The 44,852-nt window shown below is 59.0% G+C and carries 33 protein-coding genes and 10 pseudogenes; 29 read left to right on the forward strand and 14 right to left on the reverse strand.

The window, feature by feature from the left end; genetic code table 11:
- Positions 1 to 558 precede the first annotated feature (558 nt).
- Complete coding sequence (locus tag AC0L27_RS37365) at positions 559 to 1,113, reverse strand: peroxiredoxin (protein WP_409190658.1); 555 nt, start codon at positions 1,111 to 1,113, stop codon at positions 559 to 561.
- 534 nt (positions 1,114 to 1,647) lie between these two features.
- Here AC0L27_RS37365 and nifH point away from each other — a divergent pair.
- The 8 genes from nifH (at position 1,648) to AC0L27_RS37405 (ending at position 9,247) form a co-directional block, all read left to right on the forward strand.
- Complete coding sequence (gene nifH, locus AC0L27_RS37370; protein WP_473322743.1) at positions 1,648 to 2,538, forward strand: nitrogenase iron protein; 891 nt, start codon at positions 1,648 to 1,650, stop codon at positions 2,536 to 2,538.
- Positions 2,539 to 2,604: 66 nt separating this feature from the next.
- A complete protein-coding gene (locus AC0L27_RS37375; protein ID WP_473322745.1) occupies positions 2,605 to 3,333 on the forward strand; it encodes a nitrogen fixation protein NifQ in 729 nt (242 codons plus the stop codon).
- Between the two features lie 68 nt (positions 3,334 to 3,401).
- On the forward strand, positions 3,402 to 3,980 hold the full coding sequence (locus AC0L27_RS37380; RefSeq protein WP_473322748.1) for a hypothetical protein: 579 nt from the start codon (positions 3,402 to 3,404) through the stop codon (positions 3,978 to 3,980).
- Positions 3,981 to 4,030: 50 nt separating this feature from the next.
- Positions 4,031 to 4,363, forward strand: a complete 333-nt coding sequence (nifW, locus tag AC0L27_RS37385; RefSeq protein ID WP_473322749.1) for a nitrogenase stabilizing/protective protein NifW — start codon at positions 4,031 to 4,033, stop codon at positions 4,361 to 4,363.
- Between the two features lie 1,150 nt (positions 4,364 to 5,513).
- Complete coding sequence (locus tag AC0L27_RS37390) at positions 5,514 to 6,629, forward strand: electron transfer flavoprotein subunit alpha/FixB family protein (RefSeq protein WP_473322750.1); 1,116 nt, start codon at positions 5,514 to 5,516, stop codon at positions 6,627 to 6,629.
- A gap of 11 nt (positions 6,630 to 6,640) precedes the next feature.
- On the forward strand, positions 6,641 to 7,948 hold the full coding sequence (locus tag AC0L27_RS37395; protein ID WP_473322752.1) for an FAD-binding protein: 1,308 nt from the start codon (positions 6,641 to 6,643) through the stop codon (positions 7,946 to 7,948).
- Positions 7,949 to 7,988: 40 nt separating this feature from the next.
- Positions 7,989 to 8,285, forward strand: a complete 297-nt coding sequence (locus AC0L27_RS37400; protein ID WP_473322754.1) for a ferredoxin family protein — start codon at positions 7,989 to 7,991, stop codon at positions 8,283 to 8,285.
- A 431-nt stretch (positions 8,286 to 8,716) separates the two neighbouring features.
- Positions 8,717 to 9,247 carry a hypothetical protein gene (locus AC0L27_RS37405; RefSeq protein WP_473322756.1) on the forward strand — a complete coding sequence of 177 codons (531 nt, stop codon included), beginning with the start codon at positions 8,717 to 8,719 and terminating at the stop codon, positions 9,245 to 9,247.
- Between the two features lie 823 nt (positions 9,248 to 10,070).
- Here the strand turns inward: AC0L27_RS37405 and AC0L27_RS37410 are convergent.
- A pseudogene (locus tag AC0L27_RS37410) lies at positions 10,071 to 10,435 on the reverse strand (RMD1 family protein); the annotation flags it as partial.
- Between the two features lie 529 nt (positions 10,436 to 10,964).
- Here AC0L27_RS37410 and AC0L27_RS37415 point away from each other — a divergent pair.
- The 3 genes from AC0L27_RS37415 to AC0L27_RS37425 all read left to right on the forward strand — a co-directional run bounded on the left by AC0L27_RS37415 (position 10,965) and on the right by AC0L27_RS37425 (position 12,509).
- Entirely contained in the window at positions 10,965 to 11,138 is a 174-nt protein-coding gene (locus AC0L27_RS37415; protein WP_473322757.1) for a hypothetical protein, read from the forward strand.
- Positions 11,135 to 11,554, forward strand: coding sequence for a hypothetical protein (locus AC0L27_RS37420; RefSeq protein WP_473322758.1), 420 nt, complete (start codon positions 11,135 to 11,137; stop codon positions 11,552 to 11,554). Before AC0L27_RS37415 ends, AC0L27_RS37420 begins: the two co-directional genes overlap by 4 nt.
- A 433-nt stretch (positions 11,555 to 11,987) precedes the next feature.
- Positions 11,988 to 12,509 carry a thermonuclease family protein gene (locus tag AC0L27_RS37425; RefSeq protein ID WP_473322759.1) on the forward strand — a complete coding sequence of 174 codons (522 nt, stop codon included), beginning with the start codon at positions 11,988 to 11,990 and terminating at the stop codon, positions 12,507 to 12,509.
- Positions 12,510 to 13,175: 666 nt separating this feature from the next.
- Here AC0L27_RS37425 and sugE read toward each other — a convergent pair.
- Both sugE and AC0L27_RS37435 read right to left on the reverse strand, forming a co-directional pair.
- Positions 13,176 to 13,490, reverse strand: coding sequence for a quaternary ammonium compound efflux SMR transporter SugE (gene sugE, locus AC0L27_RS37430; protein ID WP_473322761.1), 315 nt, complete (start codon positions 13,488 to 13,490; stop codon positions 13,176 to 13,178).
- A 90-nt stretch (positions 13,491 to 13,580) separates the two neighbouring features.
- Positions 13,581 to 14,528, reverse strand: coding sequence for a radical SAM/SPASM domain-containing protein (locus AC0L27_RS37435; RefSeq protein ID WP_473322765.1), 948 nt, complete (start codon positions 14,526 to 14,528; stop codon positions 13,581 to 13,583).
- A 1,092-nt stretch (positions 14,529 to 15,620) separates the two neighbouring features.
- Here AC0L27_RS37435 and AC0L27_RS37440 point away from each other — a divergent pair.
- Entirely contained in the window at positions 15,621 to 16,577 is a 957-nt protein-coding gene (locus tag AC0L27_RS37440; protein ID WP_473322767.1) for a response regulator transcription factor, read from the forward strand.
- 285 nt (positions 16,578 to 16,862) lie between these two features.
- Here AC0L27_RS37440 and AC0L27_RS37445 read toward each other — a convergent pair whose 3' ends face one another.
- From AC0L27_RS37445 to AC0L27_RS37455, 3 genes are all read right to left on the reverse strand, one after another.
- On the reverse strand, positions 16,863 to 17,306 hold the full coding sequence (locus tag AC0L27_RS37445; RefSeq protein WP_085351816.1) for a hypothetical protein: 444 nt from the start codon (positions 17,304 to 17,306) through the stop codon (positions 16,863 to 16,865).
- A complete protein-coding gene (locus tag AC0L27_RS37450; protein WP_473322769.1) occupies positions 17,296 to 18,249 on the reverse strand; it encodes a hypothetical protein in 954 nt (317 codons plus the stop codon). The genes AC0L27_RS37445 and AC0L27_RS37450 overlap by 11 nt, the downstream gene beginning before the upstream one ends.
- 75 nt (positions 18,250 to 18,324) lie before the next feature.
- Positions 18,325 to 19,842, reverse strand: a complete 1,518-nt coding sequence (locus AC0L27_RS37455) for a carbon-nitrogen hydrolase family protein (protein ID WP_473322772.1) — start codon at positions 19,840 to 19,842, stop codon at positions 18,325 to 18,327.
- A gap of 95 nt (positions 19,843 to 19,937) precedes the next feature.
- Between AC0L27_RS37455 and AC0L27_RS37460 the strand changes: the two genes are divergently transcribed.
- The 7 genes and pseudogenes from AC0L27_RS37460 to AC0L27_RS37490 all read left to right on the forward strand — a co-directional run.
- Positions 19,938 to 21,020, forward strand: a complete 1,083-nt coding sequence (locus tag AC0L27_RS37460; RefSeq protein WP_473322774.1) for a hypothetical protein — start codon at positions 19,938 to 19,940, stop codon at positions 21,018 to 21,020.
- Between the two features lie 103 nt (positions 21,021 to 21,123).
- The gene (locus tag AC0L27_RS37465) at positions 21,124 to 21,699 is read left to right on the forward strand and encodes a M12 family metallopeptidase (RefSeq protein ID WP_473322775.1); all 576 of its coding nucleotides are present in this window, start codon (positions 21,124 to 21,126) and stop codon (positions 21,697 to 21,699) included.
- A 20-nt stretch (positions 21,700 to 21,719) separates the two neighbouring features.
- The gene (locus AC0L27_RS37470) at positions 21,720 to 22,874 is read left to right on the forward strand and encodes a S1 family peptidase (RefSeq protein WP_473322777.1); all 1,155 of its coding nucleotides are present in this window, start codon (positions 21,720 to 21,722) and stop codon (positions 22,872 to 22,874) included.
- Between the two features lie 650 nt (positions 22,875 to 23,524).
- Positions 23,525 to 24,219: pseudogene (locus AC0L27_RS37475) on the forward strand (alpha/beta hydrolase).
- Positions 24,220 to 25,199: 980 nt separating this feature from the next.
- Positions 25,200 to 26,414 (forward strand): TlpA disulfide reductase family protein, encoded by a 1,215-nt coding sequence (locus AC0L27_RS37480; protein WP_473322779.1) that lies wholly within the window; start codon positions 25,200 to 25,202, stop codon positions 26,412 to 26,414.
- Positions 26,415 to 26,956: 542 nt separating this feature from the next.
- Entirely contained in the window at positions 26,957 to 28,252 is a 1,296-nt protein-coding gene (dctA, locus tag AC0L27_RS37485; RefSeq protein ID WP_473322801.1) for a C4-dicarboxylate transporter DctA, read from the forward strand.
- A 265-nt stretch (positions 28,253 to 28,517) separates the two neighbouring features.
- A pseudogene (locus AC0L27_RS37490) lies at positions 28,518 to 28,670 on the forward strand (tyrosine-type recombinase/integrase); the annotation flags it as partial.
- Positions 28,671 to 28,709: 39 nt separating this feature from the next.
- On the opposite strand, the gene AC0L27_RS37495 reads toward AC0L27_RS37490, so the two are convergent.
- A complete protein-coding gene (locus AC0L27_RS37495) occupies positions 28,710 to 30,266 on the reverse strand; it encodes an ISL3 family transposase (RefSeq protein WP_473322803.1) in 1,557 nt (518 codons plus the stop codon).
- 141 nt (positions 30,267 to 30,407) lie between these two features.
- Between AC0L27_RS37495 and AC0L27_RS37500 the strand changes: the two genes are divergently transcribed.
- The gene (locus AC0L27_RS37500; protein ID WP_473322781.1) at positions 30,408 to 31,439 is read left to right on the forward strand and encodes an IS110 family RNA-guided transposase; all 1,032 of its coding nucleotides are present in this window, start codon (positions 30,408 to 30,410) and stop codon (positions 31,437 to 31,439) included.
- Between the two features lie 439 nt (positions 31,440 to 31,878).
- Positions 31,879 to 32,194, forward strand: a pseudogene (locus AC0L27_RS37505) (ParB/Srx family N-terminal domain-containing protein); the annotation flags it as partial.
- On the opposite strand, the pseudogene AC0L27_RS37510 reads toward AC0L27_RS37505, so the two are convergent.
- The 3 genes and pseudogenes from AC0L27_RS37510 to AC0L27_RS37520 all read right to left on the reverse strand — a co-directional run.
- A pseudogene (locus AC0L27_RS37510) lies at positions 32,194 to 32,454 on the reverse strand (transposase domain-containing protein); the annotation flags it as partial. The pseudogenes AC0L27_RS37505 and AC0L27_RS37510 sit on opposite strands and share 1 nt — an antisense overlap.
- Positions 32,455 to 32,534: 80 nt before the next feature.
- Positions 32,535 to 32,893, reverse strand: a pseudogene (gene tnpB / locus AC0L27_RS37515) (IS66 family insertion sequence element accessory protein TnpB).
- A gap of 34 nt (positions 32,894 to 32,927) precedes the next feature.
- Positions 32,928 to 33,320 carry a transposase gene (locus tag AC0L27_RS37520; RefSeq protein WP_473322783.1) on the reverse strand — a complete coding sequence of 131 codons (393 nt, stop codon included), beginning with the start codon at positions 33,318 to 33,320 and terminating at the stop codon, positions 32,928 to 32,930.
- A gap of 86 nt (positions 33,321 to 33,406) precedes the next feature.
- Between AC0L27_RS37520 and AC0L27_RS37525 the strand changes: the two are divergent.
- Positions 33,407 to 33,544 (forward strand): annotated as a pseudogene (locus tag AC0L27_RS37525) (IS256 family transposase); the annotation flags it as partial.
- A gap of 558 nt (positions 33,545 to 34,102) precedes the next feature.
- Positions 34,103 to 35,413 carry a group II intron reverse transcriptase/maturase gene (gene ltrA, locus AC0L27_RS37530; RefSeq protein WP_473322785.1) on the forward strand — a complete coding sequence of 437 codons (1,311 nt, stop codon included), beginning with the start codon at positions 34,103 to 34,105 and terminating at the stop codon, positions 35,411 to 35,413.
- Positions 35,414 to 35,677: 264 nt separating this feature from the next.
- Here ltrA and AC0L27_RS37535 read toward each other — a convergent pair whose 3' ends face one another.
- Positions 35,678 to 36,925 (reverse strand): ATP-grasp domain-containing protein, encoded by a 1,248-nt coding sequence (locus AC0L27_RS37535; protein ID WP_473322786.1) that lies wholly within the window; start codon positions 36,923 to 36,925, stop codon positions 35,678 to 35,680.
- A 1,232-nt stretch (positions 36,926 to 38,157) separates the two neighbouring features.
- Here AC0L27_RS37535 and AC0L27_RS37540 point away from each other — a divergent pair.
- From AC0L27_RS37540 to AC0L27_RS37550, 3 genes and pseudogenes are all read left to right on the forward strand, one after another.
- Positions 38,158 to 38,883, forward strand: coding sequence for a transposase (locus AC0L27_RS37540; protein ID WP_473322788.1), 726 nt, complete (start codon positions 38,158 to 38,160; stop codon positions 38,881 to 38,883).
- An 18-nt stretch (positions 38,884 to 38,901) separates the two neighbouring features.
- Entirely contained in the window at positions 38,902 to 39,045 is a 144-nt protein-coding gene (locus tag AC0L27_RS37545; protein ID WP_473322790.1) for a hypothetical protein, read from the forward strand.
- A 113-nt stretch (positions 39,046 to 39,158) separates the two neighbouring features.
- Positions 39,159 to 39,257: pseudogene (locus tag AC0L27_RS37550) on the forward strand (hypothetical protein); the annotation flags it as partial.
- Between the two features lie 197 nt (positions 39,258 to 39,454).
- Here the strand turns inward: AC0L27_RS37550 and AC0L27_RS37555 are convergent.
- A pseudogene (locus tag AC0L27_RS37555) lies at positions 39,455 to 39,562 on the reverse strand (gamma-glutamyl-gamma-aminobutyrate hydrolase family protein); the annotation flags it as partial.
- A 735-nt stretch (positions 39,563 to 40,297) separates the two neighbouring features.
- Between AC0L27_RS37555 and AC0L27_RS37560 the strand changes: the two are divergent.
- The gene (locus tag AC0L27_RS37560; RefSeq protein WP_473322793.1) at positions 40,298 to 41,257 is read left to right on the forward strand and encodes a class I SAM-dependent methyltransferase; all 960 of its coding nucleotides are present in this window, start codon (positions 40,298 to 40,300) and stop codon (positions 41,255 to 41,257) included.
- Between the two features lie 807 nt (positions 41,258 to 42,064).
- The gene (locus tag AC0L27_RS37565; RefSeq protein ID WP_473322796.1) at positions 42,065 to 42,694 is read left to right on the forward strand and encodes a helix-turn-helix domain-containing protein; all 630 of its coding nucleotides are present in this window, start codon (positions 42,065 to 42,067) and stop codon (positions 42,692 to 42,694) included.
- Positions 42,695 to 42,849: 155 nt separating this feature from the next.
- On the opposite strand, the pseudogene AC0L27_RS37570 reads toward AC0L27_RS37565, so the two are convergent.
- Positions 42,850 to 43,742 (reverse strand): annotated as a pseudogene (locus AC0L27_RS37570) (IS630 family transposase); the annotation flags it as partial.
- Positions 43,743 to 44,164: 422 nt separating this feature from the next.
- Here AC0L27_RS37570 and AC0L27_RS37575 point away from each other — a divergent pair.
- Positions 44,165 to 44,852 (forward strand): aminopeptidase P family N-terminal domain-containing protein (locus tag AC0L27_RS37575; RefSeq protein WP_473322798.1); only part of this gene is annotated, 688 nt, incomplete at its 3' end.

A 44,852-nucleotide genomic window follows, 5' to 3' on the forward strand; every position in this document is an offset into this window, starting at 1 on the left:
CGTCTGGACCAAGAAAAAGGTCCGCCAGCGTCCCTTCAAAGGTCGACGTATCACTCAGCTCTGATTCCGGGTACTAGAATTCCCCAAGAGGGAGAGATTGGTACACGGTTTCCGACCCCGTGGGCGCTGGATCGTCCCCTTGAAGTTGCATGCCGGTAAGCCGCAGGCAAAGGAGAACCGCGGTCCGGCCTACGACGAAATATAAGGAACTCCGGCGAGAGATGTGCGTCCAGCAGGCGCAGAAGTGTACAAGCATTTGTATGTTCATGGGCCACGCCGTCATCCCCTTGTGTTCGGGATGATGTGAGGTGAGCAAAGCGGCGGGTGAACGCTGTTCATCACCGTGATCGAGACCGTCGATATCGCCGCCGCGAGTGCCGCGCGAATATCGCGACGGCGGCGTCAGAGTTCATGACCGGTAAAGAGAACTGAACTGCGGGTCGCACTCGCTTGCGGTGTTTGCGGTAGCATCGTCTCACCTGAAATCATCGAAGAACGATTGCGTCTGACGTCCTGCGGCCGGAACCGCTCGTGCAACTGTACGATCGTTATGTTGACTCAGGCAATTTTAAGCGTGTCGCCGCCGATTTCGCGGTTGCAAGGGCAGAGCTCATCAGTCTGTATCGCATCCAGAACGCGTAACGTGTCCGTGGGGCTGCGGCCGACATTGAGGCTAGTCGCATAGACATGCTGGATCGTATTCTCAGGATCGACGATGAAGGTATAGCGATGTGCGATGCCATCACGCGAGCGCACTCCAAGGCCATCGACCAGTGCGCCCTTGGTGTCGGCAAACTGCCAGATCGATAGACGGTGCAGGTCCTTGTGGTCACGCCGCCAGGCGAGCTTGCAAAACTCGTTATCGGTCGACCCACCAAGCACGATTGCGTCGCGTTCGGCGAAATCCTTCGACAGGCGGGCAAACTCGGCGATTTCGGTCGGGCAGACGAATGTGAAATCCTTCGGGTAAAAGAAGATGACTTTCCATTTGCCGGGGAAGCTTCTCTCACTCAGCGTCTCGAAAGCGCTCTGCCCGTCCTCCTCCTGCAGGTGAAAGCCGGGCTTCACGCCTATGATGTCGAACGGCGGCAACTTACTTCCAATTCCAAGCATGTATTGTCCTCACAACATCGAGTCACACGGAACAGCGTTCCGCGACTGACTGAGCAAGCAATATGCCACCCGATCTGGCGACAAGTGCCCGCCAGGACCCTCGTGGAACATTCGCCTTTGATGGTGGCGATGTCCTCGAGTCCGATCTGCAACATGTGATCTCCTCAATCGTCCCGGGCGTAAGGCGCGGGATTTCCCGTTTGTGCTCCTTGGCCGGCGCTCGTGGTGGAATTCGAGCCGAGGCTTTGTCGGGTTTCTGTCAGAGCCCTCGCGGCTGTCCGGTCCGCCACAATACGCCGGTGTCCGAGGCCACGCTGTTAGTTGAGGGTGATCAGAGGCTTAATGCGGGTGCGAAGGAAATGGCACGCCAGTTGCTACCTGGATGGAGCAACAACGAGCGAGGGCTGAGGGCACGCCGACGCTGATGGCGAGCGATGGCCTCCTTCCCGAAACTCGTGTGCCCATGGTTTCTACGAGAGAAACAGGCTCGCGCATTCGGCGCGAAAAATTAGCAATCGGTTGATGGAGAGCAACATGTCTTCGCTGAGACAAATCGCGTTTTATGGCAAGGGTGGCATCGGCAAATCGACGACGTCGCAAAATACGCTGGCGGCCCTTGCTGAGCTGGGCCAAAGGATTCTGATCGTCGGCTGCGATCCCAAAGCGGACTCGACTCGCCTCATCCTGCACGCCAAAGCGCAAGACACCATTCTGAGCCTGGCGGCGAATGCCGGCAGCGTCGAGGACCTCGAAATCGAGGACGTCATCAAGCTCGGCTACAGGGACATTCGATGCGTCGAGTCCGGTGGTCCGGAGCCGGGGGTCGGCTGCGCCGGACGGGGCGTGATCACGTCCATCAACTTTCTGGAAGAGAATGGCGCTTATGAGGACATTGACTACGTCTCTTACGACGTGCTCGGCGACGTCGTCTGCGGCGGCTTCGCGATGCCTATCCGTGAGAATAAGGCACAGGAAATCTACATCGTGATGTCCGGCGAGATGATGGCGATGTATGCCGCCAACAACATCTCGAAGGGTATTCTGAAGTATGCGAATTCCGGCGGCGTGCGTCTCGGCGGCCTGATCTGCAACGAGCGGCAGACCGACAAGGAGCTGGAGCTTGCCGATGCTCTTGCCAAGAAGCTCGGCAGCCGACTGATCTACTTCGTGCCGCGCGACAATGTCGTGCAGCACGCGGAGCTGCGCCGAATGACGGTGCTGGAATACGCGCCGGACTCCAAGCAGGCGGATCACTATCGGAATCTCGCGACCAAGATCCACAATAATGCCGGACAAGGCGCTATCCCGACGCCAATCAGCATGGACGAGCTCGAAGATATGCTCATGGAGCACGGCATCATCAAGCCCGTCGACGAGAGCCAGGTCGGCAAGACCGCTGCCGAGCTTGCCGCTGTTTCGGCATAGTTCATGTTGTCGGCCTTCTCGATCCGGGAAGGCCGACATCGTCCACTCAGAAGCTGTGCGAAAGTTATGATCGGCACACAAGGAAAAAGGGCCGACACGATCTCATCTCGCGTATCGGTAGCTCACGCCGCCGAGCAGCGCGACGCGAGTGAGCTCTACCAGCTTCTGACCGGGCGCCATCCGGCAGAAGTCGACATCAGCAACAATGATGACTTCGATCACCATGTGCTCGCTTGCATTCTGGCCACATCAGCCATGGATGACGGCCAACTTCCCGAGCGGGCTGGCTTGACCAACCAGGAGCTCAATGCGCTGTTGGTGCAATACTTCCCATCCACCCCGGTCAGGAGGTATACTTGGCGCGATCAGTCCGCCTTACCGGCGCCTGACGAGACAGTTATGGTACGCGACCTCCTGCTTGCGCAACGTTCCACTCATGGCGAGGTTGGCGGCTGGCTGGCGACGATGATCGCGCGGCGCGCCATGGAGCCTAATCACTTGTGGGAAGATCTCGGCCTGCGGAAGCGGGATGAATTGTCCCGTGTCCTCATGCGCCATTTCGGGCCGCTGGCGGCTCGCAATACGAAGAACATGCGCTGGAAGCGCTTCTTCTATCGCGTGCTATGCGAAGATGACGGCCTGGTGATGTGTACCACGCCGGTCTGCACGGAATGCAATGATTTTGATCTTTGCTTCGGCGAAGAGAGCGGGGAGAGCCGGATGGCCGGACGTCGGCGGGATCATCTGCGCGGCCTTGATGACGCCGTCCAAGCCGTCCCAAGCTTGAAAGGCTGAGTTCATTATTGATACCCCTCTTTGGCGCCATTGCGGGTATATCCTACGAGCTCTCGGCCACCTGTCGCATGGGGGGTGAAAACAGGCCGGGGCAAGCGATTGCGCGCACCCGACCTAAGGCCGAGGCGGCGTCTGATGATCGCGGGTTGATATCTGGCGGAGCCGACAATGCGCCGCTGAAGGAAGTTGCCGTCGCACCCAGACAGCTCTGTTGCGGTGATACCGGCGTACTGCTATCCCAACTGGAAAAAGCTGCGGTCGTCGTTGCAGCCGCTGCGCCCCGTACCATCCCGCTCAACGAGGCGATTGTCGAGGAGCATGTCTTTACCAATGCACCCGGCATCCACGACCACGGGCTGTTAAAGGACCCGGCGCAGCTACGAAGGGCTAGACCCGGGGCTGCTCGCCGCTCCTCCCGGGTTGTGATCGGAAAGCCATTCAGGGTTTGCCGCGATCACCTTGCTGCTGTCGTGCAGCTTTCTTTCGGCGCCGAGCAAAGCGAAACCATCCCCACGCCCGTCCGCAAGCATGCCATCGAGCACCAAGGTTTGGTTGCGCAGGAAACGGTGTTGGCGATCTGGCGCGACATTCACGAGAGCTCGCTCGTCAACAGCGAATCAGCCACGCGCGTCGCGCGATCGGGTTGAAACATTCCAGCCTGGTCGTTTCTGGGCGCGGATCGAGATGGAGGGTGAGAATGACGACGGATGGGATCCTTGCGCGATTGAACAAGGCCTCGGCGGCAGAGGATTTTTTTGCACTGCTCGGCGTCGAGTACGATGCGAAAGTCGTCGATGTGGCGCGGCTTCATATCCTGCGTCGCATGGGCCAATATCTCGCAGGCGAGGAGTTGACCGGTACATCTGATCCTGAGATCGCCGCGCGTTGCAGGGCCACGCTTGAGCGCGCCTATGCCGACTTCGTCACGTCCTCGCCGATCGAAGAGCGCGTATTCAAGGTGCTAAAGGATGCGACCGCACCACAAGCGAACAAGCATCCCGCATTGGTCCAGCTCGATTTGTTGGAGTGAATTGAGCTTACATGTCGTGCTCTGGACCGTGAAGGTCCCGAGAGCCTCACAGCAAGCCATGGCTTCGAATTCAACCGGAAAGCTGCAGTTGCGGCCTCGCGGATCCGCGGTTCATCACCACGGCTCCTTAGGGGCCAATCACGACTCACCGCCGATATTTCCATCCTTTCGAGCTGGTACGCAGGTGTACCTATCTCCTGCAATCATGCGCCGGCAGCGGGACCGCACATGTTGCGCGGAAAACTCAGCAAGGTTCAGATGAGTGTCTTCTGTCGCATTCCGGACACGGGTCAGTACGCTCTCGAATGTTTCGACCTCGTGAGAGGCCGCTAATCCGACTTACTTCTTCAGTAAGATTTTGAAAATAGCGGCCAATTTTCATCGCCTGCGCAATTGGTACGACAATTGCTGACATATGCTCAGCTAGTTTGGAGCAGCGCATGCACGTCTTGGTTCGCATCGATTTTATTTTTGACGCCGCGCAGGTTCGCGCGCGCTGCCTGCCGGCACCATAATGCGTCGCGGCGCCAAAGCGATGGTCGCATGCCTGGCTGAGCTGAAAGGTGCGTTTGATTCGTGCGCCCCCGTTGGCCGATCCCTGGCCGAGGTTTCGCCGGGAGAGCCGTTGCTCAACAGCGCCGGCCGTGCGGCGCTGTTGACCGGGCGCCTTGAGCGCCGCCCCTCCTGTCCTCGCCCGGAGTTGCGGGCCTGTCGCTATGATCGGCAAGAAACAAGCGCACTCGGAGCAATGAGATCGCGCTTCCGCCGGCAACGACGCGGCCGACAATCGTACCAGCCGAGCCCCTCGCAGGTCCTTGATCTGTTGCACCTCGGTTGCATCTCTAAGATGAGGAGGACCAATCGATCGGCACGCCTCACCGGCCCGGTCGGTGCCTTGGCAGTGCCGGGAACCAAACCGTCGTCCCAGAATGCCGCATCCGGAACGAACCGGAAGCGCGTGCTTCCGGGCTCGTCGTCAAGGTCCAGCAACGGCTGTATCGGCCCCACGCTGCTGCCAGGCCGTGCTGACGCGATGCCGGCCGGCATCCGGCCCGACGCTTAACTGAAGAAATCTTCAAGCGCAAATTCCAACCTGGAGGCGGAGCATGCGCCGCTGGCGAGCCGCTACTGAATGCGAATGGGAGTACAGATGATGAGCACCGCACCGAAAAGTGCAGCTCCGGCCGCGGGTGGTGGTCGCGCGGCGACCAAGAGGGAACTGCCCGAGCGATTTAAGCCGTATAAGCACGTCTGGGTTTTCATCGAGCAGGAACGCGGGGTTGTGCACCCCGTCTCATGGGAGCTGATGGGGGCCGGCCGCCGGCTCGCCGACAAGCTCAATGTTGACCTCGCCGCGGTTGTCATCGGCCCGGTCGGGGAGACAACGCAGCAGGCGGTCGCCGAATCCTTCTGCTACGGCGCCGACCTCGCCTATATCGTCGCGGACAATCTCTTGGCCGATTATCGCAACGAGTCCTATACCAAGGCCCTGTCAGAGCTGGTCAACACTTATAAGCCGGAAATCCTACTCCTAGGGGCAACAACACTCGGCCGCGATCTCGCCGGCTCAGTGGCCACCACATTGCTCACCGGCCTAACTGCGGACTGCACCGAGCTCGATGTCGATGCCGACGGCTCGCTTGCGGCGACCCGCCCGACGTTTGGCGGCTCACTGTTGTGCACGATCTACACACTCAACTATCGTCCACAGATGGCAACCGTCCGTCCGCGCGTGATGCCGATGCCCGAGCGCGTGTCAGGCGCCGTCTCGCGCGTCATCTCGCATCCGCTCGGGCTTGTAGAAGAAGATATCGTCACAAAGGTCCTGTCCTTCCTGCCAGACCGCGATTCTGCAAAGTCCAACCTTGCCTATGCCGACGTGGTCGTCGCTGGAGGGCTCGGTCTGGGATCGCCTGAAAATTTCCAACTGGTACACCAGCTCGCGGACGTGCTTGGCGCCGAATATGGCTGCTCGCGGCCGCTGGTCCAGAAGGGCTGGGCCACCTCGGACCGACAAATCGGCCAGACCGGGAAAACCATCCGGCCAAAGCTCTATATCGCGGCCGGCATTTCCGGCGCTATCCAGCATCGCGTCGGCGTGGAGGGCGGCGACCTCATCGTTGCCATCAACACTGACAAGAACGCTCCGATCTTCGACTTTGCCCATATCGGCATCGTCACCGACGCCATTCGACTGTTGCCGGCATTGACCTCTGCATTCCGCGCGCAGCTATCGCCGCACTCGCACGACCGCATCGCTGGCTAGGGGAGCTTGTTATGATTCAGGAAAGATTCGACGCCATCGTCGTCGGTGCTGGCATGGGCGGGAACGCGGCGGCGCTTACAATGGCCGAGCGGGGTCTAAAAGTGCTGCAGCTGGAACGCGGCGAGTATTCCGGGTCGAAGAACGTGCAAGGGGCCATCCTTTATGCCGATATGCTGGAGAAGCTGATCCCGAATTTCCGAGAAGATGCGCCGCTTGAGCGGCATCTAGTCGAGCAACGCTTCTGGATCGTGGACGAGCGTTCGCACACCGGGATTCACTATCGATCCGATGATTTCAACGAGGAGAAGCCGAACCGCTACACCATCATCCGTGCCCAGTTCGATAAATGGTTCTCCCAGAAGGTCCGCGAGGCCGGCGCTACGGTGCTGTGCGAGACCACGGTGACCGAGCTCCTCCAGGATTCCCATGGCAGGGTCGTCGGGGTGCGCACAGACCGCGATGGGGGTGAAATCCATGCAGATGTTGTCGTGCTGGCCGAGGGGGTGAACGGAGTGCTCGGGACGGGTGCGGGCTTAAGAGGGCGGCCGAAACCGGACAAGGTCGCACTCGCGGTTAAGGAGATGCATTTTTTGTCGCGTGAGACAATCGATGCTCGCTTCAATCTCAAAGGCGACGAGGGGCTCGTCATTGAAGCGGCAGGAACCATCTCCCGCGGCATGACCGGTATGGGCTTCATCTATTCCAATAAGGAATGCATCTCGCTCGGTATTGGCTGTCTTGTTGCCGACTTCCAGCGTACCGGCGAGACGCCTTACGGCCTGCTCGAGGGTTTCAAGCGTCACCCATCCGTCGCGCCGCTCATCGAGGGTTCGGAGGTCAAGGAATATTCTGCGCACTTGATACCCGAAGGAGGATACAGGGCGATCCCGCAGCTTTGCGGGGAGGGCTGGGTGGTCGTCGGAGATGCCGCCCAGCTTAACAACGCCATCCATCGCGAGGGGTCTAATTTGGCGATGACGTCGGGCCGTATTGCGGCGGAAGCGATCTGCCTTATCAGATCGCGAAAAGATCCGATGACGGCCAAAAATCTTTCGCTTTACAAGAAAATGCTAACTGATTCTTTCGTGATCAAGGACCTGAAGAAGTACAAGGATATGCCGGCACTCATGCATACCCACTCGCAGAACTTCTTTCTCACATATCCGCAGCTCTTCTCCAAGGCGATGCAGGATTACGTGCGCGTCGACGGCACACCAAAGCTCGAGAAAGAGAAGCTGATGCTGAGCTCGTTCATCAAGGCGCGGTCTTGGAGTGGGCTGTTTAGCGACGCCCTGCGCATTGCCCGGGCCTGGCGGTGATCCAAACCTAAGACAACGACGAACGAAGGAGCCAGAAACAATGCCGAGCGAGCCATCCCAACGTGTCGAGGATAAACTATTCTACAACCGTTATCTTGTCGATTCCGGCCGTGCCCATATCAAGGTGCGTCCGCATACCACGCCATCCTCGCGGCTCATGTCGATGTTGAAGGCCTGCCCTGCACGGTGCTACGAGCTCAGCGATAAAGGTCATGTTGAGGTGACAGTCGACGGGTGTATCGAGTGCGGCACCTGCAGGGTGATCTGCGAAGAAAGTGGTGATATCGAGTGGAGTTACCCACGCGGCGGTTACGGTGTCCTATTCAAGTTCGGTTAACACTTCGGGTGAGGACCCTGCCACGGCGGCTGCGTCGTTCTCGCGATCCAGCGAGATCACGCGTGGAATCGGGGTTAACCCGGGCACGTTCAACCGGTGTCGCAATCTTTCCATCTACCCGGCGGTTCTGGCCAGTTTCGTCCTCCCTGGAAGGTGGCGGTGATCCGCCCGCCGCCGCCACCACTCGCTGCCTATCACCTACTGACGGAATGTTGGAAGCAGGCCTTCGCTCGGCCGTAGCCACCGACCCGACAACATGCCATTCCGCGCCTTGTAGACTAGAAAAGCACGAGCGCATCACGAAAATAGCGCGTTCTGAGTCTTCGCGCGACCGCCGGTTCCGCGTTCGTCAGGCGGACTGGGCGCATGCACCACACAACTTTGCACTTTCGTTCCGCTGTATCGACGGGATATATCGTCCGCCGGAGAGCATGACGATGGTTCGGGTACAAAAGAGCAGGGCAGCCGCTAACGCGCGGCGAGCAGATGCAGGGCGTGAGAGTTCGGTTGGCGACATCCAGGCTCGCATAGTCGAACTGAGAAGCTTGCCGCGCGAGAAGCTCGCGGATGCGGCGTTCATGCTCTCGATGAATGCACGAAGCCCGCGCGAGTTGATACGAGAGGCAATCGAGAAGCGCGCCGCGGTCGAGTTAGACTTTGATCCGCCGGCGAAAGGGGATTTGGCGACCTATCTCGCCAATGATGTGGTCTCGACCTTACGCGACCACGTTGCTGAACTTCCGACCTTACTGGACCTCTTGGTTCAGCGAGGGCCTGACGTCGGCTTCACCGTCCATTGGGAGGAGGCCGTTTCGCTGCTCGCCGCAATCGTTCGCGAACAGCGGCTTGAAGGAGTCCTTGAAGGCCTCAGGCTCGCCGGCCTTCTGAACGAGCCAGCTAAGCATCGCCATGGCGGGTTCTGTTCAGAAGTGGATTTGGGGGAAGCTGCCGACGGCACGTGAGTGGCGAGGGCGCTTTGAGGACAATGTCCCTGCGGATGGAATGTCTACAGGCAACAGGGACGTCAGATATTTCGGCGCCTGCTTGCGAGGTCAAAACCGCTTGAAATTCGCGGCGCAGTTCCTTGTCGTCCGTTTATCGCTGATGCGGATCTGCCATGCACGCTCCATGGCAGTCCCGAGCGCGTATAGCTCGGCGACCGTCGCGTTAGTCAACCCGAGGACCGCGGTTCGGAGCTTTCATGTTCAGTTGTAGCACGCGCGGTGCGCTGCGCTCGTCGATCCTGGAGCCTTTCGCTAACAGCCAAGCAAGGGAAATCACCGAAGGAGACGTCGACCGAGCCGCGGCGATGTGCCAAAGCGGCGGAAGGCGATCGCTCATAGCGAGGGGCTCTGGTGAAATCGACCGTCCTTGTTCCGGTCGTCACTGGCCGCGCGCTGGCGGACGACGGGGAAGGACAAGTATTCCGCGAGCTACTCGGCAACAGCGGACAAGTTCAGTTGCGGTCCGCCGCAAACTGACAAAGGATCTTCTCGGGTCACGCTAGATCGTCGGGGTGAACGCTCTGCCGCGCGTCTGCCATACACGCATGATCGTTGATCGATTCCGGAGAATTGCGCCGGAAGTCGCCTCGCCTATTTGCTGGGTTCGCGAGCCGCACCCGGATTTCGTCGCACCTCGCGTGCACGATCACGGCGAAGGCTTGGCCAAAACACGCCGCTGCGTGCGCCGAACAGCGTGTTCCGCGCAACTACCGGGCCTGATACGTTAGTAAGTCCGCTCAGAGGCCAGGAAAGCGCCTCGCGTGCTGTGACCAGCCGCACTTCACTTAGCTGCTGCAATAGTCTGACCGCATCCGATCGCAACTTCCATCGCGATCAGCACGACTATAACCCTCCAAACGCAGCGAGCGCCGTGTCTCGATGATGCCCGTCGGCGCGTTGGCCGTTCCGGAGATGGCCCGCAGTTTGCGCTGGAGCATCTCAAGCCTCTCCTTCAATTCGTCTTCGTCTTTCAGGCGCGAATAGAGCCGCTCCAGCTCCGGCTTACCCCAGAGTGCGTCGGGCTTCTCGGAATGGCTGCGCGGCCCGCCACACGCTGCTGGACCAGGAGCGCATCGCCGATCAGCTGGAGGATGCCCTTGGGTCCTCGCGCGGTCGGCCGCGCTCGGCTAGTTCGCGTGCAAAGGGTGTCTTCGCGCCGGCGGCCGCAGGATTTCCGATTCAAGAAGGGAGGTAGAACGATTGTTCGAAACGGCACAGGTTGAGCAAAGACGGGGCACCCAAGTGTGTTCAATTTCATCCAGAGTATGTCAGCTAACTCACACGGCGAGCCTTGTGGGGACGGAACGTTTCAACGCGCAATCAGAGGCTTAAGCGCGGTGGCGGGGGTGGCATAGCTGTTGCTATCGAAGTCCCGCAGACCGAACGGAGGCTGTGTGCACACCCGGTCCGACATGGCGGAAGCAGGACGTTAGCGGTCGACCCAGGTGCGGAAACTGAAATGCCGTTTCGAGCGGTCTACCACACAAGGCCCGAGTAAAAAGGCAAGAGGGACCTGGACCATGCATATCGAACCGGGAATAGTAACAGGCGCCAAGCTTGTGTTGAGCTACGCGATAGGCCTTGCGACGTGCTGCGTCGCCGCCAAGCTTCTGGTCGAGACTATGCGCGAGCGGGGCGCTCTGCCCTGCAAGCCATCGCCGCAACGCTTGTGTTCATGTTCTTCGAGATCCTGCCGCACTTTGCGGTTGGCGTCTCCGAGGTGCGCTTCGTCCCCGGCTCGATGCTGTTTCTGTTGTTCGGCGCGGCGGCGGCTGCGTTTGGTGTTGCGCTCGGCCTGTTGCTGGAAAACATACTCTTTGTTCCGGCCCACCTGCCGCAATTTGTATGAATGTCACGACGCTTCTGATGCCGCTGTTTGCGATCCAGGCGCTCGCCAATCGGCTCATCCCGTCCAACACCGCGCATCGCGATCTGCAGTACAGCAAGGCGCTTTCCCTCTCGACGGCGTATCAGTCTGGTATCGTTGTCTGCGTCACGTTTTGGGCCCTCTACGGCGCGGGCTGCGGCGCCGCCAATCTCTACAACATCGCATGGTTCGGGGTTTCCTACGCACTTGTGGCCCTGGTCCAGCTAGAGGTTGAGATGGCTGTGCTGGCTCTCGCGAAACAAGTTGGGCGGCGTGACTGCGGGCGGAGTTGTCGCCAACCGCCTGTAGAAGGCATGTTGCCGTTGATAACAACGATGGCCGTCGGAGCACCCGTTTTGCTCAAGCGATGCATACGCTTTCCCTTACAGTTGCTGTGAGCAGCGACCGCGGACGGCGCGTGCTTGCTGCTATCGGTGCCAGAAAGGCGGCAGAGCTTATGCTCATTTCGGACAAGGCCACCGGGAAATCTTATCACGCCGACTTGCGGCCGGCCGTCTGCGCCTGCTTCGTCGCTAATCAGCGGACGCGCACGACGGAGTTCGTCCTGCCGGTGCGCGATGCAGCCGAGGCGGACTGCCGCAATGACGCGGAGCACGGGCCCGATTCGCTCAGCGCAGCAGCCGGGTCGCACAGCATCGCGGGCGAGGTTGGAGGTGAGGGGAGGGGTGCGCTGCTGATTCAGGAGGAATCATCTGTCGAGCGAGCTTACCTACGGAACATTAGCACTGCTGCGATCGAGCGCCTTTGGCCACTTGGCAGCGCTCTGCTGCGCTCGTCGGGAATGGTTGCGGTCCGACAAAGAAAATCGCCATGCCAGGATTGATCATGGTGTTGACCATGCTCGCACTGTTCAGCATCGTCCTGGCCGGCGGGCTGACGGGGCCGGCAAAGGTCATCAGCACCGACACCCTTGAAATCAACAGAACACGCGTTCGACTCTGGGGCATTGACGCGCCGGATGAGACCCAAATGTGCCGAGATATCGAGGGCAATCCCTATCAATGTGGCCTCAGGGCCGCGCGCGATCTTGAAAGCTTCGTTGAAGATCGCGAAGTCAGTTGCGTGCCAGTCCTGGAGGATGAGTGTGGACGGACGATAGCGACCTGTTCAGCTGGTGGCACCGATATTGGAGAATGGTTGGTGCGCAACGGTCTCGTGCTCGATTGGAAGCAATACTCCAGGGGACGATACTATGCTGCGCAACGCGCGGCAGATCGTGCCGGGCTGGGCTTATGGGCGGGCAGCTTTGCCGTACCTTGGTTATATCGAGCGTGCATTCGGTTGGGTGGTCGACCAGCCAGCTGTTCTGACGACGCGAACGCACATCCCTGATGGCTTCCCCTACACCGGAATACGCGGTTGCTCCGCGTGAGGTGACGGTCACGGGCGAGCTGGCTCGATCGGGAGTGAGTCAAACTCACCACTGCCGCCCAACCGTGCTCAACGAGTAGGATGGTCTCGTACTCTTGGGCGGGATGGTCGGAAGCAGTTCGGAGCAAATGAGGACGCTCTGCCGATCATATCGTTCTGTGATGCATCTTCTCCCCTGCAGCTCCGTAGGGCAGACATCGTATGACTCGGGCAAGCGATCTTTCTTGGCCGGCGCCCCGGCGCATCAGCGGCATACCTGGATCCATTACTGTTCTATTCGTATTCGCGAGTTCGCTGGCGAATTGTTCGTGCCGCTCCGGGTGGTACATCGTGCCAGACGCCATGGCCGTGGGCACGCCGATTGCCGACGGGCGTATCGTCCTCACCATGGGCGTTCGCGTTGCGACACTGAGGCTCGCGCTCAACAGGTCTCGGCCCAGAGGGCTGCATCGGCATCTCGTTCACGGCGACTTTCTTCGGCCACAGTATCACCGTGGCCGCTGTCGGCGCCGCGCCCTCGGCGGTGCGCTGGAACGCGCCCAGCTCAATTGTGCCGGACAATCACGGCGGCAAGTCTCCGATCCTTGCGGCGCTGACCTGGTGGGGTCAATGCTTTCGACGTTTTCGTCAGGACACGAGCTTCAGCCCGACAATGCCGGCCACGATCAGTCCGATGCTGGCAAAGCGAAACGCGGTAGCCGGCTCCCCGAACAGGATGATGCCGAGCGCCGCGGTGCCGACCGCGCCGATGCCGGTCCAGACCGCATAGGCAGTTCCAATGGGCAGCGTCTTCAGAGCGAGGCCGAGCAGGATCACGCTGCCAGCCATGGCCACGAGCGTGAGCACGGACGGAACGAGCTTGGTAAAGCCCTCGGTGTATTTGAGGCCAATTGCCCAAGCGACTTCCAGGAGGCCGGCGACCAACAAAATGCTCCAGGCCATGGCGACCTTCGTTCATGGCGGGTCGTCCCCGCGGCTGATGTGATGATGAGCGGCAAGGCCGTCCTCGCCTGGGCTCCCGATTCGTTTCGATCAGTCAGGGTCAACTGCTCTCAAGCATGAGCATTCCGACCTCAGTGGCTCGGCGAATTCACACGATCGACAAAGTAGAAAACCGTCCGCGCCGTTCATGCGACTGGCAATCTTGCCAAATGTCGCCCCTTCGAAGAGATCCTTGTGTCTGTCGCGGAGAAGGTTGCCCAGAACGTGCCGTCGCTCAAAATCCATGCAGCAGAAGGTAACGTCGCCGTTTGGGAGAAGAACATTCCGATATTGCCGTTCGTCTGGACATCTCAACGCTCCAACGATTGGCTGTCGTGCTCCAACCATCCTAAGCTCGCCGCTCCCAGGCCTGCTGCGCGGGGGACGCGAGCGAACGAGCGCTTCGTCAGGTATTATGTCGAGTAGTTCAGGATGCACCTCGCCCATGACTATGAAGAGCAGTGACGAAATCCCAGCATCAACAAGTTGACGCATCAAATCGACATAGTTGCTTCTGACGAGGCCACTGTCCATATGCGTGCCGTCGTCAAAAACGTGCACCAGGAAACCGCGGAACTGCAACGCACGCAAGCGTCTTAGATCCCGCCCATTCATTCCTACGAGGGTTGTGAAAATCCGGATTCCATGGCCACACGCGTAGGCATGCTCAACCATTTCGGTGCAAGCCGGATTGAGCCAAGGCTCCGAATACCCGGAAAAGCTGATGTCCACAGTTGCTGGTACGCGCGCTAGGCATCGCTTGAAATCTTGCAAAGAAAGATGCTTCACGTCGGATATAGCTCTTTGCCGTTCGGCGAACTTGTCCTGCGGGCAATAAGAACATCCGACGACACAGCCCGTTGTCGTGGTTACCTCCAAGACCCTGCCGCCACTAATTGCAGAGCGCAGCTCCTGTGCAGTCATCGATTGTATATTATCCACGTCCGCGCTCCGCCATTGGGAACAAAGAGATCTTGAGGGGGCACCCTCGCGTTGCATCCCTCATGTCGGTTCGCTCATGCATCACCCTCGGTTCGTCGCCCATCACCGCGACACTTCACGGTCGCAAGCCGCGGCCGCGATAAATGAAGACAGCGCCGACGGCTCACTCACCCTAGCGCCCCAGTCCAGCAGGACCTGGTGGCTGCCGAGTGCACATGCATCGACGGCGTCGATCTAACCTCTCGCTTGTTCCAACAAGCATCACTCATGCCATTGGCGGTATTGTCCATAAGCCGACACATCCGCGATAACTGTCTTCGCAATGGCACAACGGAGGCGCAACTGCGATCGATAGCGTACAATATGACGCTATGTACGATTCAAGCTCTCTCGGAATGAGTTGAATGGCAGCCTTCCTATGAAATGTGAGGCCGTTGCCGCCGCCCCAACGGCCATGTCATCATCATCGACGTGCATCGGGATCGGCCGCGCGAAGTGCCGACTGGGAATGCACTTTGCCGCGGTCACGAGTGCGAATTCTTTACCGCCACTTCATGCACCAAGTCGTGAATTTCAATAGTTGGAAACGCTGTACGAGGGAGCGGCGTCGTCATGCTCTTTGTATGCTCGGGAGCGCGGCCGGAGAAATATCCGGGCGCCGGGGCTACGGTCGGACTTGCAAGGCGTCTTCTCGATGATGGGTCCAAAACAGGAGTGGGGCCGCGCTGGCCTTGCGTACGAATGTTCCGCCCTACTGGCTTCCGACTTCTCTAAACCGCTGAAGCAAGTCGGCGGCGCTAGTAGGGCACGGGCGGCTTCACCTATATCTACGGTATCGCGATGAGCAGTTTCACGTTTGGCTCGGGCGCGGTTCACTCATCGTCTTTCACGGGGGATCAGTTCACCGACAACCCATTGCGGTGTTCATCGGACAAAACTCGAGTGGCACGCGCAATTTCGCGTCGACTCCATACAACGACATCCTCAACCGACTTCGATAGCCGCACGCTTGCCGCTTCGTCATGTCCTCGATGCGCCGGCAGCTCAGTGTTCCGTTTACCAATCTCAGGTAAGAAATTGTGCGTTATGTAGGGCATGTGGGCTATGTGCCCCAATTGTGGAGGTCGCTATGACTGCGGACGAGCCATCTTGGAAGATGCTGATCGCCTTCTTGACGGTAATCACGCTCTCCACGGTTTTGCTTCACGCTGGGTACAAGCGGGAGATCGCGATCATGCCGTGCTTTCTGTTGTCGATGCTGATGCAGGGGCGGCTGACCGAGTGATGGCTTCGACCAAAAAGCCTACCGATCTCGCAGACAAGAGTCCTTCCGGTCCGGCCGATGTGATGCGCGCCCCCCGCATCCTAATCGTCGATGACGATAAGGCTGATGCAGATCGTATTGGAACGGCATTAAAAAATCCCCTGACGAAAATTGGGCAGCTTGATTGCAAGATAGAGTGGGTCAATGACGTAGCAAGCGCTCGCCAATATCTCGAGAAGAATGATATCGACTTGTATTTCCTTGACCTTGATATCTCGGAATACTGGGGAAAGCCGACCGACAAGGAAACGGGCAAAGCTTTCGTGAAAGCTGTAATCAACAATACGAATGCTGGCATCATCGTATGTTCTAATCTGCCGATTGACGAGGAGGCGCCACCTCTCATCGAGTATGGAGCAGATGATTACGTCGAAAAATCCTACGGCTTCATGGCAATCGCACCCCGGGCAATGTCGGTCTGGCGAAGAACGCATACCGAGAGGCGTTCCAAGCAATCGCATTCCGGCCGGAGGTTTCGGATCGGGAATTGGACGTTCACGATTGGTGATCGTCAGATTACCGATCGTTTGGGGATCTCCAAGCGGCTTTCGATAACCGAACACATTTTCCTGCGCCATCTCTGTGCCGTGGAGGGGCATGCTATCGATAGCGAAGTCTTCAACATCGAGGTGCTGCGTAGAGAGAAAGGTGATAAGCACGTTCGACTGGACGTCTTCGTGCCAAGGCTTCGCGCCAAGTTGAACAACATGATCGACTTGGTTCCCCAAGGGCGAACGGGGATTTACAAGCTCTTGGACGTTGAAGAAGTGTTCTCCTTCTAGTTTGCTATGGCGCCTTGAGTGTAGTTTTCAATTTTTTGAGGATCCCAACACGGATCGATGAACGGCCACTTGTAGTTGGGTCCGATATATTCCCTCTCTGCGTCATCAAAGAAGATCCGAGCCGCACCATGAGACTCCTCAGGTATGATCAGGGAAGCGGCGTCCTCTTGTATAAAGTTTAGATCGCCGACGTGCCACCACTCTCGTTGCCATTCGAAGAAGCAGGTGGTTTTGCCTGGTGCCTAGCTGGCAGGCGACCACCTCGAGCCCTCGCTTTCGCGAGCGTCAGCCGATCCTTTCCAAATCGGCCAGACACTTTTCGAGGTTATCCTTGGCTTCGCTTAAAAGCCTCTTCGTCTCGCCCAGTCGCTTGAAGTCAGGTTTCACCGGGCCGGCACCCACCGCGCTCAAGTGATGGCAAACAGTCGTGAGATCGCTCGACATATCCTCGAGAACGAAAGCTATATTTTCGAGCGGCACTAGCCCCGAAAAAAAAGTGTTGGATACAGTGTCGTCCTGGCCGGTCGGCCCCTCGAACTTCACCTCGACGAGCGGGACTAGGACATCGCGATTGTCACGCGCAGCTCTGCCCATACTCATGACCAGCGAGCTGAATGTCGCCGAGATATATGTAAGCCGGTCGACCAGGGCGCTTCCATACAACATGACAGCGTCGGGATCGCTTTGCACCTCATCTGGCTTCGAAGCACTAAGATCTTCATTCGACATGTTCGGTGTCCTCTCCCTGCAGATGCAGGATCCCCACGGGGAATGAGACGGCTTTGGCACTCGTCATCGGTTCTATCGTGTAGGAGCCGTGCGCTTCGGCCTTTTTTGCCTGTACGACAGCGACGGTAAGAGCTTGATAGGAGCTTTTCGTCCTCGCCTTCATATATCCGGGCGCGGCGGGTGCCGGCCCATGGAAATGGAGCAGATAGTCCTCCATCGCTCGCCGGACGCCGACAGCGCTCGCGTTCAGCGTCCCAGCTGTGGCGTGCGATGAGCCCTGCATTGCCAAATCAATAAAGGTGCGAACAACCGTGTCTGCATCTGCTGCTAGGTGGAGCGGGTGGGCGGCTACCGTAAATTTGTCGCGAACGAGATGGGTTGACCCGCCACGCTCCTTCGCTTCGCGCTTTTCTAACGCAAGCAAGCCGTCACGCGTCAGCGCGAAATGAGCGAATTTGCCCTGTGTTGTTCGCTCCACGAAACGCGCATTCGTCATGAGGCGGAGGATGCGGCTGAGATTTGCATCTCTCAGAGACAACCTCTTTGCGATCGCTGCCTTTTCCATCTGGCCCGACGGTGTGTCGCGGAGTAACGCAAGTATTGCGACGACGTGCTGACGATGCATGACCTCGTCCGGACGCGCGAGCTTCGAGGTATTGATCGACATCTGCAGAAGGTCGTAGAATGCTCTGAAGCGCTCCGCATAGGCAGCATTCCTCGGTCCGAGCGTTGCGCTCATCCGACGCAAGATATCGAACCATTCCCGCAGCTCAGGGTCACGCCGACGGCTTTCAAGGGCGTTCCAAACCCACGCCCCGAGTGTTGCATAGAGGCGCTCCAAGCTTCTTTCGGAGCCCTCTTTGAGGAGGTCCGAAATGACACGCCGTGCCTCGCTCGCCGTCGCTTCCCCCGTCTCTATCTTTTCCAATGCTACGTCCGACATGGGCTAGCCCTACACCACAACCATTAAGAACGTTTTACAACGATTTACTCTGATTTTAGTCTCCGAATCTAGGTGTCAAGGGCCCCATTTGTAGGCAGCCCAAACGCTTTTTTGACCGAGTTCCTCGAGAGAAACCGCGCAGGGTTCCTTCAAAAGCGGTAGGATGCTACCTATTCTGTGATCTTTGAGCGCTGTTTGGGTTGGATGCTGCACCACGAAGCTACGGGTGCCGAACCGCACCTCAACCTGAGCCGCAGTGATCTGGTGGCCGTGCATCGTGCGGTCGTTTCCCATCGAGGGGACAAGCATCACGTCCACATCGAGTTCGCTGAAGGGTGTCTCGCAGACGTCACAGAAATCCAGGCAAATGGCGACTCCAATCAAAGCGCCTTCGGTTGCCAGGACACATACGCGGTCACCCGCAGCGATGTTTTCCGTTCCCCAACCATCGTCCGCGTAGGGGGCGATCTTGTCGTAGATCAGGCGCTCCTCTCCATAGCCGTTGTAGATGCGGGCTCGGTTCACGATCCCACGGTCGGTTGTCTCGTGCCAGGTCCCTGGAATCAGAATTTCGGGAGCTTCCAGCTCGTCCGTAATGTCGCGATCTCGAACGAGCTTGAGGATGTTCTCGCGCAATTCCGGCGAGACGGTTAACTCGGGCCACACAATCGCGATGCAGTTCTCCTTCAGGGCCTGACTGATCTGCTGAGAAATCGTGTCCTCAGCTGACGGCGCCTCAATGCCCGAGATGATGAAGCGCTTATCGCCCTCTGTTGAACAGAACTCTGGCTCGAGCTCTAGTGCCTTGAACAGGCAAGCGCCCATCTTCCATTCGCTCACATCCGGTGCGGTACTATGCAATGTGCGAGTATCCGCGACCTGGACAGGATAGCCATGTATCACTGAGGGTAAGATCCGATGAAAGAGCAGGCCTCGTTTCGAGTAGGCCTGCAGCCTTCGAGCCGGACGCAATGCGCTCACGCCCTGCCGCGGAATGAACCAACATCTAAGCTGCTCGACGTGCCACTCACTCGGCGCGATCGGCCAATGAGACCGCCGATCAGCAAGCGCACGATCGAGTTCTCGTATGAGGCCGCCCATTCTTACGGCCGCGAATTCAGGCGTCTCATCGGACAGCGACCACGAGAGATGGCCATCTCCTATTGCGCCGGTGAAGCTCTCTCGTGCGTCCTCGATTCGCTTTTCTGTAAGATTTCGGTAGGCCTTGTGCACGCTTCCCGGAGCATTCCGAAACAGCGTATCGAGCTCGATCAGAGCTTTCCTGAGATCATCCCGACTGGCCTTCGTGACTAGCTCCTGCCGCGCGGCAAGCTCCCGCGCCTCCTTCTTCCAGGCATCAAAAACTGACGTTTCGGCTCGGCTGTCCACGCGCCCAGGCAAAATTTTCGTCCCAATCACCACCACCAATATATTCCATCGATAGGCGTGCGCCGACGATTTTGCAATCGGCCCGACCAGTTGCTCACACTTGTCGGCCGGTGCCGAGCCGTCACAAGTGACTCGCTTTCGCAGAAGTGTACGGCCGCAGTGAAAACCTGCGCAAAATCCTGCGGGGACAACGAAAAGCTGCATTGTTGTCACGATGCTATTGACGAACCCATGCGGACTGTTTTTCAATGTCCACGGGAGATCCGCGGGTGCTCAGGCACGCGGACGGGGGCGTTCATATGGGGATATTCAGCCGAACCGCGGCTGGCATTAGCATCTGCCTTGCCGTGAGCGGGTGCACCAGCCTGTATCATATTCATGACCCGCAGACAGGTGTGATCACGGCGGGTGAGCTGCCGTACTTTCTCAAGTCGATCAGGTGTGAGGTCGTGACTTTCTACCAGCTCGAACGCGAGAGGCGAAAGGAATACCTGAAGATCTACAAGAGGCGGCCTGAAGAGGCGTTCGATCGGTACGCTCATTTCGACATCGACCCCTTCCTGTACGGCACATTCTTTCTGGAGTTGAAGGTGACCGATACCGGCGGGCTCGGATCCGGTACGGCATTCGACTACAAAAGGATTCTGAGCCTGAGCAGTAATGATGTGACCCATGTGGGCCCCACCGCTTCAGCCCAGGATACCTATGACCTGATCTGGTCATTTCTGATGAAGCAGAACGCCCAGCTAGCGTCCGATACGGCGCCGGCGCCGGCGGATCCAGCAAGGTATGAGCGTGGCTGCTATCGAGGAGCGCCTGCGGACCTGATCGAACTCGAGGGCCTCGCCGAGCATAAGTATCCGGACCGCGCCGCCTACAAGCGCATCATTGTCGATGCATCCAAGCCGCTCGCAGCTTGGTTACGGGACAACGCGATCCTCATAGCCGCCAACAATCTCACGCCGGCCATGCCTTCGGAGAGCGCGGAGCCGGCGCAAATGACGTACACGTTTTCAGTCCAGGTTACTGGCGGCGTCGAGGCAAAATACTCTCTCACCTCGTCGCGCTGGACGCCTGCTGCAGTCCAGGCGTCGGCCTCCGCTCAGCAGTTCAGTAATCTCGGAATCTACATCAACGGTCCGAATGCCGTCCTTGCTAACGGAGCCAAATCCGGGTCTGCCGGCTATGCGGGTAAAACGCCGCCGCTTGGATCAAAGGACAATCCAATTTACACGGCACCCTCGCCGGGAGGAGAAAAGTCGCAGGAATTCCCGGGAGGAGCCGGGTCCACCGGGCGCCGTACGGGCGCTGGGCCTCGGACAAATGGTTTCATTGTGGCGCCAGTGCCTGTGTTTCCGCCGACCCCTACACCGACGCAGTAGGAAAATGTTTCGTCTGTGGCTGCCCAGACTCGTCCTGTTGCTCGTCCTCTTGTTCTGCTGGGGGGCGAACGCTCAGCCTGCGCTTCCTTCGGGAGTCTCCGAAATGGAGCTGTACGGCACGGTCATTCGCGGCTCCAAATGGGACATCAAAGAGATACCGGTCTGCTGGGAAAACCTGCAGCCTAAGGATCAAAACTATGCTGATCTGGTTCGAAAAGCGGTTGCGGAAACGTGGGAGACTGCGGCGCAAGGTGGCGTGTGGTTTGCGAAGACTTGGCCGTCCTGTACGGGCGGCGCGCCAGGTGTGCACGTGCGGGTCGCTGATGAAGGCCCCCACACCGACGTCATCGGCAAGTATCTCGACGGCAAGCCATCGGGAATGACTCTCAATTTCAGTTTCGATCATTGGAGCAAGGGCTGTCGAAATAGACGCGAGTTCTGCATCCGTGCGGTTGCAGTCCACGAGTTCGGACATGCTCTTGGTTTCACGCATGAACAGAACCGCGACGATGCGCCGGAGCAGTGCCGCAACGAGAAAGCCTCTGGCTCGGTCGGCGATTATAAAGTCACCAAGTACGACCCCAATTCCATAATGAACTATTGTAATCCAGCATGGGACGGAAACGGACAGCTCAGCCCTCTCGATATCGCCGCTGTCAGGACATTCTATCCGTCCTGACACTCGGCCCTTTGGTATCCATGAGCGCTCCCGCGCAGGCGGATCGCGCGGCAGTGCAAATTGCTGCGCGTTACAACGTCAGGACGGTTCACGTCCAGTTCGTTGGCGTGATGTACAACGACAAGCAGGAAGTCGGCGGCGGCTCCGGGCTGCTCATCGGCGACAGCCTTGTGCTAACCAACAGCCATGTGATCGGACGCGAGGAGAACTACAAGAGCTTCGAAGTCAATGCCCGTCTCGGGTCGCGCAATGCGAATCCGATCAAGGTCACTGCGGTTCATCGCGACGATGCCAGGGACCTGGCTCTTCTCGAGCTGTCGCAGCCCGCCGGAAACAGCGGAGGCGCCTCTCGTTGTCCGATGCCCGTGATCGATGACAGCCAGCAAGCCCCGATGGGGACTCAGCTTTATCTGCTCGGTTATCCGCTCGATCTGGATCTGAGCATATCGAGCGGTCTGATAAGCAACCAGACTAGCCCGAACGGTCGCTGGCAAACGAACACGGTCATGAACGTCGGCAACAGCGGCGGCCCCGCATTCAACGAGTTCGGCGCCCTGCTGGGGATCGCAGTTGGCGGCATCGTCAAGTGGAACGAGGCGGATGTTTTTGGCGTCAACTTCATCATTCCCGCCACTGTGATTACTGCAAGCCCCCTGTACAGCTTGATCGCGGCCATTCCGCAGCCGTCTGTTTGCTGGACCAAGTGGGTTGAGACAACGATCTCGTTTGAGAACTGGACGAAACTGAATTCCACGCATGTGCAGACGCAAGCCAATGCCGGTGTGAAGATCCCCGAAATCCTCTCCGGAGCGATCCATACGCTTCTGCCCGAAGACCGCCGCCTCATCGTGAACGTCCCGGTGTCGCAGCTCGTCGACCCGAAGCTGATCGAGCGGGCGTATACGGTGGACAAAACCAAGGACGATCACCCGGTCGTATTTGCGGAGCATTCGGCGGACTATGCGGAGACTTTCCCGGCTGAGCCCGGCTACCGCATCACAGGGTGCACGTGGCACGTTGAGACCGCCAATGGTGCCAGCAATATCGGTTGCGCGATCAACGGCGGCGGGGCGGAGGTTCGCTTCACCTACAAGCTTACCAGCGGACCTGCTGTCGACAGGTATCGCGGATGGCTGGGCGCTACGGTCAACGTTTCCCAAACCCTTGCAAAGTAGGTAGCTGATCGATGGTCATGCTCGTCTTGCCAATTCGAGGTTCGAACCGGTTGCATCGGCTCGGCCAGGCCTTCCAGCAGCTTCGAACAGTGCTCATTGTCTTGTTTTGCGCGCTCGCGACCGGTTGCGCCCACCAGGGTCCCGCCTCGCAGCAGGCCAACCGGCATATACAGAAGGCGCCCCAGAAACATGAGAGCGCGCTCAAAAAATACGGCTATCGCTATGGCCCCGGGTACTACCACCATGTCCGGCACTATCATGCCTACCGCCCGTTGCGGCAGACAACCGGTGAGGCGAGCGAGGAAGCGCCTCCCGACAAACGCAGCACCGGAGCCGAGGTGGTGGTCAATAGACCGGTGATTAAGGGGTTGGTACCCGTCTACTTCGCCACCAATCGCGTGGTGACGGGTGGGTTCGGTCTGGAATTGACCCAGATCTCCTATAGTCGTGCGGCCAGCAACACATTTGGCCGCGTGACGGTTAGCATTCCCATCGTTCACAAGATGGGAGAAGTCGAAACGCCGAAGACAAGCTGGTTCGGGATGCGCAAGGAGGCGGAGGCCGATGGAAAGCATTTCCGAATCCAGAAGCTCGATCGTCTTTCCCGTGAGGAGTTTGCTTCCGCTATCGCAAATCCGGCCGACAGCCTGATGCTCTTTGTGCACGGCTACAACGTTGCCTTTTCCGACGCAGCCTTCAAGGCGGCTCAAATTGCTTTCGACGCGAACTACAAATGTACTCCTGGCCGTCCAAGGGCGGAGTGAAGGACTATGACTACGATCGGGAGAGTGCTTTGTACGCTCCGGATGGCTTGTTCGATCTCCTCCAGCTCATTAAATCGGCGGGCAAAGTCTCACGAATTATCGTGATTGCGCATAGTCTGGGCAGCGAGGTGGTTTTGGGCGCCTTGCAGCAAGCCGCGTTGAGCCAGACGGCGCTCGGGATTACTGAATTGATTTTTGCGGCCCCGGATGTGGATCGCGACATTTATCTTCAGCGCGCGAGCCTAATCAAGGCAGCGGCGGGCGCGGTGACGCTATACGCGTCCTCGACGGATCTCGCGTTGCTCGCCTCCATGGAGAAAGCGCAATCCACTTCGCGAATGGGGTTCGTGACCAAGAGCGGGCCAACTCTCGTGCCCGGTATCGAAACGGTCGATGTTTCTGCTGTGGGAAGCGAAATGTTTGCTCTAAATCACAGTACGTACTCAACCAGCCGCGCGGTTCTGGATGACATAGGCCGGATCATCTCGTCCTCGACGCATCTTAAACCCCCGCAGCGGACCCCGACCCTACGATCGATGTCCGACGATTCGAATACGACTTATTGGATGTATCCCTATTAAGAATAGCTCTTCGGCTGTTTGCAGAGTTGTGGGCCACAAACCTGGCAGATGTGTGCGCGTTCAACGCGAAAATCAAAACGCACGGAGGCAAGAACTGATTGATTGTAGGGCGGATGCAGAACCCCATCCGAGTTCGCGATGACCTGCCACCCGCCTGGATCTGGCGCTCCGCTAGCCGAAGGCTCCGCGCCAGCTCCCGTCGCTGCCACCGCCCAACCGGGCAAATCCAACGGCACGGGCGAACTCAGGACTGGAAAAAACTTGGGGGCAAGGTCACTGAGAGACTGGATCGCAGTGGCAGAGCTGCGTGCTCCTGCCCGTACACGACGGAGGCGCCAGCCTCGCTTCTCGGATTGACAGCAGAGTGTCGACCTTCAGCACGCGCATTAGCTTACATCAGCGGATCCGCCGACGCACGGATCTCCCGCAATGGCGGACCAATGCGGGCGGCGATCTAAAGGCGTGTGCGAACGTCTTTTGCTCTGCCGCCCGCTTTGGCGCGCCGTGTTCTGCCCGTTGTTCTCGCTTCAACGTTTCGGAGCCTGTTTCCTTGTCCGGTACGGACCTAGGTGAATTCTCGAGCAATAGCCGGCAAAGGAAGGACACTATCTCTCAATCCCCCTTGGCTCAAAAAGTTAAATTGGAAATCTCAGATCGCACTCAAGCGCAAGTCGACGGGCCAAAGCAGGTCAGTTCACGTCGTGATCCCGAGCGCCGAAATGGTCATCCTGGAAGCCGATCAGGACCGGGAGTGGTGAACTCGGCCTTGCGCTGCCTGACTTCCCGCCTCTTCGGTCTACAGGCGCGTCAAGAACCTCCGACAGACTGATTGCCTGAGAAGCTCCAAGCAGCTGGTCGGATATGCGACATGCGTCGCAAGCTCGACAGAAATGATACGAAAGATGCGTAATTTCAATGAGCGCTGGCTGGCATGCGACTTGCTATTTTCTCCGCTGAGCCAGGTAGAGCGAATTTGAGCAATGACCAGTCTGACTGAGAGCGCAAGTCAAGTCGGTGCGGCGAACCTGCTGAGCGTCGGTTCGCGGGCCCCCTCGATCAAAGTGGAGAACTGGCTACGCGGCCAGCCCGTTAGAAAGTTCGAACCTGGAAAAGTATATATCCTCGAATTTTGGGCGACGTGGTGCGGACCATGTATCGCCTCCATGCCAAATCTGGTGGTCCTGCAAGACAAATACAGGAACAACGGAGTTGAGGTGGTGGGCATCGCGGCTCACGAACAAGCTTCGACGGAAAATGAAGCGCGAGCCAGCTTGGACGCCTGGTTGACAAAGAGGTTGTCAAATCTGAACTACGCGATCGCATTCGACTACGCCGGCGAAATGAACAAGCTTTGGCTGGATCCAAGCTTTTCTGTCGGGATTCCCACGTCATTCGTCGTTGACCGTGACGGCCACATCGCCTTTATTGGCCATCCGACGCAGCTCGATCATGCCTTGCCCAAAGTTCTGAACGGATCCTGGGCAATGAGCGATGACGCCGGAGCGCTGGATGCGGAAAGGATAAACACCGGCGGACGCACAAAGCGTGAACTATCGCAGAAGAGAGCTCTGGTGGAGCCGATCTTTGGCAGACTTGAGCCCGCCATAAAGAGAAAGGATTGGCCGACAGCTCTTTCCGCTATCGAGGAGGCCCTCGCGGCGATGCCGGACGAGGTCACTTTCCGTGGGCTTCACGCGGAATTGTTGCTTCACAACATACGCGACCTGGGGGCTGGCCTGCCGGTGTTGCGCCAATTAGTTCGCGACGCGATCGAGAAGAAGTCCGTGGTTTGGATGAGCGTCGCGATCCGCCAACTGTTCGACCCCGCGAAAGACTACTCCGATTTTCCACATGCGGAGCGCTTTGCTATGGGCAAGGAGCTCTCCGAACACATCCTGGCTGCGAATCCGCCCCGAGGCAGCGACGGCGCGAAGTTCCTGTCGTACGGGGCGGTCGCTCAGTACTATTACGAGACGGGTAAGAGGGACCGCGCGATCGAATTGGTCGAGGTGGCGCTGAAGTGGCTGGATGCAGCGCCTGCCTCGGATCTAGCGAAACGGGACGTCGTGCAGTGCTCTCTCCAGGCTTTGGCGAGCTACAGGAGTGAGAAGCTCTCTTACGAGGAGTGCTGTTCAGCCCCGCAAAAGACGGGGCCCGAAAAACCGGAACCGAGATCGCCAAGGGAGGCAGCGTGAGCAATGCTGCTTGGCATGTCTTTTCGGCCTCGTGGTTTGCGATCGCGAATCGAAGCGTCTTGGGAATGTCGGGGCATTCACATGAAGTGAGGACAGGAGGCGCGAGCCGGTGAACGCAGGCGAGGCCGCACCACCATAACATCTTTATGGCGAATGTTTCCTCAAGGTTGGTCGCGCTCCGACGCGATGGCGGCGAGAGTGCCTGCTGAAGTGAAGAGTGGTCGCCGGCTGCCAAGGTCGGCGTCCTAGAAGATGCTGGATGGCATCTTCGAACAACCAAAAAGATAGAAATGGGTGGTGACGCTGATGCTTTCCAGCTCTCAAGGAAGCTTTCTCAACGTTCTATCGCTGCTGTCGGAAGCGGTTCAGAACTTCGTTCCGTGTGGAGGGCAAGCCGATTCGGGAGAGGCGCCAGTCCGTGGCTCTGGACTGTGCTGTTCGGAGCCGTCAGAGTCCCCTGCGCCCGCCAGTGAAGGAACACTGCGCGAAGCTGTACCTTCATTGAGCGCCCTCTTTGCTGGCACGGCGCCGGGTCGAGCATGATGTACAATCAGCGCCAGCGCCGCTCTGTCAAAGCCGCCGCCCTGTTCCGGAAATCTGGGCCCTGGTACAAAGTGCTTTACGTCCAGGTGCTCATAGCGATCCTGATTGGCATTCTCGTTGGCTGGCTATGGCCCGCTGTGGGGACGAGTAGCTGGGTGAAAGCGCTTGGTGATGGGTTCATCAAGCTGGTCAAGATGGTGATCGCGCCGATCATCTTCTGCACTGTTGTCTCCGGAATTTCGCATGTTCAGGATGCACGAAAGGTCGGCCGAGTCGGCGTCAAAGCGCTACTTTACTTCGAGATCGTATCAACCTTCGCGCTCATCCTGGGTCTTTTGATGGGCAATCTCGCTCAGGTCGGTCATGGGCTCGCTCCCAAGGGGGATGCCGCGGCCGTAGCCAACTACGTCAAGACGGCGGAAGCGCAGAAGACGGTCGATTTCCTCCTCAATATCATTCCGGATAGTGTAGTTGGCGCTTTGGCCCGAGGTGACGTGCTCCAGGTGCTACTGTTTGCCATCCTATTCGGGTTCTCGCTGATGGCGCTTGGGGAGGTGGGTGAGCGGATGCGCGGTCTGGTTGACGATGCTGCGCAAGCGGTGTTTGGAGTCATTAGGATCGTAATGAAGGCAGCCCCCATCGGGGCGTTCGGCGCCATGGCCTACACTATCGGCGAATTCGGACCGTCCGCGCTCGGTAAACTCATCGGATTGGTCGCCCTGTTTTATGTGACAGCCGGGCTCTTTGTGATCATTGTGCTTGGCCTGATCGCGCGCTTGGTAGGTTTTTCTATTCTAAAGTTCATCGTCTACATCAAGGATGAGCTGCTGATCGTGCTCGGAACATCGTCGTCCGAAAGCGCGCTGCCGCAGTTGATGGAAAAACTGGAACGGCTGGGCTGTTCCAAGCCGGTCGTGGGCCTAGTGGTGCCGACAGGATACTCTTTCAATTTGGATGGGACGAACATTTACATGACGTTGGCGACCTTGTTCATCGCGCAAGCGCTCGGGGTCGATCTCAACTTCAGCCAGCAGCTCACGATACTCGTTGTGGCGATGCTCACCTCGAAGGGCGCAAGCGGTGTCACCGGCGCGGGCTTCGTCACCCTGGCCGCGACCTTGACTGTGGTCAGTCCTGAACTCGTCCCTGGCATTGCCATCGTATTCTCGATCGATAAGTTCATGAGCGAGGTGCGTGCGCTTACCAACATCATCGGGAACGGTATTGCCGCGGTCTTTGTGTCCTGGTGGGAGGGCGAGCTCGATAGTGTTTCGCTACACGCGCAGTTAAAATAAATGTGCGAGCTCAGCCTAGAATGCCCCGGGCCAACAAAGCCCTGCCGTTCAATCCTGATTGGGAGCAGGCGACCATCCGGTGGAGACATTTGTTTTGTTCGAAAGTGCCACACAGACCAATGATTCCCCTTAAGCTTTCGATTTCGAAGCGAGCCGGCTCGACCGGCCCCTTATGAGCATCATTTAGCTCACGGATGATGCAGGCGTAGTAGCCGGGATCGCCCGATCGGGGGATGGTCATGCATGGCGAACTCATCATCTCGCCATCGGCGAGTTGACGCGACGGCAAATCCTGGCGGCGGTGGACAGGATAGCCAAGACCGGTAAGCGCGGCGCCGCCAAGGACGTGCGCAGGCACACGCACACCTTCCTCGAATGGTGTGTAGGCGAAGGTTATGTGGAGCACTGTGTTTCGGCATGGAATAAGGGCTCTGACGCAATTTTGGTGCAGCACTGGTCATGTGGCACCGATTAGTCGAGCCTGCAGCAAGTCGAGCTTGGCGCGTCCGTACATTTGGCGCTTCACCAGTCTGAGCTTGGTGATCTGGCCCTCGGTCTGTCCGTTGGACCAGGACGTGGTGATCGCTGCGCTGACGGCGGCCTTGTCCTTGATGACGCCGTTGGCGAAAGACATGACGAGGCTTGCGCATGCTCGTTCCAGCCATGGTTCAAGCTCTATGTGAGCCTTCTTGCGGATCATCGCATGGAAAGCGGCTATGATCTCTCGAGCTTCCACCAGAAGAGGAACGCCTTGCTCGATCGCCGCAATGGAGACGGTCTCTGACCTTGATAGTGTATCGCGGCCATTGGTCATCAGGCGGGCGATAGTTCTCGCGGACGGTACGCGCTGCAGGCTCTGAGCATCGGGCATTTCGGCACGCCGACGGCGTGTCGCCCATTCGGTAACGACTCGCACCGAGCCTCTAAATCCCTGCGCCTTGAGGCAACGCCACAGGTCGGCGCCATTACAATGACCAGCGGCCCACTGAACATCGAGCCATGGCAGGTAGTGCTCGAGCGAGCTCTCGCGCACCCTGAACACGTCGGATCGCTGACCTCGCAAGACCCTGCGGATGAGGCCCCGGCTATGGCCGGTGAGCCGTACGATCTCCTTTATGGAGACGCCCGTCTCAGCCTGTTTGAGGATTGCGGTGTTGGTGTCTTCTCGCCGAAGATAACCATCATATTGAATGCGCTCGGCAGCGGTCAACAAGCTGGGATTTATGGTGGCGGAGCCGACCGCGATGCGGACCTGGCGCATGGATTTGCGAACCGCATCCAGGAAGGCGTGGCTGGCGTTCTCCATGAGGTGCCAACGGTCGGCGACCTGGGTGGCGTGCGGGAGTGCCTTGGCCGCAGCAAGGGCGTAACCGCCGCCGCGGTCGCGCGCGACCACAGCGATCTGTGGCTGCCCCGCGAGCCAGGCCTGCGCAGTGGCTGGCTCTCTGTCGGGTAAGAGAGTGATCGGTCGTCGCCGCTCGAGGTCGCAGATGATCGTTCCATACCGCTGATTGCGCCGCCAGGCCCAATCGTCGATGCCGATAACGCTCGGCGCAGCAAAGGGTGGACACCCGCGCCTTCTAACCACCCGAAGCAACGTGTCGTTGCTCACGGGCAGCATAAGTCGACGGGCAAAACTCGCCGCTGGGCGGCCACCCAAGGCGAGGCCAAGGTGATGGACGATTAGATCGAGCCGGGTCGTTCGCCGCGCCCACGGTGCCAGAGCGCCGTCATCGAAGCGCTCGGTGAAAATACGCCGACCGCAGAGAGCAGTAACGCAGCGGAAGCGGCGCGCCACGACCACCAAGCGAACCTGCCGTCCCGCAAGCGGCAGATCGGTTAGGCGCCGCTGATATCGGCTATGGATCCGCCCAGAACTGGTCCCGCATCCGGGACAGAGACTCGTCCCGCTAGTGGGACGCAAGGTGATCACGGTCGTAGCGCCATCACAAAAGGCGCTTTCCACGTCAAACCCGTGAGGGACCAGAGCCGACGGACGTAGGGCTCGCTTCATCATATTGATTCCTTTGTGAAACCAACACGAGCCGGCGCTTGAACTTCATCAAAAGTGATGGTGTGGAACGGCCCTTCGAACCGGCATCAAAAGTGCCTAACGTGGTCGCGTAGAGAGGCGCCACAAACGAAGGACCGTTCCATGGAGAAGATTATCACAGTGGGTTTGGATTTGGCCAAGTCGATCTTTCAAGTTCACGGCATCGCCGAAAACGGGAAAGTCTTGGTTCGTCGCACATTGCGGCGATCGCAGGTTCTGCCCTTCTTTCGGAGCCTTCCAGCTTGCGTGGTAGGTATGGAGGCCTGTGCGAGTGCCCATCACTGGGCACGCGAGATAGCGGCGTTGGGCCACTCTGTCCGCATGATGCCGCCAGCCTACGTGAAGCCTTACGTCAAACGAAACAAGACCGACGCGGCGGATGCTGAAGCCATTTGTGAGGCGGTCAACCGCCCGACAATGCGGTTCGTGCCCGTGAAGACTGCCGAACAACAAGCAGCCAGCATGATTTTGCGAACGCGAGAGATGCTGATGAAGCAGCGCAGCCAGACTGCAAATGCCCTGCGTGCCCATATGGCCGAATTGGGCATTATCGCTGGCACAGGCATGGCAAGCATCGCAAAACTCCTGGTGCTTCTCCGGGACGAAAAAGACAATAGGATTCCCGGCGCCGCCCGCTTTGCCCTGATTCTATTCGCTGAACAGATTGAGCTGCTTACAACCCGCATAGAGAAGCTCGACAGAGAGATTTTGGTTGCGGTCAGAAAGGACCCCGATGCGAGGCGTCTGATGAGCATACCGGGTGTCGGTCCTCTCATCGCCGCTACCGTTCGGACATCCGTCGCGAATGCTCGCGATTTTGCGACTGCACGAGATTTTGCCGCTTGGACCGGGCTCACACCGAGGGCACAGTCGAGCGGCGGAAAAGAAAGGCTCGGCGCGATATCAAAGCGTGGAAATCGGCAACTACGGACGCTCTTGATCGTTGGTGCGACCTCTATCATTAAGCTTGCTAAACGAGGCTTGAAAGTCCCACTCTGGATTCGGACCATGCTGCAAAGACGGCCGGTCAAGGTCGTATCGGTCGCGCTCGCTAATAAGATTGCGCGCACGATCTGGGCCTTGCTGGTCAGAGGCGGCATCTATCAGGCGCCGGCCGCAATGCTGAAATCCTAATCTCAAGAGCTCTCCGGCGGAAGAAGAACGCTGCCGAGGAGGCAAGGTGCAAATCTGGATGAACCCCGAATGACGTCATTCCCGGTAGCAATCAGACCGCCTGACTCACTGCGCTTCGAGCGCGAGAAATTGATTGGGCGATTGCTTCCGCGGATATCATCGTGGCCAGCGGCCAGGCGCCGCGTTCACAGGCCGAACATATGACCGCACCGTCATCCCTTGTTCAACCAGAGAAAGATCTTGCAGCCCGGGCCGTTCCACATATGAGTCAGAGCCCCAGTCGAACGCCCAGCGACAATGACGACCGAGAAAGCGGCAGGAGGCGGCATGAGTTTCTCACCTGTTGCCTTGAACAAGACAGTGAGAGGGGAGCGGCGGTTTTTGCGACGGGTTGGAGGCCGAGAGAGAGGCTCCCGGCCGCCCGTCGTGGAGAATCGATATGACCAAGGCTGTCCAAAGATCACGCTGTGCCCCTCACGCGACATTCTGTTCAACAAGCTGGTGCTGAGCCAGTCCATGTCCGGCATGTGAAGGCCGGCATTTCCATCGAGCAACTCGCCGAAAGCGTCGCACGGCGTACGCTCCTGCAAAGCCTCAACGTGGGGGCGGTTGTGGACGCCGAAGGCAATGAGACCGGGATATTCGAGGTGCCGGCCGGCGGCCGGCGCTATCGCGCGCTGGAGCTTCTCGTAAAGCAGAAGCGGATGGCGAAGACGCAGCCGGTTCCTTGCGTCGTGCGTGAGGGAGGCATCGCTGCTCCACGGTTGACGCGGCGCTTGCGCGCCCGTTCCGCCCGACCTTCCGGGGCGGTCTCGTCCTGACCGGCCTCGGCAGAGGCCGCGAGCTGCTCGACATCCTCGAGGCCCAGCAGCATCTGTTCCTCAGGAAGCGACTCCGCCCTCCGGCCAAAGCGATGACGCTGCAATTCCTTGATGATCTGACGCAGCCGCTTCGCTCTCGTGCCGCTCGGCAAGCAGCTCAGCGTCTCGGGATCGTCAGGAAGGTTATCGCTCACGGGCAAATCAGAGCATATTCGCGCCCGCCTGACGACGTACTCGATGCCTCTGATTCACTTCGCCGCAGCGCGGCCCACAATTATCCGGCTTGCGTCGGGAGGACCGTCTCCCGTGCCGCGTGGACACGCCGCCAATCGAGCCCTTCGAGCAGCGCGGACAATTCTGCCGCTGACAAACGCATCACGCCATCCTCGATCTTCGGCCAGCGGAAGACGCCTTCCTCGAGCCGCTTGGCGAACAGGCACAAACCCGCGTACCATCCCAGAAGATCAGCTTGATCCGGTCCGCGCGCTTGGCACGGAAGACATAAACAGCACCCGAGAACGGATCGGCCTTCATGTGCTCGCGTACCAACATAGCAAGCCGTTCCAATCCCTTGCGGAAGTCGACTGGCTTGGTTGCCACCATCACCCGGACAGTGCCGGACGGGCCGATCACCGGCTTGCCTTCAACGCATGGACGATGGCCGCAATCATCGCCACGTCCGCGCCTTGGCCGATCCGGATAGTGACGCCTTCGGCTTCGATCTCGATGCCCCCAACATCCGGCTTGGCCTTCCGTCGCGCTGTCTTGCGCTCACGGCCCGCAACGGCGACCGGCGCATGGCGTCTACCACCGCCGGTACAAGCGGCGGATCGTCAGCCATCGGCGTCGGCAATCGCCGTGCTTGCCGCCGCCAGGTAAACACTTGTTGTGGGGGCGGCCCGTGTCGCCGGGCAATCTCGGAAACGACCGCGCCTGGTACCAGCGCCTCCTCGACGATCCGGGCCTTGTCGTCCTTGGAGAACCAACGACGGCGTCGCGTCTCCGTGATCACTTCCAGCCGGCGCCCCGTCGCGTCCGACTTAAGCGTACGGTCAAGCATAAACACAAGCCGATCCCTTCAAAGAGATCGTGAAACTCGCCTATCCCGTGTGCCGCGAGAAGGTGGGAGCGGAACGACGCTTACCCATCGTCCGCCTCATCGGTGCGATCTTGCTCGAGCAGAATGACGAATGGGCTGTCCAGCGAGACCGTTACATGACGCTGGAAACTATCGCGCCCTTGAGCGATGATCCAACCGTCAGCCTTCCGGCTATCGCCAGCTGATCTGCCCCGCCCTGGCCGGTGAACGCGGTACCCGCCGTCAGCTACACCACGCCAGGGGAGTACGTCATGCCAAGCTGATGAATGCTTGTGGGTGCAAGTCCCATCCGGCCAAAGCCGAAGCAGGCAGACCGGGACCGAGTCTTGCGGGCGTCGCGGCAACGCGGGGTTCGAAGTGTAGACAGGAGCCATGCGGGGTGCGGGAATGAGCCTCGAAAGGTGGATGTTCGCGGAGGCCGAGTGTGTTCCCTAAACACGAAGGCAGCATGAGCATCGTCGTTATGCGAGACGATGTCGCTCCGTCGGGGCTCGATGGCCGGATCACGCATGGAAGGTAATCATCGGAACATGAGAGGCCCGACCGGGTCCACTGGATTGGTCTCCAGTGGGGGACAGCGGCAAGGCACTGCCAGAGCCGCGGTCCGAGCTGAGGTCGGGAGTCGGACTGGTTCATAGTACCTGTGAAGTCGTCGAAGGAAACGAGACGCATGGAGGGAAGGGGCCAGCCCCGAGGGGAGCCCGCGCGAGAAGGCCAGGGTCCGGACACAGAGCCGGGTTGCCTTGCCGCCGAACCTCGAACGGGTGAACGCGGCAGCCAAGCAGGCTGCCCAAACCCGGTTCACAGCCTTGCTGCACCACATCGACGAGGACGCTCTGCTTCGGGCGTTTCGACGACAAAAGCGGCAGGCCAGCGCGGGGGTCGATGGGGTAACGGTGGCGAAGTACGAACAGAGGCTCACGGATAACCTCCGCGACCTCTGCGGGCGGGTCCACACGGGTCGTTATCGGCCACAGCCGGTGCGACGAGTTTACATCCCCAAAGCCGATGGCGGTAAGCGGCCTCTCGGTGTGCCGACGCTAGAGGACAAGATTGTCCAAAGCGCGGTAGCCGAGGTGCTGAGCGCAGTCTATGAGGCCGACTTCCTCGGGTTCTCCTACGGCTTCCGGCCAGGGCGGAATCCTCATATGGCGCTTGACGCCTTGCACACGGCGATCATGAGCCAGCGCGTCAACTGGGTGCTCGATGCCGACATACGCAGCTTCTTCGACTCGGTCGACCACGAGTGGCTGCTGCGGATGGTGGCGCACAGGATCGCCGATCCTCGCATATTGCGGCTCATAGAGCTGTGGCTGCGGGCCGGCGTTCTTGAGAGCGGCGAGAAGCAAGAAACGGACAGGGGTACCCCGCAGGGGGCGGGCATCAGTCCGCTCCTCGCCAACATCTTCCTGCACTACATCCTCGATCTCTGGGTCCACCAATGGCGTCGTCGCCATGCACGCGGTCGCATTGTGACAGTGCGTTATGCGGACGACTTCGTCATGGGCTTCGAGAACAAGGTGGATGCGCAGGAAATGCTCTTGGCCCTCAAGGCGCGGCTGGCCAGCTTTGGCCTGATGCTTCATGAGGGCAAGACGCGACTGATCGAGTTTGGCCGGTTCGCCGCCCTCTCGCGTCAGCGGCGCGGCGAGCGGCGACCAGAGACCTTCGCCTTCCTCGGCTTCACCCACTACTGCGGGCGGACCCGAGATGGCCGGTTCATCGTGAAGCACAAGACGGAAGGGAAACGCCTGACGCGTAAGCTGACGGCGTTGCGCCAGAAAGCCTGGCGGTTCATGCACGCGCCACTGGCCATGCAACACGAATGGCTCACCGCCGTTCTGCGTGGACACTACGGCTACTATGGCAGACCGCACAACTATCCGGCGCTCAACGGCTTCTACCGGGAGGTGCGTCGGACCTGGCTGCGCTGTCTGAGACGGCGTAGTCAGAAAAGCCGGCGCATGGGCTGGCCGGAGTTCGAGACCCTGACGGCTCGCTTCCGTCTGCCCGTTCCACGCATCACTCGCACTTGGGCGCAGGCGCGGATATGACGCGGGTTACCCTCGGGAAGAGCCGGGTGCGGGAAAGCCGCCTGCCCGGATCTGTGAGGGCGAAAGCCAAATGGCTGAGCTACTCGACCACGATCTCCCTGCTTGCGTGGCGGTCAACGAAAATGGGTATCCGCTTAAGCCGGGGGGCCGAGACGATCAACATCCGCGGTTTTGGAGCCTCGGTCATCCGCGTTGAACGCGACAGCCACTTCCTCGCCGTAAACCGAGCGTTGGAGCTCGAAAGCCTGCTGCCACGTGCCAGGTCTACCGGATGCCATCTCCATCGGAGAGGACAGTACGGGTAGGAAATGGTGTGATCGACAAATCAATGAAGTTTACGGCACGTTGAAGTATCGCCTTGGTCCAAGCAAGGTCAGGCGAAGCTGCGATGACATATCCGATCCTATCTCGGCAATCGCCTTTCCTGACGATCGGGGTCTTTGGTTCAATAGAAAGTTTGACCTCTGTGACACCTGGTACGGCAGCAGCATGACTTTCGCCGCCGATGGCATTGAGAATGCCATCGCGATCGGGAACCAGAATCCGCGCGGCCGCAGTCTGCGAATGACATCTGCGCAAATTGCATTTCTCCCCGATCACAAGCTTGATGTGCTCGGTGATTAGATCAACACCGTAGGCGAGCTTTACAAGTTGGGGGTTGGGTGTGCCACAAAGACGCGGATTAACTTCAATCACGATAGGGCCAAGCTTCGTCAACCGTATATCAATGTTCGTTGGCCCCCAGCCAAGGCCGAGGGCTTGCAAACCGCTCAGCGAAACGTGGGCGATGCCTCTATGCTCTTCATCAGTCAGCGGTGCCGGATAGATGTACTCACGGCAGACGAAATGCGGCGGGCGGCCGAAGTCAGCCGTGCCAATCCCGATGACCTCATTTTCCATAATTTCAACGCTATAATGGGGACCTTGTGCAAATTCTTCGATCAGTATCCTTGGGGAAGACCGCCATATGTACTCCCCACCGAGTAGATACCTCGTATGTTCGGCCAACTCGTCGACATCGCGGCACAATCGGACACCGCTGCTGCCGATGCCTACCGTTGGCTTGACAATCACCGGCAGGCCGATCTCCGCGGCAGAGCTTTCTACGCCCCTCGCATTCGCAGCCAGGCGGTAAGATGGTACTGGTATGCCGCCCTCCGCGAGAAGCTGACGTTGGACGAACTTGTCGCAGCAGCGCTCGATCGCTGCAGGGGGTGGGCCCGGCAGATCGAAATTCAGGCAGAGCTTGCCCACCGCCGCATAGGCTGACTCCTGGGCGCTGGTAATCCCGGCAATGTCGAAGGTCGAAGATAACCTTGAACATTCGTGTATCAGCGCATCAATATTAGCTGTGTCGACACAGTTTACCTCGCAGCCTCCTGCTGCAAGATGGTCATAGCGAGTGGGGTCAGACGACAGAGTGATAGGATGAAGACCAAGACGCTGGGCCGCTTGAACGTACAGCCGAGCATTACTTGCGCCTTCAAGCAAAATGAGAGCTCTTCTTGGCATTGAGTGGTGACTCCGAGGTAGTATGCAGTGCTGCGGCCTGAGTGTAGTGCGGCACCCGAAACCGGCCCAGCTCATGCCCGAATAAGCGCCAAAACGAAGAACGCCGGCCCATATTCTGCTTCAGGCGCGATCTGGGCCACTTCTCAATTGACCCAGGCGTAGTTCGTGGTGAGCGGTTACGGACATGAACAGCTGCCTCGGGTTTGGCAATGTGGATCTTCATACCTGAGAGAGATGAATGCACGCACCTTCAATTAAGATCGTTATAAGTGAATATCAGCGAGTATCTTGCGACGATACTACCAGCCTAGATAGGTGCACGGGATTAGGTTCTGCCGCATCGGATACCCAGTTCGCTCGTCGCGAGATACCCACGCCGACCTGCCACTGAGTTTCATCAGCGGCCATTAGAGTGTTGCAGTTTTTTTGCAGCGAGACCGAATGTTCCGGCCTTTGTCGACAGGAATAAGAACATCATCTCCGAAAGCGTGGAGAATGCGCGCGGATGGCTCGTCGGATCTCACCCGGTACTCCCGGTCCCACTCGACGCTGGTGGCGAAACCCCTGTCCCGCACCGACGCTGCCTCGACAGTTCCAGGCCCGCGATCGCTTCGATGTGAAGTTGTCGCGCCGACCGGCTGACCGGTTGGCGGTGTAAGGAACTGACGTTTATCTTGCCTGTTCAAATCGTGCTTCGAGAACCGGTGCATGGGAATAGTCGCCGTGTGGCCGAATCCGGAGCCAGGTGCAACGACTTAGGCGGTCGTTGCCAAATAGGAGAGCTTAGATGAAGCTTTATGTTGGGTTGGACGCCGGCCTTGAAGAAGCCAATCTTTGCATCGTCGATGGCGAGGGCCTCATCGCTCGCGAGGTCAAGGTCAGTACCGAGCCAGCGGCAAGGGCTAAGCGGATCGCCTGGAGCGAGTGGGACTCGAGGCGTCATCGCTTAGCATCTCGCTCTATCGCGCACTGCAGCCAGCCGGGTCCCGATCATTGTCGTCGAAGCGCGCCACATGCGCGTGTCGCTGTCGACAATGCGGAACAAGACCGAACGGAATGACGCCTGCGGCATCGCGGCAGATGATGCAGCCGGGCTAGCTAGCCCGCATTTCTCACAGTGTTGAGGCGCATCGGGGCGCGAATCAGCCAAGGTTCTTGCGAGAAAGACTTTGCCGTGATTCAGGAATGCCCCGATGCTGATAGAGTGTAGCGCAGAACGGTTTGATTTTGGAATGGTAGTAGGCCGCATCGTGGACGCGGCTTTTGATGGTGGCCTGGTGACGTCGGATGCTGGCGCGCTGCTTCTGGGCGCGTCCGATCGGGCGATCGATCTGGTGGGGCGCTTTGCAGATTGCTTTCGCGATCATCACCGCCCGGACTTGATCGAGCACGCAGTCGGAACGTTGGTCGGACAGCTGGTCTTTGGCATCGCACTTGGCTACGAAGACCTCAACGATCACGACGAGTTGCGGCACGACCCGCTGATGGCGGTGTTGGCGGGCAAGCTTGTTGCTCGGCGCGAGGACTGCGCACCGGTGGCCGGCAAGTCGACGCTGAACCGGCTGGAAGTGGGCCGGGAGGAACCTTCGCGCTATCACAAGATCGCCTACGACGCGTCGGCGATCGAGGCGTTGCCGGTGACGCTGTTCCTGGAGGCGCACAAGCGACCGCCGCCGCAGATCATCCTCGATCTCGACGTCACCGACGATCTCTGCACGGGCATCAGCGGCGCTTCTTCCACGGCTATTACGACTGCTACTGCTATCTGCCGCTGTACGTGTTCTGCGGCCGGCATCTGCTGCGACCAAGCTGCGGCGCGCCGACATCGACGCCAGTGCGGGCAGCGTCACGGAGGTTGCGCGGATTGTGCGGCAAATCCGCGCCCACTGGCCTTTCGTGCGCATCGTGCTGCGCGCCGACAGTGGCTTTGCGCGCGAGGCGCTGATGGCGTAGTGTGAGCAGAACCGCGCGATTATATGTTCGGGCTCGCCCGCAACACGCGCCTGGTCGCCATGATCGAAGAGGAGCTCGCCGCGGCGAGAGCCACGGCCGAGACGACCGGCCGCCCGGCACGCCGCTTTTCGCCCGAGCTGGCAACGAAGCCCGCGTCCGCGAACTGATCGAGCGCAGCGATCCGATGTTCGTAGTGATCATCGAGGCGATGCTGGACTCCGCGGCGCCATTTTCGAGGGCTACGATCGCCTGCATCGTTGCAGTTGGTCCAGCATGACCCGTCTGCCGGCGCTTGATGACGCTTCCCGGCGTCGGTCCCGTTCCGGCCTTGTCATTCAAGGTCGGTGTCGATGACCCCCGCCGCTTTGGGCGATCTCGAAGGTAGACCCCATTTTGACTTGGCGCCGATGCGAACCAGTCTGGCACGTCGATCGACTATGAAGGCCGCATCAGCAAACAGGGTGACGTTGCCATGCGGCGCTTTGCGAGGCGGCCGCAAGCCTGCTGCTGCGGGTAGGAAATGGTTGGCATTGCGGGCGTGCGGCCTACGGATCGCCAAACGGTCGAGCATTTCGCCACCACAGCGAAGAGGTGGCCGAGGGCAAGCCTGTCGCCAAACGAAGGGACCATCAAAGGAAATACGCCAGCCCCGGCAATCGCCGCCTCATGGTACTGTTGAGGCGCCCCGGCGCAATCGGCCGATCTCTCATACTTGAGTTCGTCACAAGCGAGCTTCTCCGCAAATAGAACTTGCCTTCAAGATGACTGAACGTCGCGCAGCCACACCAACTAGCCAAATGATCCGCATTGTCTTAGACGGACGACCCGAAATTCCGAGGTCGGCGCCGCAGTGTCAACCGACAACCTCGTCACGTGCACCTATCTTGGATGGTAGTATCGTCGCAAGGTATTCGCCGCTACATTTGTTCGGCCGTAAGCTGGGTCGATTGGGGATAACGCTCCGCCCTCAGGCTGCAGCACTGCATCCAACGTCGGAGTCATCAGTCAATGTCGAGAAGAGCCCTCAATCATCTCGGCTGTACTCCAGGCGGCTCGGCGTCTGATCAACTCAGTGGGAAAGGTCGGAGTTTATCTACAGGTGGTGCGTCTGCGGCGGATAGCCTCCTGTTCCCGCGCTCTTGTCGGCGACCCGCCTCGTTTACTGAGTTTGGACACGATCGGGTGGCGCATGCTGGGTCGATCAGAGCGGGGAGGCCTTCGCGGACGCGCCTTGGACGTGGCATCGCTAAGGCGTAGACCGACCGACCCACCCACCCAAGTAGTTAGCAATCCCGGAGAGGACTTGTCCGGTTTCACGACAATATCGCCCTAACGGCACCTCACATATCTCAGACGCTGATATGAAGGAGCAAAACAGATATGCTTACGGAGGATCCAGAGATGCGACCCGAGCTATACGTGAATGGATATACTTTTGAGGAATATCTCGATTACCTGCGTCATGATCATCCCGCGTTGTATGATCTTCTTAGTCACGAGAGATGTTGCGACGCTGAACTTGCGAAAATGAATATGAAGTCGTGGGAGTTCGAGGATGAGAAAGTAGGTGGCCGCGGCTTGGCCTACAATTCTGCACAGAAGAGTGCGGACAATCGAAGAGTGGGCATGACCACGCTTCTGAAGTGCTTCTCGCCTTCCCTCGAAGCTCCTAGTCAGGATTTCAGGATCCTGGATGTACTCGGAGGCGATGGAACCTTTGCACGGTTCTGTAAAACGCTTGGGCGTCACACTCCGACAATCTATACAGCCGACATTTCGAAATTCATGATCGACGCCTGCCACGCTCAAGCGTTACCTTGCTTGCGTCAGTCCGCAACGCGAAGTTTGTTCCGTGAGAACGTACTAGACGGCGTTCTCATTGCTTACGGCAGCCATCATCTTGATAGCAACGCAAGGCGTCTGGCAATTGGCGAAGCGCACCGTACTCTGAGAGCGGGTCGTCGCCTTGTGCTGCATGATTTTGAGATCGGCGGAAGATGCGCTAAATGGTTTGACAGCGTTGTGCATCCCTACTCGCGGACTGGGCATCCGCATGTACATTTCTCGCGCCACGAAATGCTCGATCTCTTTGCGGGCGCAGGGTTTCGCGACGTTAGGGTATTTGAAATCAGTGACCCATTCACGCTGCACGGAGGCTCACCTGAAGAAGCCAAGCGCAATGCAATCATGCACATTTACGACATGTATGACCTGATCAAGGTCACAGAATCGGCATGTGATATTGCGCGTTGCCTCGAGCGACACATAACAGAAACGTTCGGATCCATATCTATCCGACAGGAAGAGCGCCGATATGTAGCAGAAATTTCGCGTGACGCGCTGATTGCTGTGGGGACCAAATCGACCTGTGACAGCTAGTGCACGGGCAATGATGAGCAGTATCGAAGATTGTTACAGACGCATTCTGATTGAGGAGATCTTCCTAGAATTTCAGAGGGATGGATCAATTAAATCCCGCCCGCTACTAGCGAAGCACTTTACCAGGATTGGCGCGCTCAATGTTGCGGTTACGATCGCATCCGCCGTCGTACAAGCCGATTGATGTCCTGCTCCTGACTCCCGGTACGTTCGGGCCGAACATGTGGCGAATGTGGCGCATCAAGAGACGAGAGAGAGCTATGGGAAACCAACCAAGTGGGAGAACAAGGGTATGGGAAACTGTGGCCAGCTGCGTGCGACGTGGTCGGGCCGGTTACAACCAGTTTTGCTCCGCTTCACGATGGTGGTAGTCGGCAATGAAAGGCGATGAACTGTGGAACTGTGTTCGGAGAGAGTGAAGGGGCTCGCTGGTATGAGGCCGGGTACGGATGCAGAAGGCGCCGCACTTGGGGCTGCGCAAGACATCCACAGTGCGCAGCGAAGTCAGCCACTAGACGATCGATTCCATGAAACCTGCGATGCTAGAGCAGGCTGAATGAGTGGAACGGACGGGCAGTTGGCGGATTCCTCGTTTGCGGTCGGCAAAACGAGGAGCTGTGTCATGGCTGGATGGCGGCGAGCGGTCGAGTTGGCGATGACCGACGAAAAGATCGCAACATTGGCGGCTCTTTCGCGGTCGAGAACTGAACTCGCGAGCCGGGTGTCGCGGGCGCAGATGCTGCTGGCGTATCGCGAGAACCCTTCGTTTGCGCAGTGGGCCAAAGACTTGGAGTCCATCGTCAGACGGTGCAGCGCTGTGTCGAGCGAGCGCTGGCCGATGGCCCGCTGGCCCCCCTTGACGATCGCCCGCGCCCCGGCAAGGAACCAACCATCACGCCTGAGGCCAAAGCCTGGTTGGTGTCGTTGGCGTGTGACAAGGCGAAGGACCATGGCTATCCACATAAGTTGTGGACGACGCGGCTGTTGGAGCGCCATGCGCGCGAACACGGGCCGACGGCAGGGCATGCATGCTTGACCAATCTGGTCCAGGGAACGGTGTGCAAGATCCTCGGCAAGGAGGAGATCAAGCCGCACAAGGTGCGCTACTATCTTGAAAATCGCGATGCTGAGTTCGAACGGAAGATGGCCGAGGTCCTGTGCGTCTATCGTGAAGTCGCAGTCCTGAAAAAAGCCCCCGCCAAGTCGAAGAGACGGGAAAGCCGGTGGCGATCGTGTCGTGCGACGCAAAGCCGGGAATCCAGGCCATCGCAACGACGGCGCCGGATTTGCCGCCCGAACCCGGCATCCATGCAGGCTTTGCGCGCGACCACGAGTACAAGCGGCACGGCACGCTCAGCCTGTTCGCCGGGATTGATCTGCTCACCGGCAAGGTCCACGCTCTCGTCAGAGACCGTCACCGCAGCCGCGAATTCATAGAACTCCTCAGACTTCTCGATTCCGCTTATCCGAGGAGCACCACGATCAAGTCGATCCTCGACAATCGTTCCGCGCACATCTCGAGAGAAACCAGAGCCTGGCTCGCCAACACCAAGCGGGCGTTTCGAGTTCACCTTCACGCCCAAGCACGGCTCGAAGCGCTCGACGTGGTTGAGCCATGACGAACTGGTCGGGGTCAGGTGCACGTGCCAACGCGGCCGTTTAGCCAGCCATTTTCGGATCAAGGGGGTCTTGTGCGTGGCGTAATTGTCGATGACGAGATGGACGTCGAGTTCACGCGGCACGGCAGCCTCGATCTCGTCGAGGAACTTGCGGAACTCAGCAGCACGGTGGCGTCTATAGCACTTGCCGATGACCCGGCCGCTCGCAATGTCGAGGGCGGCGAACAGCGATGTGGTGCCGTGCCTCGTGTAGTCATGGCTTCTTCGGGCCGGCTGGCCGGGACGCATCGGCAGCATCGGCTGACTGCGATCCAGCGCCTGGATGTGGGACTTCTCATCGACACATAGAACGATAGCGTGCTCCGGTGGCGAGACGTAAAGGCCACAACGTCGCGCACCTTGGCCACGAAGTTTGGATCAGTCGAGAGCTTGAACGGCTCCATCCGGTGCGGCTGGAGCCCGAAGGCCCGCCAGATGCGTTGTACCCTCGACACCGATAGGCCGCTGGCCTTCGCCATGTCGCGGGAACTCCAATGGGGGCGTTCTCGGGGCAACTCTCCAACGTCCTCACGATCACGGCTTCGATCCGGGCATCGTCAACCGTAAGTGGCGCCCCGGAGCGCGGCTCGTCGTGCAGCCCGTCCATGCGCCGCTCCACAAAAACGGCGCCGCCACTTGCCTACCGTCGATCGGTCCAGGCCCAGCTTGGCCGCCACTTCCTTGTTCTGACCGCCTTCCGCGCAGGTCAGCACGATCCGGGCTCTCAGAGCCAGCGCCTGCGCCGTCTTCCGCCGCATCGTCAGCGACCTCAGTTCGGCACGCTCTTCATCGCTTAATGTCAAGGAGGCAAGTTGCTGGACCGCCATCAGATCCTCCGTCGCTGCTGCAGCCTCCATCCTTGGCACAGCGACGCGAATCTACTGCGAATCTATAATTGCGAATTTGTGACTCGGGACACTAGGTCCGCGCCGCCCCGTCGAGGTTTCACTTCAATTTGGCCTCCGTCCCCAATCCTTTGAGTTGCTGCCGGAGAGAGCGTTAAGCCTCATGCAGAAGATATCCGGGAAAAGCTCGGCGACTCCGACCTAATCTCGGCACACTCGGGCGAGATTCTCTGGACTCCATTGTAAAAGTAAAGAGGCGATCACTCTCCTCCCAAGCCGCCCAGCTGCCAAGATTGGGGATTGAGCATTTCTTAGGAGTCATGCAGCGTACAAACTAGACCGCGCGACAATCTCGATTCAGGCCCGCGCCAGACGCCTCTTGTAGAGGCCGGAGGAGTAACCTTATGACGCAGCCTCCGCTCTTCCCACCGCCTTTTCCCATCGACGAATTCCGTTCCCGCCTCGCAGCCTTGCGCGCCATCATGGCCGGGCGAAGCGTTGAGCTCCTTATCGTGGACCAGGCAGAACACAGATCCTATTTCAGTGGTTACTCGTCGACAGCGGCCATGTATCAAGCCTTGCTCATCCCGCTTGATCGAGAGCCGATCGCAGTGATCCGCGGCGTCGACGCACCGGGCTTTAGCAAGGCGAGCCGGTTTAGCGACAGCGTGGAGTTTGCCGATCACGAAAATCCAATCAAGGTCTTGGCCGAGACGATCAAAGCCCGCGGACTTGGGTCCTCGACGATCGGTGTCGAGCGCGACAGCCATTTCCTGACGGTAAATCGAGCATCGGAGCTCGAAGGCCTGCTGCCAAGTGCCAAGTTCGTCGATTTCTCCCGTGTCATGTGGGAAATGCGACTGGTCAAGTCCCCCCTCGAACTTGCCTGCCTCGAGGTAGCCGCCGAAATCTGCGACCGGGCGGCGGCGGCGGCCTTCGACGCGGCTCAAGCGGGTGTCAACGAGCGTGAAGTCTTCGCAGCCATGGCCAGCGAAGCTTGGCGCAATGGCGCTGACAATGCGCAGGTCGCGGTTATCTCGTCCGGACCGTCAACATCCTTCCATGCCTCGCTGGGCGGCCGCCTATTGGAGG

Source organism: Bradyrhizobium sp. Ken51, assembly GCF_055807435.1.

Coding starts and splice junctions, on each gene's coding strand:
- AC0L27_RS37365 (WP_409190658.1), bottom strand. CDS start 1,113: ATGCTTGGAATTGGAAGTAAGTTGCCGCCGTTCGACATCATAGGCGTG.
- nifW (WP_473322749.1), top strand. CDS start 4,031: ATGACGACGGATGGGATCCTTGCGCGATTGAACAAGGCCTCGGCGGCA.
- AC0L27_RS37420 (WP_473322758.1), top strand. CDS start 11,135: ATGAATGTCACGACGCTTCTGATGCCGCTGTTTGCGATCCAGGCGCTC.
- AC0L27_RS37395 (WP_473322752.1), top strand. CDS start 6,641: ATGATTCAGGAAAGATTCGACGCCATCGTCGTCGGTGCTGGCATGGGC.
- dctA (WP_473322801.1), top strand. CDS start 26,957: ATGTACAATCAGCGCCAGCGCCGCTCTGTCAAAGCCGCCGCCCTGTTC.
- AC0L27_RS37380 (WP_473322748.1), top strand. CDS start 3,402: ATGGGGGGTGAAAACAGGCCGGGGCAAGCGATTGCGCGCACCCGACCT.
- AC0L27_RS37465 (WP_473322775.1), top strand. CDS start 21,124: ATGGAGCTGTACGGCACGGTCATTCGCGGCTCCAAATGGGACATCAAA.
- AC0L27_RS37445 (WP_085351816.1), bottom strand. CDS start 17,306: ATGTCGAATGAAGATCTTAGTGCTTCGAAGCCAGATGAGGTGCAAAGC.
- AC0L27_RS37480 (WP_473322779.1), top strand. CDS start 25,200: ATGACCAGTCTGACTGAGAGCGCAAGTCAAGTCGGTGCGGCGAACCTG.
- nifH (WP_473322743.1), top strand. CDS start 1,648: ATGTCTTCGCTGAGACAAATCGCGTTTTATGGCAAGGGTGGCATCGGC.
- AC0L27_RS37520 (WP_473322783.1), bottom strand. CDS start 33,320: ATGCTTGACCGTACGCTTAAGTCGGACGCGACGGGGCGCCGGCTGGAA.
- AC0L27_RS37375 (WP_473322745.1), top strand. CDS start 2,605: ATGATCGGCACACAAGGAAAAAGGGCCGACACGATCTCATCTCGCGTA.
- AC0L27_RS37495 (WP_473322803.1), bottom strand. CDS start 30,266: ATGAAGCGAGCCCTACGTCCGTCGGCTCTGGTCCCTCACGGGTTTGAC.
- AC0L27_RS37540 (WP_473322788.1), top strand. CDS start 38,158: ATGGTAGTAGGCCGCATCGTGGACGCGGCTTTTGATGGTGGCCTGGTG.
- AC0L27_RS37500 (WP_473322781.1), top strand. CDS start 30,408: ATGGAGAAGATTATCACAGTGGGTTTGGATTTGGCCAAGTCGATCTTT.
- AC0L27_RS37455 (WP_473322772.1), bottom strand. CDS start 19,842: ATGCAGCTTTTCGTTGTCCCCGCAGGATTTTGCGCAGGTTTTCACTGC.
- AC0L27_RS37470 (WP_473322777.1), top strand. CDS start 21,720: ATGAGCGCTCCCGCGCAGGCGGATCGCGCGGCAGTGCAAATTGCTGCG.
- AC0L27_RS37405 (WP_473322756.1), top strand. CDS start 8,717: ATGACGATGGTTCGGGTACAAAAGAGCAGGGCAGCCGCTAACGCGCGG.
- AC0L27_RS37390 (WP_473322750.1), top strand. CDS start 5,514: ATGATGAGCACCGCACCGAAAAGTGCAGCTCCGGCCGCGGGTGGTGGT.
- AC0L27_RS37545 (WP_473322790.1), top strand. CDS start 38,902: ATGTTCGGGCTCGCCCGCAACACGCGCCTGGTCGCCATGATCGAAGAG.
- AC0L27_RS37415 (WP_473322757.1), top strand. CDS start 10,965: ATGTTCTTCGAGATCCTGCCGCACTTTGCGGTTGGCGTCTCCGAGGTG.
- AC0L27_RS37400 (WP_473322754.1), top strand. CDS start 7,989: ATGCCGAGCGAGCCATCCCAACGTGTCGAGGATAAACTATTCTACAAC.
- AC0L27_RS37450 (WP_473322769.1), bottom strand. CDS start 18,249: ATGTCGGACGTAGCATTGGAAAAGATAGAGACGGGGGAAGCGACGGCG.
- sugE (WP_473322761.1), bottom strand. CDS start 13,490: ATGGCCTGGAGCATTTTGTTGGTCGCCGGCCTCCTGGAAGTCGCTTGG.
- AC0L27_RS37435 (WP_473322765.1), bottom strand. CDS start 14,528: ATGCAACGCGAGGGTGCCCCCTCAAGATCTCTTTGTTCCCAATGGCGG.
- AC0L27_RS37425 (WP_473322759.1), top strand. CDS start 11,988: ATGCCAGGATTGATCATGGTGTTGACCATGCTCGCACTGTTCAGCATC.
- AC0L27_RS37460 (WP_473322774.1), top strand. CDS start 19,938: ATGGGGATATTCAGCCGAACCGCGGCTGGCATTAGCATCTGCCTTGCC.
- AC0L27_RS37535 (WP_473322786.1), bottom strand. CDS start 36,925: ATGCCAAGAAGAGCTCTCATTTTGCTTGAAGGCGCAAGTAATGCTCGG.